The following is a 57,671-nucleotide window of genomic DNA, read 5'->3' as shown; positions in this document are numbered from 1 at the left end:
CGGGGAGGTCATCGACGAGAACGCGCTGACCCGGATGCTCAAGGCCGGGCAACTGGCCGGTGCGGGGCTGGACGTCTACGAACATGGTATCCAGGGCAACCCCGAGCTGCGCAACATGCCCAACGTGATGATGCTGCCGCATATGGGATCGGCCACCGAAGAAGGGCGGATCGAGATGGGCGAAAAGGTCATCATCAACATCAAGACCTTCGATGATGGTCACCGTCCGCCGGACCAGGTCGTGCCCGCGATGCTGTAGGGCGCCCATCCGCCGCATGGACTTGGGGTGGCCCGCCGCGCATCAGGCGGGGGCGGATACCAATCGGAAAGGCCCCCGCCATGACCCAATGCGCGCTTTGCAAGGCCGAGGAGGCCACGCCCCTTGCGGTGGCCCCGCGAGCCGATGAGGTGGCCCTTTGTGCGACCTGCCGCGCAGGTGTGGAAAACGGGCCCGAGGACGGCCCGCACTGGCAATGCCTGAACGAGGCGATCTGGAGCACGGAACCCGCCGAACAGGTCCTGGCCTGGCGGCTGCTGAACCGGCTGAACGCGGCCTGGGCGCGGGACCTGCTGGACATCGCCTACCTTGAACCCGATGTGCTGGACTGGGCGCAGGCCGAGGCCGCGCCTGCCGAGAGTGTCGTTCACCGCGACTGCAACGGTGCGGTCCTGTCGGACGGGGACACGGTGACGCTGATCAAGGCGCTGCCGGTCAAGGGGGCCGGGTTCACCGCCAAGCAGGGGACGGCGGTGCGCAAGATCTCGCTGGAGCCGGACAACGCAGACCATATCTCGGGCCGGGTCGAAGGACAGCGGATCGTGATCCTGACGAAGTACGTCAAGAAGGCCTAAGATTGCTCACCCGCACATCAGGCCTATCCCCGACTCGTTTCTACTGATTGACTGCCGGTTAGTAGACGCAACCAGGGAGTGTGTATGATGAGGATTGCGCAGATAGCCACGCTGTTGATGCTGACGGCGGGTGCGGGGCTGGCACAGCAAAGCACGGATACCGTCGCCCCCGAGGCGGCCACGGTGGATGGCGGCGGCTTTGCCGCCTTGTCGCCAGAGGTCGCCGCAGCGCTGGAGGCCAAGGAGGCCGGTCAACCGGTCAAGGCGCAGACATGGATGGTGGCGGCGGCCAACCCGCATGCCGTGCAGGCCGGGGCCGAGGTGCTGCGCGCCGGCGGCACGGCGGCGGATGCCATGATCGCCGTGCAGACGGTGCTGGGGCTGGTCGAGCCGCAAAGCTCGGGCATCGGCGGCGGGGCCTTTCTGGTCTGGCACGACGGCGAAACGGGCGAGATCACCACGCTGGACGGGCGGGAAACCGCACCTTTCGCAGCCACGCCCACCCTGTTCCAGACGGCGGATGGCGAGCCGATGGGATTCTGGGACGCGGTGATCGGGGGCCGTTCTGTCGGCGTGCCGGGCACGCCCGCGCTGATGCAGACCGCGCATGAGAAATGGGGCAAGTCCGACTGGGCCGGGCTGTTCGATGCGGCCACGCGGCTGGCGGACGAGGGGTTCGAGGTCTCTCCCCGTCTCAGCCAGCTGGTGCTGGCCAATGTCCCCGCGCTGACCCGCTACGAGCCTTCCGCCAACTACTTCCTGCCGGACGGCATACCGCCCGTGGCCGGGACCGTGCTGAAAAACCCGGACTATGCCAATGTCATGCGCCGCATGGCCAGTGAAGGCGCGCAGGTGATCTACCAGGGTGAGATCGCGCAGGACATCGTCGACACGGTGCGCGGGTTCGAGCCCAACCCCGGCGTCATGAGCCTTGCCGACCTCGCCGCCTACGAGGTCAAGGAACGCCCGGCGGTCTGTGCGCCGTTCCGGGGGCTGGAAGTCTGCGGTATGGGCCCGCCCTCGTCCGGTGCGCTGACCGTGGGGCAGATCCTGGGGATGCTGGATGCCTCCGATCCAGGTGCCGCGGATGATCCGCAGACCTGGCGCAAGATCGGCGATGCCTCGCGCCTCGCCTTTGCCGACCGGGGCCGCTACATGGCGGACAGCGATTTTGTCCCGATGCCGACCGACGGGCTGGTCGATCCGGCTTACCTGGGCGAACGCGCGCGCCTGCTGGAAGGCGACGATGCCCTTCCGGAAGTGGCGCCGGGGATGCCGGCTTGGGATCACGCGATGCTCTGGGCCGATGACGAGAGTATCGAGTTCCCCTCGACCTCGCATATCTCGATCGTCGATCAGTACGGCAACGCACTGTCGATGACGACAACCATCGAGAACGGCTTTGGCTCGCGCCTGATGACCAACGGCTTCCTGCTGAACAACGAGCTGACGGATTTCTCCTTCCGCTCGCACCAGGACGGGGTGCCCATCGCCAACGCGGTGGCGCCGGGCAAACGGCCGCGGTCGTCGATGTCGCCCACCATCGTGCGCGAAGAGGGCAAGCCGGTGCTGGTGATCGGATCACCCGGCGGCTCGCGGATCATCGGCTATGTCGCGCAGGCGATCATCGCGCATGTGGACTGGGGCATGGACGTGCAGCAGGCGGTGGCCATGCCGCATGGCGTCAACCGTTTCGGCACCTTCGACCTGGAGGCCGGAACGCCGATGGCTGACATGGCGGGACCGCTGGCAGAGATGGGGTTCAACACCGATGTGCGTGATTTGAATTCCGGCCTGCATGCCATCGCCATCGGGGCGGAGGGTCTGCAGGGTGGCGCGGATCCGCGCCGCGAGGGCATCGCGCTGGGCGAGTGACGCCGCTCAGCCGGACAGGCGCAGGCAAGCCCCCCGGTGGCGGGACTTGTCTGCGTACATCCGCGCATCCGCCCTTTTCAGAAGCATGTCCACGTCGCTACCGTCATGCGGGGCCGTGGCCCGGCCAAAGGCGGCGTCGATGCCGGGCAGGACGATATCCGTACCGCCCGGCCGTTCCAATGTCATCGGCCGGGCCAATGCCGCGCGCAGGTCGTTGACACAGGTCAGCATGGCCCGCTGGGTTGTGTCCGGGCGCCAGATGCCGAATTCATCGCCGCCCAGCCGGGCGGCGCTGGCGTCGTTGCGCAGGGTTTCGCGCAGCCGTCGGGCGACCCGGCTCAGGACCTCATCGCCGGCGCAATGGCCGTACTGGTCGTTGATCGGCTTGAATCCGTTGAGGTCGATGTAGATCAGCCCGACAGCGCCCTGAGGACTGGCCAGCAGCCGCTGTCCTTCTTCGCGGAAACTGCGGGCGTTCATCAGGCCGGTCAGCGGATCGGTCATGGCAAGGCTGGACAGCCGCCGCGCGGTATGGCGCAGCCTGTCGCGTTCCTCTTCCGTCTGACTCAACCGGCGGCGCGTGCTGTCCTGCTGGCGTTCCAGCGAAGTGAGCCGTGCGGCAAACAGGTTGGAGGGGTCGGATTTCAGCATCACCAAGGGATTTTCCATGCCGGGCAGGGGATCGATCCGCCAGGCCTGGAATGTCATCGGTTCTTCGGTAAAGGTCAGACGCAGCGGAATCCCGCGCGAGGTGGAAATCGCCTGTTTCAGCCCCTTTGTCATGGTGTCGGCATCTTCGCGGGCCAGGCTGGCCAGTTGCAGGCCGACCTGCAGCCCGGGAAGGTCGCGCGCGTGGCGGTTGGCCAGAAGGACGGTCCACTGGTCATCCAGCAGCATCATCGCGCGAGGAGCACGCTCGATTGCCTGGCCGATAGCACCCAGGGCCGCGTCCAGCACGGCGTCGGTCACGGTCATCCCGCTGCCCGGCTCCGGGACAGGGTGAAGCCCTGACCCCGGTCCTGGCTGTTTGCGCGCAAAAGACCCTTCATGCGAAAAACTCGTAGATGTCGCCATCCTCGCTCCGGACCAGGTGGACCGTGACATGGCAACGGGAATGTCCCATCGACAGTGCCTCGTCGATCTCGACCGAGGCATAGCCATTCGCTTCGGCAGCGATGCGGCCAAAAACGTTGGTGGTCATCATGCACAACGAGGGCCTGCCCTCGACCCGCTTGCCAAAGGGGCAACTGGAGGCGGTGAATACCAGTTTGTCCGGCCCTGCCTCGACCAGTTCGAAATGCCCGCCGATCTTTTGCTTGAGATCACACAGGATGCGGCCGATTTCGACCGGTTCACCAGGCAGAGCGCCGTCATCATCACGGTAGCGGTCGGCAATGCTGCGGCCCATGTCGTCGCCGACACGCGCGACAAAGGCCGAAGCCTCATCCATGCCCACGACTTCCTGAAGGGTGCCGGACAAGGCCCCGACGATATCCGCGAAGAAACCCTTGGGATTCAGGTCGTCGATGTCGGACTTCGGGGGCGTCGGGGCCATCGGGGCCTCCAGCAAACGAATAAACTCGGTTAACAGAACATCAAAAAGGTTAAAATGCAGTAAATCTTTAACCTGGGTTTACGCGCTCACGGACTCGTCAACTCGCTCATTGGGGGGGCTCCGCCGGCGAATGGGACGTCGACGGAGCACGGGGCCTGGGTCAGCCCATTTCCTTGTAGGATATTTCGCGCGTGTCGGCGCCCGGTCCCATCTTGGAGCGGCGCACCATGAGTCGGTTCAGCGCCTGGATATAGGCACGCACGGAGGCGACGACCGTATCGGTGTCCGCCGACTGGCCGGTGGCGATGATGCCGTCCTCTTCAAGCCGCACGGAAACGGTGGCCTGGGCGTCGGTGCCCTCGGTCACGGCGTGCACCTGGTAGAGCTGCAGCCGCGCCTTGTTGGGGTGCAGTTCGCGCACGGCCTTGAAACAGGCATCCACGGGGCCGTCGCCGTGGCAGGTTGCGCTCTGGTCCTGGCCATCGACTTCCATTTCCAGCTGCGCCTCGGCCGGACCGCCGGTGCCGCAGACCACCCGCAGGTTCACCAGTTCAAGGCGGTTCGAATCGCCGTCGGTGGTTGCGGTGACAAGCGCCAGAATGTCGTCGTCAAAGACCTCTTTCTTGCGGTCGGCAAGATCCTTGAACCGCACGAAGATGTCCTTGAGCTGGTTGTCCCCGACCTCGACACCAAGGTCCTTGAGCTTGGCCCGCAGCGCGGCGCGGCCCGAATGCTTGCCCAGCGGCAAGGAGGTGCCCGCGATGCCCACATCCTCGGGCCGCATGATCTCGAAGGTCTCGGCGTTCTTCAGCATCCCGTCCTGGTGGATGCCGCTTTCGTGGGCAAAGGCGTTCTTGCCGACGATGGCCTTGTTGAACTGTACCGGGAAGCCCGACACTGTCGAGACGCGGCGCGAGATATGCATGATCTTCTTGGTGTCGATCTCGGTGTAGTAGGGCATGATGTCGCCCCGCACCTTGAGCGCCATGACCACCTCTTCGAGGGCCGTGTTGCCCGCTCTTTCGCCAAGGCCGTTGATGGTGCATTCGATCTGGCGTGCGCCACCTGCGACGGCGGCAAGGGCGTTCGCCGTCGCCATGCCAAGGTCGTTGTGGCAATGGGTGGCAAAGACTACCTCGTCACCGCCGGGCACGGTTTCGATCAGCTTGCGGATCAGGTCGGCGCTTTCGACCGGGGCGGTATAGCCCACCGTGTCGGGAATGTTGATCGTGGTGGCGCCCGCCTTGATGGCGATCTCGACCACGCGGCAGAGGTAATCCCATTCCGTCCGGGTCGCATCCATCGGCGACCATTGCACGTTGTCGCAGAGGTTGCGGGCGTGGGTCACGGTCTCGTGGATGCGCTCGGCCATCTCGTCCATCGTGAGGTTCGGAATGGCGCGGTGCAGCGGCGAGGTGCCGATGAAGGTGTGGATGCGCGGCCGTGCGGATTTCTTGACCGCCTCCCAGCAGCGGTCGATGTCGGGCAGCTGCGCGCGGGCAAGGCCGCAGATCACGGCCTGTTTGGACCGTTGGGCGATTTCGGACACGGCGCGGAAATCGCCTTCGGAGGCGATCGGAAAACCGGCCTCGATGATGTCGACGCCCATGTCATCGAGCAGCTCTGCGATCTCGAGTTTTTCGTCATGGGTCATGGTGGCGCCGGGCGATTGTTCGCCGTCGCGAAGGGTGGTGTCGAAGATGACGACGCGGTCTTTTTCGGTGCTCATGGTCTTTCCTCAGCTATGCGGGCGGGCCGCCGGGGCGGTCCGGACTGTCTTGGGGGGGTGACCTGCGGGCACGCGCGCCGGGTCCGCGAAAGCGGAAGGATGACGGCCCCGGTTCTGGCCTGATGTGTCTGTCATCGGAAAGGTCCCAACTCGTGTGCGTGCAGGTCCCGGCGCGTCACACATCTCCTCTGAGCACGCGCGCCGAGGGGGCCACGCTCAGAGGCGAGTTAGCAGTAGACCGGCGCCAAGCGCAAAGACCGCCGAAAGGCGGGTCTGAGGGGCGTTATGGCGGGTCGTGATCATGACGGCCAATATACGGAGCAAATTCCAAATGAAAACCCGGTTTCGACGGGAAAATTCGACACTCTGCAAAACAACCTAAAGACGATTCGGCTATAAGTTTCGCTATTTAAAATAGAAGTCAAGAATTCACCTGAGGGGGATTTTCTTCAACACTGTACCCTCAAAAGTTGATTCCCCGGGTTTGGAGGCCCTCGTTATGAACAGAATTTTTCTATTGTTGTCAGCACTATGCCTGTCGTCGCCAGCCGCGGCGCAACCGATCTACAGCGATGGCGTGACGCAATACGCCAGCGTTCAGTCCCAGCAATGGGTGAATTGCGCCAAGGAGGGCAAGGACTGCGAACCCGGGACCAGCGACCTGGTCATCACTCGTTACGGCATCAGCGAGGATTTCACCTTTTTCATCACCAAGGGTCTGGAAAAGGTTCCCTGCAAGAACTTCTGGGGCGACCCGTCGCGCGGGACAGACAAGGAATGCGCCTACATCCGCGAGAACCTGTTTGGTGTGCCGCCGGATGAAACCTTTGCCAAGGTCGCGGACGAAGGAAAGGATTTCAGCAATCCGAACGGGGAATACCGCTGGGTCCGCTACGGCACCGGGGGCAAGTGGGCCTACACGCTGATCGGCGGATCAAACAGCCAGAAGATCGCCTGCACCAATGATTATTTCGGGTTCGATCCGGTCAAGGGCAGCGACAAGGTCTGCCAGATGGGTGATGCCTATACCCTGGGCTACGGCGACGTGATCGAATGCGCCACCGAGGACCGCGAATGCCAGATGAACGTGGGTGACGTCGTCATGGTCCGTTACGGGGCCGAGGATCGCTATGACATCCGGTTCGTCCACCACACCGGAAATGCCTTCCCCTGCGAGAACAACTTTTTCGGGGTCGACCCGATCCACACCGGCAAGCGCTGCTACTACCAGGCGCAAAAGCCCTTGTCGGTGAACACCGTTGGGCGCTGGGAAAAGGTGATTTCCTGCGATGGCAAGAACTGCCCGATCAGCCATGAAATTTCGGTCGGGACAACCAAGACCAACAGCTGGACCACGACCCAGCAATGGGGGATCACGGTCACGGAATCGATGGAAGCGGGGCTGACCATCCTGGGCACGGGGGTCAAGGCCTCGGCCTCGATCTCGCAGTCCTACGCGGCCTCGTTCGCCTTCACCTCGGCGCTGTCGAAATCGGTGACGCAGAACTACACCGCGACCTGCGATCCCAGCGGCGAGTATTCCAGCCGCGCGTTGTGGCAATTCTCGACCGGGACCGGCGAGACATGCCTGGAATCCGGAACCTGTGACGGGGCGACCTTCACGGCGGAATATCTCTGTGTCGGTGACGCGCCCGGGGACTACGTGGGTCCGGCCTGCATCCCCGGATATTGCGCGGACGAACTGTGCACGGTCTGCACCTACGAGGACGCCGCGGCAGAGTGATGCCACGCGTTCCCGCCTGAAACCACGGGGCGCCCTTGGGCGCCCCGTTCGCCTGCAATGCTGCGTTTGCCTTGTGGCACACATCAGGCATACTTGCCCCGAGGCAAGATAATCGGGGCAGAGCCATGATAAGAATTCTGGCGGCACTGCTGGTGCTGTATGCAGGGGCCGCATCGGCGCAGGGCCGGGACTCGGCGCGCGTCTACGTCTTTGGCAACTCGCTGGTCCATCACCAGAGCGAGACATCGGACCATACCAACGTTCCCCACTGGATGAACCAGATGGCGAGGGCGGATGGGCGGTCGCTGGCTCTGGACGGGCAATGGGGGTTTCTCAGGAACTTTGCCGACAGTCTGCCGCCAACGGCGAACTGGTCCTTTCCGGGGGTGCAGGGCGCCTGGTCGCCGGGGCAGGGGCCGTTCCGCGACGGGCGCTACGACGCGGTAATCGCGACGCCCGCGAACTTCATCCAGTACCAGTTGCCCGACGTGCCCTATGACGGCGACAACCCGGATGGGGAAAGCCCGCTGGGCGCCTTGCAGCGGATCTTTGACTGGGTTGAGGTCAACAGCCCGGGCACGCGGCTGTTTGTCTACGAGGGCTGGTCGGACATGGCCAGTTTCTCGCGCAACTTCCCGCCCTCGAACCGGCAGTTGCGCCGGTATCACGATTTCAACGCGGGCGAATACCACCAGTGGTATCGCGACCTGCTGAACGTGATGTCCGTCACCCGTCCCGACACGCAGGTCGAGGTGATCCCGGTGGCCTCGATCCTGGCCGGGTTCTTTCAGCGGGGCGGCCTGCTGGAGGGGCTGCCGGCAGAGGCGCTTTATACCGATAACGCGCCGCACGGGACGCCGACGCTCTACATGCTGGCGGCGATGGTCACCTATGCCTGGATCTACGACGCGCCGCCGCCGGAGGGGTTCTTGCCCCCCGCGACGCTGCATCCGAACGTGGTGGCCAACTATGCCCAACTGGCAGAGGCGATCTGGCAGCAGGTGCCGCAGCGCGAGGCCACGGCCCCTGCGCCCGGCGATCCGCCGACAGAGGAGGCCCGCTCGCCGGACCTGCCCGAACGCCAGCCGATTTCGCTGCCGCCGCGTGGTGTCAGGCCCCAGGGTGCCCCGGCGCTGGGGATTGGCCTGAACGGCATTTCCGACTGGTCGACCCAGCATCCCTTTCTCGACCTGATGAAATCCTCGCGCGGCTGGGTCGGCAACATCGGTGACCGTTGGGGCGCCGTCAGCACCGAGGAGTTGCGCGCCGGCGGTCACCTGGACGAGGACGACTGGCCCTTGCGGATGCCCGAAGGGGTCGACGCCATCGAAACCGTGATCCTGACGAACCAGCCCAGGGACGCGGCGTCCCTGCGCGGTGACTATGTCCTGACCTATGACGGCAAGGCCGAGTTCAAGCTGGTCGGCCGGGCCCGGCGCGTTCGGAACGAGCCGGGCCGCATGACCTTCAGTTATGAACCGGGCGAAGGGCTGGTGGCGCTGTCGATCACCGCGATCGACCCCGCCGACCCGATCCGCAACATCGTCATCCTGCGCGAAGAGCACGAGGCGCTGTACCGCGCCGGGGCGTTGTTCAACCCGGATTTCCTGGCCCGGATCGAGGACGTGCGCGTGTTGCGCTTCATGGACTGGATGATCACCAACGGCTCTCCGGTGACGGGATGGGACACGCGGCCAACGATGGCCACGGCCAGCTGGTCGGAATGGGGGGTGCCGGTCGAGGTCATGGTGCGGCTGGCCAATCTTGTGGGTGCAGATGCCTGGTTCAACATGCCCCACCTGGCCGATGACGATTACGTCCGCCGCTTTGCCGAGATCGTCGAACGTGACCTTGACCCGCGCCTGAGGGCCTATGTCGAGCTGTCCAACGAGGTCTGGAACCCCGGTTTCCCGCAGGCGGTCTGGGCGCGCGGGCAGGCAGAGGCGCTCTGGGGTGCGACGGACCAGGGATGGGCGCAATTCTACGGGCTGCGGGCAGCGCAGGTCATGGACATCTGGACCGAGGTTTTCGGCGAAAAAACTGATCGCCTGGTGCGGGTGGTGGCGACGCATACCGGCTGGCCCGGGCTGGAACAGGAGATCCTGCAGGCGCCCCTGGCCTTTCTGCGGCTGGGGCACATGCCGGTCGACAGTTTCGACGCCTATGCGGTGACCGGCTATTTCGGCTACGAGATGGGCGGCGAGGAAATGGCGCAGCGCATGGACGGCTGGCTGGATGCGGCCGCCGATCTTGCCCAGGACGCGGGCGCGGCCGAGGGCCTGCAGCGGGTCGCCCTGCGGGAATTCGTCAAGGACCGCCAGTTCGAGGCCGCCATCGCCCCTGTGGCCGAGGCGCTGGAGAAAGAGTCGTTGCGGCAGCTGGTCGAGGAGATCTTTCCCTATCACGCCGGGGTGGCCCGCAAGCATGACCTGCGGCTGATCATGTACGAGGGCGGCACGCACCTGGTGGGACATGGCGCGCGGGTCAATGACGAACGGCTGACCGCCTTCTTCGAGGTGTTCAGCTATACACCCGAAATGGCGCGCCTGTACGAGATCCTCCTGGCCGGATGGGTCGATGCCGGTGGCGTGCTGTTCAACGCATTCGTGGACGTGGCGCCCTCGTCCATGTGGGGCAGCTGGGGCGCCCTGCGCTATCTCGAGGATGAGAACCCGCGCTGGGACATGCTGATGGCCTACAACGCCTCCGGCCCCAACGGCTGGGAAGCGAGGGACAAGGCTGCCTTTCTGAACGGTGTCAGGCTGCTGGGCGCCGAGGGCCGTATCCAGGGCACCGCGCAGGAAGACTATCTGACCGGCGGGCCGGGGGACGATGTTCTGGTCTCTGGCGGGGGCGCGGACGTGCTGAACGGGGGGCCGGGGCAGGATCGCGTGATCTTGAGTGGAGAGCGTGCAGGCTATGAGTTCACACGGGAAAACGGCACTGTTCTTGCGCGTGCCGACAGCGGCCCCGTTCGCATGGCGGGGATCGAAGAGGTGGTCTTTGACGCCGTCCCCGACACCGTGATCCCGCTGGCAGACCTGCTCCGCTGAAAGCCATCGCCCGCGCCGCGATTGTCATTACGACTTTGAAGGGGCACACTCGGCCCGACGACATTTCGACAATCCGGCACAGGTTAAGGGGTAGATCACATGGCGGTTTCGACGGGGGCCATTCTTTTCACGGGAAATTTCACGGGACCGAACGGCGACGGAACGAGCAATCCGCACGAGCTGATTTCCTTCATCGCGGTCCATCCGATCCCGGCAGGTGAGGTCATCGTGCTGCACGCGCCGGAGGCGGGATCGGATTCGACGATCACCTATACCGTCGGCCCGGCCGGGCTGGCGCCGCTGGACCGGGTCACGATCGCCGAAGGGGTAGGAGGGGCCCAGGGGGCGACTGCGCTGCTGGAGGACCCATCCGGCGGATCCGTTACCCCGGCGGCGGGCGACCTGTGGTCGATCACGGGGGCGGACAATATCATCGCCTCTTCCAACGGTCAGGCGATTGCCGCGATTTCCAACCGTGGCGCCTGGGACGTGAACTTTGCCGAAACCGGGCTGAGCCGGACGAATATCGACATCGCCATTGCCAATGACGATCCCAGCCCGGTGATCGACAATATCACCGCCGACAGTGGCGATGACGAGAACGCGCTGTTTGCCGGTACGGACATCGCCGATATCGACGACCCGGCTTTCTGGGTCCACACGGACGTGAACCAGGACTATGCGGCGCCGAATATCAGCGGCACCACCTTTGCCACACAGGACGCCGGCATCACCTGTTTCCTGGCCGGGACCGGGATGGCGACCCCCGATGGCGCGTGCGCGGTCGAGGACCTGGCACCGGGTGACCTGTTGCGAACCCTGGACGGGCGCGATGTGCCGGTGCGCTGGGTCGGCAGGACCACCGTTTCGACCGGTTTCGGCCCGGCCGAGCGTCTGATGCCGGTGCGCATCCGGGCCGGTGCGCTGGGCGACGGCCTGCCGTTGCGCGACTTGCTGTTGACCGCGGACCACGCGCTTTATCTGGATGGAATGCTCGTGAACGCCGGGGCGCTGGTGGATGGCGCGGGTATCGCGCAGGTGCCCCTGTCTCGGATGGGAGAGCGGTACACCGTCTACCATGTCGAGACCGAGGCGCACGAGGTCCTGCTGGCAGAGGGGGCGCCTGCCGAGAGCTATGTCGATTACGCGGGGCGGCGAAGCTTTGACAACTTTGCCGATTACATGGCGCGCTACGGGACAGAGCGGGTGATCCCGGAAATGGCCTGCGCGCGGATCTCGTCGCGGCGGCAGGTGCCGGAGAGGCTGCGCAAGCGTCTTGCGGCCTGAACTGGGCAACGGGGCGGGCGGGTGAAACCCGCCTTACGCCTCGGGGACGGTGGCCGGATTTCGCAGGCGCTCGATCTCTTCGACCAGAACCTCGGCACCCAGCGACGCGCGGAAATTCTCGACGATGTGCAGGCGACCGGCCTCTGACAGGCGCATCAGCGCGTCCGGATCGCCGACCAGGCTGCGGATCGTGCGGGCCAGCATCCCGGGGTTCTTCGGCTCCACCAGGTAGCCGGTGGAGCCGTCGGTGATCAGTTCGGGCACCCCGCCCGCGTCGGTGCCGATGGTCGGAACACCCATCGACATGGCCTCCATGTAGGCGACGCCCAGGGGTTCGTGCCAACTGGCCAGGACGAACAGGTGCGACTCTTCCAGCTTGTCCTTGACCTCGCCCGCGTCGATGGCCCCCAAAAGCTTGACGTGATCCTGCAGGCGCAGCCGCTTCAGCGTCTCTTCCAGCTCGATCCGGTAGCCGGTGCCGCCGTCGTCATCCTCTCCGGCGATCTCGACACGCACGTCGACGCCCTGATCCAGTAGCTGGCGAGTGGCGGCCATCAGGTCCTGGTGCCCCTTGACCACGTTCAGGCGCCCGCAGGCGAATATGCGGATCGGGCGGCCGTGTTCGGGTGGCTGGTAGGGCGTGCGGCGCTGCAGTTTCTCGGTGTCCACGCCCATCGGGCGGATGATCCGGCGCTCCGGCAGCGATCCGGCCAGGGTCTCTTCGATCTCGGCCAGGATCTTGCGGGTGATGATGGTGGCAAAGCTGGCGTGCCGCCATTTCACCCGCTGGCCGGGGCCGTAATCCGACAGCGGCCCGTGCAGGGTCAGCGAATAGCGAGGCCCGCCCATCAGGTGCGCGAAACAGGCGATCAGGGCGACACGCCCGCAGGAATGGGCATGGATGTGATCCAGCCCGCGCGCCGCCGCCTCGCGCCGCAGCCGTTCGGCGGCGGCCATCGTGATCAGCGCGTCCCGGGCGAATCCCGGTCCCTCGCGCAGCATCCACAGGGGCAGGCCCCTTGTGCTCAGCTTGGCCAGCGCCACGGCGGCAGGCAGGGGATCGACATGGCCCAGGTAGGTGGTGCGCGCGATCGCCCGGTCGGACCAATCGTGCGAAATCAGGCGGCGCGGCGGCTTGCGGGTCGAGAATACATGAACCTCATGGCCCATCGCCTCCAGCGCGCGGATTTCGCGCCAGAAAAAGATGTGCGTCTGTCCCGGGAATTGCGGGACGATGTACCCTATACGCAAGCCTTGCGTCACCTGATAATCCTATGGATGGCAGCCGCGCCTCTTGTGGGGCGTTCGTCGTTATCAAACCTAATCGATTCCATGCTTTGGCCACAGTTCCGCAGCAGTTTCCAGAGCAAGGCGAGGTGTATTTTTTTCATGTGTGGCCCCAGTGGTACGGGTGTGAGTGCGGGATATGGATGCAACCATGCAGAGGCGGAACGCGGGCGTTTCGATCATTCTTCCGGCAAGCAACGAGGCAGCGCTGATCGGCGACTGCCTCGAAGCATTGCTGGCCTCTGACGGGCCCTGCGATCACGGGGTCGAGGTCATCGTCGTGGCCAATGGCTGCCGCGACGACACGGCCGGACTCGCCCGGGCATTCGCCGCGCGCATGGCGGCGCGGGGCTGGAATCTGGAGGTGATCGAACGTCCGGCGGGCGGCAAGCCCGGTGCGCTGAATGCCGGGGACGCGGCGGCCAGCGGGGCGATCCGGATCTACCTGGACGCGGATGTGACCGTCACGCCGGACCTGTTGACCCAGTTGGTCACGGCGCTGGACGTGGATGCCCCGCGTTATGCCAGCGGCCGGGTCGAAATCGCCGCAGAGGGCGCGATCAGCCGGGCCTATGCGCGGATCTGGCGGCGTGTCCCCTTCATGCGGGACGTGGTCCCGGGTTGCGGCCTCTTCGCGGTGAATGCGGCGGGCCGGGCCCGCTGGGGCGCCTTCCCCGAGATCATCTCGGACGACATCTATGTCCGGCTGCAATTCCGCCCGGGTGAACGCCAGGGCGTGCCGGCCCCCTATCGCTGGCCCATCGCCGAGGGTTGGCGCAACCTGGTCAAGGTGCGCAGGCGGCAGAACGCCGGCGTGGACGAGATTGCCGCGCTTTACCCGGGCTTGACCCGGAACGAGGACAAGCCAGCTTTTCCCCTGTCGGAAAAGCTGGGTCTCGCGCTGCGCGATCCGCTGGGCTTCGCGGTCTACGCGGGCGTCGCGCTGGCGGTAAGGTTGACTCCGCGTGCCCGGCAGGACTGGAGCCGTGGACGATGAGCGCGATGGACGCCTTCCGAAGCGGGTCCGTCACCGCGCGGGCGATGCGGTCGTCGCTGTTCACGCTGGGCAGTTTTGGCTTTGGCCAGGTGGTGCGGCTGGGATCGAACCTGATCCTGACCCGGCTGCTGTTCCCCGAGGCCTTTGGCCTGATGGCGCTGGTCATGGTCTTTCTCATGGGGCTGGGCCAGTTTTCGGACGTCGGCGTGACGCCGGCGATCATGCAGTCGAAACGCGGTGACGATCAGGACTTTCTGGATACCGCCTGGACGATACAGGTGGCACGGGGCATCGGCCTGTGGCTTGTGGCCTGCGGATTGGCGTGGCCGATGGCCTGGGTCTATGACCAGCCCTTGCTGACATACGTCCTGCCCGTTTCGGCGCTGACCCTGCTGATCACTGGGTTCAGGCCAACGCGGATGATCACCGCGAACCGACACCTTTTGATGGGCCGGGTCACTGTCCTGGACATGGCCACGCAACTGGCGGGCGTTGCCGTTGCCGTGGCCCTGGCCTGGTGGTGGGGCTCGGTCTGGGCCCTGGTGATCTCGGGCGTGATCGGCGCCCTGATCGAGGTGGTGCTGAACTGGCGCTACCTGCCCGGCCCGGCCAACCGCCTGCGCTGGGAAGGCACGGCTGCGCGCGAGCTGATTTCCTTCGGGAAATGGGTGTTCCTGGCCACGGTCTGCGGCTTTTTCTTTACCCAGGCCGACAAGATGCTGATCGGCAAGTTCATCGCGCTGGATGCCTTCGGTGTCTACAACATCGGGTTCTTCTGGGCCTCCTTCCCGCTGATGCTGGGAAATCTTCTGACTCACAAGATCCTGATCCCGGTCTACCGGGAAACCCCACCGACGGAAAGCCGCGAGAACTTCCTGAAACTGCGCAAGATGCGCTTTGCCGTGTCCATCGGCTTGATCGGCTTTGTCGGAATCTTTGCCCTGATGGGCGTTTGGCTGGTACAAACGTTGTATGATGCGCGTTACGCCGCCGCGGGGGCGGTGGCGGTGGTCCTGGCCTGTGCGCAGATCCCGATGCTGATCGTCATGACCTACGATCAGGCGGCGCTCGCGGCGGGGGACTCGCGCCGGTACTTCTACCTGGCGCTGGCTCGTGCGGTGCTGATGGTGGGCTGTATCCTGATCGGGCTGCAGGCGGCTGGGCTGATCGGGGCGCTTGTCGGGCAGGCGGCGGCCTTTACGCTGGCCTATCCGGTGGTGGTCTGGCTGGCGCGCCGCATGGGCGCCTGGGACGCGCTGCACGACGTCGTTTTTGCCTGTGCCGGGCTGTTTCTGGCAGGGCTCGCCATTTGGTTGAACTGGGGTCCGATTCTGCACCTGTCACAGCAGGGTGGATAAGGCCGGTGTCCCGAAAGGCGACAATTTCGAAAGGATTGGTTCATTGTCCAGACCCAGTTCAGGCTATCCGCCAGTCCGGCCCGGAATCGGGTGGACGTGGGTGCGTTTTCCTAAAAATCGCCGCAATTCCCCGTCACCTGTGACACCGGGTGGCGGCGCATGTTTTTTCGAGGTCCGGCATGACGGGTGAGACGGCGCAGCAGTACGGTGAGACCGATATCGCCATCGTCGGCATGGCAGCCCACCTGCCAGGGGCCGCCGATATTTCCGAATACTGGCGCAACCTGCGTGACGGCGTTTCCTCGATCCGGCGCCTGTCCGAGGACGAGTTGCGCGAGGCGGGTGAAGACCCCGGGCTGATGCGTCACCGAGACTACGTGCCCTTTGCCGCCCCGCTGCAGGACTTTGCGCATTTCGACGCCGAGTTCTTTGGATTCAGTCCAAAGGAGGCGGCGATCATGGACCCCCAGCATCGCCAGTTCCTGGAGACCGCCTGGGAGGCGCTGGAAAACGCGGGCCATGTGCCGGACAGCTTTGACGGCCAGGTGGGTGTCTTCGCCGGCTGCGGGATGGGGTCGTATTTCTATTTCAACGTCTGTTCCAACCCGGACCTGGTGGACAACACCGGCATGTTCCTGTTGCGCCATACCGGGAACGACAAGGATTTCATGACCACGCGCCTCAGCCACGTGCTGGACCTGCACGGGCCGTCGATCAACCTGCAGACGGCCTGCAGCACCTCGCTGGTGGCGACGCATTACGCGGTGCAGGCGCTGCTCAACGACGAATGCGACATGGCCATCGCGGGCGGCGTGACCATCGAGCTGCCGCAGGGGCGCGGCTATCTCTACAAGGAAAACGAGATCCTCTCGCCCGACGGGCAGTGCCACGCCTTCGACCATCGTGCCAAGGGCACGGTCTTTGGCTCCGGTGCGGGCGTCGTGGTGCTGCGGCGACTGGCGGATGCGGTGGCAGATGGCGATCACATCTACGCGGTCATCAAGGGGTCGGCCGTCAACAACGACGGCGCGCAAAAGGCCGGATACCTGGCCCCCAGTGTCGAGGGACAGGCGAGCGCCGTGGCCGAGGCGCAGGCCTTTGCCGGGATCAGCGCCGATACCGTGGACTATGTCGAATGCCACGGCACCGGCACCTACCTGGGCGATCCCATCGAGGTCGCCGCCCTGACCGAGGCCTTTTCCGAAACGTCGAGTGCCGTGGGCCACTGCCGCATCGGGTCGGTCAAGACCAACATCGGCCACCTGGACACGGCTGCCGGCGTGGCGAGCCTCATCAAGGCTGCGCTGGCGCTGCACAATCGGCAGATGCCGCCCTCGCTGGGCTTCGAGGCGCCGAACCCTGCCATTGATTTCGAACACTCGCCGTTCCGCGTGAACGACCGGCTGACCGACTGGCCGCGCGCGGGGCATCCGCGCCGGGCGGGCGTGAACTCGCTGGGCGTGGGCGGCACCAACGCGCATGTGGTGCTGCAGGAGGCGCCGGAGCGCGTGCCAAGTGACGAAAGCGACTGGCCATTCCAGATCCTGACTATCTCGGGGCGGAGCAAAACGGCGCTGGACGAGAATGCCGCGCGGCTGGCCGCGCATCTGCGCGCCCATCCCGAACAGGACCTGGCTGATGTGGCCTTTACCCTGAAGGAAGGGCGTCGCGCGTTCGAGAAGCGCCGCGTGGTGGTGGCCGAAAGCCACGAGGAGGCGGCGCGCCTGCTGGAGGGCGGTGACGCGCGCCGGGTCTTTACCCATGACGCGCTGGACCGGCCCGAGGTCGTCTTCATGTTCCCCGGAGGCGGCGCGCAATACGCGGGCATGGCGCGCGATCTCTACGAGACGGAGCCGGTCTTTGCCGAGTGGATGGACCGGGGGCTGGATCACCTCGAGCGAATTTCTGGCGGAGATGTCGATGGGGGTATTTCCGCCAAGAAGAAGCCAGGGGTGCGTGAACTGTGGCTGCCCGCGCGCGGGGCGGAGGCTGCGGCGGACCGGGCCCTGTTGCGGCCCTCGCTGCAACTGCCGCTGATCATGATCACCGAATATGCGCTGGCGCAGTTGTGGATGAGCTGGGGCGTGACGCCCGGCGCGCTGACTGGTCACTCAATGGGGGAAAACACGGCGGCTTGTGTCGCGGGTGTCATGGGCTTCGAGGAGTGCATCGGGCTGGTGCACCTGCGCGGGCGGCTGTTCGATACGGTGCCTGCGGGGGGCATGTTGTCCGTCGGGTTGCCCGCCGAGGCGTTGCGGCCCCTGCTGGGCGAGGAGCTGGATCTTGGCGCGGTGAACGGGCCGGAGCTCTCGGTGGCCTCGGGGCCGCAGGCGGCGCTGGACGCATTGCAGGCGGAGCTGGAGCGGCGCGAGGTGCAATGCACCCGCATCGGCATCGACATCGCGGCGCACAGCCGGATGCTGGAGCCGATCCTTGCGGAGTTCGGCGCCTACCTCCGGGGGATCGAGTTGCGCGCGCCCGAGTTGCCGCTGACCTCGAACCGGACCGGCGCGCTGATGACGGCGGAGCAGGCCACCGATCCGGAGTATTGGGTCGCGCATCTGCGCGGTACGGTGCTGTTTGCCGATTGCATCGGCACACTGGACGCGGACAACCGGGTTTTCCTTGAGGTCGGGCCGGGCAAGGCGCTGACCTCGCTGGCGCGGCAGCAGGTGGGGGGCAACCGGGTCCTGTCCTCTCTGCGGCACCCGGACGAGGCGATTGCCGACGACAAGCACATGTTCGAGGTGCTGGGACGGCTGGCGGCGCTGGGCGTCAGGATCGACTGGACCCAGGTCTGGGGCGAGGCGCGGCGCAATCGCGTGGTCCTGCCCAGCTATGCCTTTCAGCGCAGCCGCTATTTCATCGAACCGGGGGAGGCGGCGGAGAAGGCGCCCAGTTATTTGATGCGCAATGACGAGATCGGGGAATGGGGATGGCAGCCGGTCTGGCGGCCACGCTCTGCCCCGGTCGAGGTGGACGTGGTCGATGGACTGTCCGATGCCGCGCCGCAGGTCTGGCTGATGTTCATGGACGAGGCCGGAGTGGCCGCGCGGTTGGCGGACCGGCTGCGGGCGGCGGGGAATACCGTTGTCGAGGTGCGCCCCGGTGATGCCTTTGCCCGTGTGGGCGAGGGCTATGTGCTGGCGCCCGAGCGTGGGCGCGAGGGCTATGACCTGCTGGTGCAGGACCTGGCGGCGCGCGGAGTGGTGCCGACGCGCATCGGGCATTTCTGGCTGCTGACAGAGGGTGAGACCCACCGCCCCGGGTCGAGCTTTTTTCATAGGGTTCAGGAACAGGGCTTTTACGCGCTGATGTTCCTGGCGCAGGCGATCGAGGGCGAGGGCCTGCCGCGTCCCCGGCAAATCACCATCGTGACCAACGGGGCCGCGCAACTGCGGGATGAGGCGCTGCCCTACCCTGAAAAGGCGACCATTGCCGGGCCGGCGCGGGTGATCCCGCGCGAATTGCCGGGCATAAGCGTTGCCACGCTGGACGTGGCTTTGCCCGCCCTAGTCGAGGCGCCTTTCTGGGGCCGGGCCAGGGTCCAGACGGCGCATGAGGGCGCGATGGAGGCGCTGACGGCCCGCGTGCTGGAGGAGCTGGTGAGCGAGCCGGGCGACCGGATTGCGGCGCTGCGCGGGGATCGCCGGTTCGAATGCGCGATGAAACCCGTCGCGCTGGGTGAGGCGCCCGAGGTGAAGCCGGGCGGCACCTACCTGATCACCGGCGGATTTGGCGGGATCGGCCTGACCCTGGCGCGGGATTTTGCATCGCGCGGGGCGAAACTGGCGCTGATGGCGCGCAAGCCCCTGCCCGACCGGGCGGAGTGGGACGATTACCTGCGCCGCCATGCGCCGCAGGACCGGGTGGCCCGGCGCATCCGCGCCGTCTCCGCGCTGGAAGAGGCGGGCGCCGAGGTCATGGTGGTGGCTGCGGATGTCTGCAACCTGGGCCAGGTTCAGGCGGCCCGGCGCGCGGTCGAGGAGTGCTTTGGCGCGATCACCGGGGTCATCCACGGTGCGGGCGTGATCGACGACGCGCCTTTGCTGGCCAAATCGACGTCCAGCGTCGAGGACGTGTTCACGCCGAAGATCCACGGCACGGAGGTGCTGGGAGAGGTCTTTCCGGACGGCAGCCTAGACTGGATGGTGCTGTTTTCGTCGTCTTCGACCGTCACGGCACCCGCCGGGCAGGTCGACTATGTCGCCGCAAACGAGTTCCTCAATGCCTTTGCCCGCGCGCGCAGCGGCAAGACGCGGGTGGTGGCGATCAACTGGGGCATCTGGAACGAGGTCGGCATGGCGGCAGAGGCGGTCGCGGCCCGGACCGGCGACCTGCCGAAACCGCCGGTCACGCCCGTCACGCAAGAGATGTTGGCCGAGGCGACGTTCGACACCCACGGCAACCGGCTGTTCACCGCGCATTATTCGGAGACGGATTGGTTCATCGACCAGCACAGGACGCGGGCCGGAGACGCCCTGCTGCCCGGCACCGGCTACCTGTCGCTGGCGGCGCAGGCGCTTCAGGCGCATGGCGAAAGCGGCGGGTTCGAAATCCGCGATCTTGCCTTTCTGCGGCCCTTGCGGGTGGCCCCGGGGGGCGCGCGTGACCTGCGCCTGCGCCTGAGACGCAGCGACGATGGCTATGGGTTTGACGTGCTGGCCGATGCCACGCTGAACGGGCGGCAGGGTTTTGCGCTGACCGCGCAGGGCGCGCTGTCGCTGATGCCCCTGGCCCGGCCCGCCCCGCTGGACCTGGGCGCGATCCGGGCGCGCTGCCCGGCGCGCGTCGATGGCAATGGCGCCAAGCTGACCTCGGCGCAGGAGGTGCATCTGGCCTTCGGTCCAAGCTGGAAGGTGCTGGATGCCCGCGCGCTGGGCAAGGGGGAGGGGATCGCCGATCTGTCCTTGCCCGCAGGTGCCGCGGCGCCCGACATGCCATTGCATCCGGCGCTGATGGACATTGCCACCGGCTGGGCGATGGACCTGATCGCGGGCTATCAGCCGACGCACCTTTGGGTGCCGGTGCGCTATGGCCGGGTACGGGTCCATGCGCCGCTGGGGACACGGGTGGTCAGCTGGGTGCGCAACGCCGCCGACAACCGGGCCGATGGCGAAACGGCCAGCTTTGACGTCACGCTGTGTGATCCCAAAGGCGCGGTGCTGGTGGAAATCTCGGGCTTTACCATCCGCAAGCTGGCCAGTGCCGACATGCTGAAAAGCGCGCCGCGCCTGACCGCGGCGGAACTGGAGGTCGAGGACGGCGACGCCACACAGCCCTTGTCGCCCGCCGAGGAACGGCTGGCGCACAACCTGAGCCAGGGCATCCTGCCCGCCGAGGGGGTCGAGGCCTTCCACCGGGCGCTGGCGCTGGGGGCAAAGCAGGTCGTGGTCTCGTCGATGGATCTGGATGCGCTGACCGCGCAGACGGGGGCCTCGGTCGCCGAGGCGACCTCTGGCCAGACCTTCGAACGCCCGCAGCTGGAAAGCGATTACGTTGCCCCTGAGGGCGAGATCGAGACCCGGCTGGCCGGATTCTGGGAGGATCTGCTGGGCGTCACCGATGTGGGTGTCGAGGATAGCTTCTTTGACCTCGGCGGGCATTCCCTGATCGCCGTGCGCCTTTTCGCGATGGTCAAAAAGGCCTTCCGCGTCGATTTCCCGATTTCCATCCTGTTCGAGGCGCCGACGATCCGCGCCTGTGCCGCACTGATCGAGGCGCAGATCGGCCCGGTCGAAGGCGACGCCGAGGCCGCGCCGAAGGCGCCGCAGCGCCGGTTCACCCATCTTGTGCCCATGCATGACGGCGACGGCGGCGCACGGCAGCCCTTCTTCCTGATCGCGGGCATGTTCGGCAACGTGCTGAACCTGCGCCACCTCGCGCATCTCCTGGGCAGCGACCGGCCGTTCTATGGCGTGCAGGCGCGCGGGCTGTATGGTGGCGAGGCGCCGCATGACAGCATCGAGGAAGCCGCGCGCGACTATATCGCCGAGTTGCGGCAGGTCCAGCCACACGGCCCCTACATGGTTGGCGGTTTTTCGGGCGGGGGGATCAGCGCCTACGAGGTTGCCCGCCAGTTGGAGGTCGCTGGCGAAGAGGTGTCGCTGGTTGTGATGCTGGACACGCCCTTGCCGCAGCGGCGCCCCCTGTCGCGCCGGGACCGGCTGCTGATCCAGTGGCAGCAGGCGCGGGAAAAGGGCCCGCTCTATCCGTTCATCTGGGCCAGGAACCGCATCGCCTGGGAGTTTGCCAAGCGTCGCCAGACGCAGGACACCGGCGCCGAACACGCCTTCCACAACGCCGAGATCGAGGCGGCCTTCTACCGGGCCATCGCCGCCTACCAGGTCCGGCCCTGGGATGGACGCGTGGTGCTGTACCGTCCGCCGCTGTCGGGCAAGTGGACGGTTTCGGGCGGGGCGCTGGTCAACAGCGAACGCACCTATGTGACGCCTGACAACGACTGGGGCCTGATGGTGCCGGGGGTCGAGGTGCACGAGGTGCCGGGCGACCATGACAGCATGGTGCTGGAACCCAACGTGCGGGTGCTGGCCGGGCTGATGCGCGAGGCGATCGAGAGCGCCGAGGCGGAGAGCATTGGTCACGGCGAAGTGGTGGCCTTTCCCGGCCACGCGGCGGAGTGAACGGCATGGCACGGGTCCTGGTGGTATCGCTGAACTATCGCACGGCAGAGATGACCCTGCGCTCTGTCCGTGCGGCCCTGCAGGCCATGCAGGGGATGGATGCGGAACTGGTCGTCGTGGACAACGACTCCGGCGACGGATCGTTCGAACGGATCGAACAGGCGTTGGCGACAGAGGACTGGGCGCAGGGTGCGCCGGTCCGGCTGCTGCAATCGGGTGTGAACGGCGGTTTCGGTGCGGGCAACAACCTGGGCATCCGTGCCGGGATGCGAGACGGCAGCACGCCGGATTACGTCTATCTGCTGAACTCCGACGCCTTTCCGGCGCAGAACGCGATCCGCTGCCTCTACGACCACCTCGAAACCCATCCCGAGGCCGGTTTCGCGGGCAGCTATATCCACGGCGAGGACGGCGCGCCGCATGTGACCGCCTTCCGTTTTCCGTCGATCTGGTCGGAACTGGAAGGCGCGATGCGCTTTGGCCCGGTGTCCCGCGCCTTGCGGCAGAAATCCGTGCCCATCGGTGTGCCTGGGGCCACGCGGCGCGTGGACTGGCTGGCCGGGGCGTCGATCATGATGCGCCAAGGCGTGCTGGACGAGATCGGTCTCTTTGACGAGACGTTTTTCCTGTATTTCGAGGAAACCGACCTGTGCCTGCGCGCCGCCCGCGCCGGGTATGAAACGCATTACGTGCGCGACAGCGAGGTGGCGCATATCGGTTCTGTCTCGACCGGCATGAAGAAATGGCAGCGTATCCCGGGCTTCTGGCTGGACAGCCGCTGGCACTATTTCTCCAAGAACCACGGGCGTGGCTATGCGGCGCTGGCGACGCTGATGCACGCGCTGGGCGGCGCTTTCTGGCGGTTGCGGGTGCTGGTGCAAGGCAAACCGCCCGCCGATCCGGCGCATTTCCTGCGCGACCTGATCCTGCATGACACCAAGGCACTGGTCCGGCCCCTGCCGGAACGGCGCGAGGCCGTGCGGCCCCCGGTCGGGGTTGCGGCCAAAGCACAAGCGGAGTGACCGAGATGGCTATGACCTGCGTTCTTTGGGGCAATGAATCGCTCTTGGTGCAATGTGCCGAAATGGCGCTGGACCGGGGCAACACCATCGCGGCGGTCGTGACGGACAACGCGGACGTGCGGGGCTGGGCCGAAGGGCGCGGCCTGCGGGTCGAGGCGCCGGGCGCGGGTCTCGCGGCACGGCTGGGCGCTGGGTTCGACTGGCTGCTCTCCATCGCCAATCTCTCGATCATTCCCGATGATGTTCTGGCCCTGCCCGCCCGGGGCGCGGTCAATTTCCACGATGGCCCCCTGCCGCGCCATGCCGGGCTGAACGCGCCGGTCTGGGCGCTGATCGAGGGCGAGACCCGCCACGGTGTCACCTGGCACCTGATCGAGGGCGGCGTGGACGAGGGCGACATCCTGGTGCAGGCGGAATTCGACATCCGGCCCGGCGATACGGCGCTGACCCTGAACACCAAAGCTTACGAAGCGGCGATGGGATCGTTTCCGGCGCTGCTGGACCAGCTTGAAAGCGGCGCGCTGACCCGCGTGCCGCAGGACCTGGCACAGCGCAGCTATCACGCCCTGGCCGACCGGCCCGAGGGCTACGGCGTGCTGGATTTCACCCGCCCGGCGGTCGAGCTGGAACGGCTAGTGCGGGCGCTGGATCACGGCCCCTACTGGAACCCGCTCTGCGCGGCCAAGATCCGGGCGCGCGGGGCGCTCTGGCTGGTGGGCCACGTGCGGCTGACAGAGGGGCACGGCGCGCCGGGCACGGTGCTGGACGTCTCGGACGACCGGCTGACCGTAGCCTGCGGGGAACATGCGCTGGTGCTCTCCGGGCTGACGCGCATCTGCGGCAGGCCGGTCGATGTGGCAGAGATCGCGGGTGTCGGTGAGGTGCTGGATACCGTGCCAGCGGTCGACATGACGCCAGTTGTGCGCGTTGACGGTGTGATGCGCCGGGTGCTGGCCGACCTGCAACCGGCAGAGCTGGGCGGGCTGACCGAGGGCGAAAGCGCACTGGACACCCGCGCCCTTACCTTGGCCCCGGACGCGGCAGTGGCGCAGGTCATGCGCTGGGCGCAGACGCTTTGCGGGCGCGAGACCGTGGACCTCGCCTGGGCCGATGGTGCGCTGGAGGCATTGGCCGCCAGCGGTCTGGTCGCTCCCTGGGCACCATTGCGCGCGGGATCGGTGTCCAATCCCACCCCCTGGGCGACGGACCTGCCCGCCCGCGCGCCGGACCTCAGCTGGCCCGATGTGCCGCAGATCGGCGTGGCTGTCGATGGCGCGGGCCATGTGCCGGGTACGGTGATGACCGTGATCCTGGGCGAGGCGCCGGTGCTGTCCTACGATTCCGGGCGCCTGCCGCCCGCACAGGCGGACCTGCTGGCCGCCCGGCTGGAATTCTCCGGCGTGGGCCTGCCCGGGGCGGAACGCGACCTGGTGCTGACCCGGTGGAACGCCACCGCAACCGACCATGACCGTAACCTGACCATGCACCGCGCCTTCGAGGCTCAGGCAGCGACAACGCCCGATGCCCTCGCGCTGATCTTCGAGGACCAGAAACTCACCTATGCCGATCTGAACGCCCGCGCCAACCGGGCCGCGCACCTGCTGCGCGAGATGGGCGTGGTGCCGGGACGGGTCGTTGGCCTGTGCTGTCGCCGGTCTGTCGACCTGATGGTGGGCGCGCTGGCGATCCTCAAGGCCGGTGGCGCCTACCTGCCGATGGACCCGTCCTATCCGGCGGACCGCCTGCAACATTTCGTTGAGGACAGCGGCGCGCAGGTGATCGTCACGCAGGCCGCGGTGGACCCCAGCCTGCCGCGTCATGATGCGCAGCTTCTGGTACTGGACGCCGAGCCGCGCCTGCTCTCGCAGCCGGTCGAGGACCTGCCGGACACCAGCGGGCCAGAGGACCTTGCCTACCTGATCTACACCAGCGGTTCGACGGGCAAGCCCAAGGGGGTGATGGTCGAGCATCGCAATGTATGCAACTTTTATACAGGGATGGACGCCCATATCCCGCAGGACAACGGGACATGGCTTGCCGTCACTTCGCTGTCCTTCGACATATCCGTGCTGGAGCTGTTCTGGACCACCGCGCGCGGCCTGACCGTTGTGCTGACGGGCGACGAGGACCGGGCGCTGATTTCCAAGGGACCGATGCCGCGTGGCAAGGGCATGGATTTCTCGCTGTACTACTGGGGCAACGACGATGGCGCCGGGCGGGACAAATATGCGCTCCTGCTCGACGGCGCGAAGTTTGCCGATGAGAACGGCTTTGTCGCCGTCTGGACGCCGGAACGGCATTTCCACGCCTTCGGCGGCCCCTACCCGAACCCCAGCGTGACCGGCGCCGCCGTTGCCGGTGTGACCAGAAACATCGGTGTGCGGGCCGGATCGGTCGTGGCGCCCCTGCACCATCCCGCGCGGATCGCCGAGGAATGGGCGGTGATCGACAACCTCACCAACGGGCGCGCGGGGATGGCGATTGCCTCTGGCTGGCAGCCCGACGATTTTGTGCTGCGCCCCGAGAATACCCCGCCCGAAAACAAGCCCGCCATGATGCGCGACCTTGAGACCGTGCGAAAGCTGTGGCGCGGCGAGGCGGTGGGGTTTCCGCGCAAGGATGGTTCTATCCACGAGGTCGTGACCCAGCCGCGCCCGGTGTCGAAGGAGCTGCCGGTCTGGGTGACGACCGCTGGCAATCCGAAAACCTGGCAAGAGGCCGGGGCGGCGGGTTGCAACGTGCTGACGCATCTTCTGGGCCAGTCGGTCGAAGAGGTCGGTGAAAAGATCAAGCTGTACCACGCGGCGCTGCGCGCGGCGGGGCACGATCCGGCGGACTTCAAGGTCACGCTGATGCTGCACAGCTTTCTCAGCGACAGCCGCGACCATGCCCGCGAGATCGCGCGCGAACCGATGAAGGATTACCTGCGCTCCGCCGCCGGTCTCATCAAGCAATACGCCTGGGCCTTCCCGGCCTTCAAGCGGCCCGAGGGTGTGTCTAACGCGTTTGACCTGCAACTGGACGGGCTGGAGCCCGAGGAACTGGACGCGATCCTGGACTTTGCCTTTGAGCGGTATTTCAACGACAGCGGGCTGTTCGGCACGGTCGAGGACGCTCTGAAGCGCACCGAGGAAGTGCAGGCCATCGGCGTCACGGAAATCGCCTGCCTGATCGATTATGGCATCGACCGTGAGACGGTGCTGGAAGGGCTGAAGCCGCTGGCGCAGGTCGTTGCGCAAAGCGGCGGTGCGACGGACCTGGCGCCGGACGATTTCTCGATCGCCGCGCAGATCGTGCGGCACGGGGTGACGCATCTGCAATGCACGCCCTCGATGGCGCGCATGATCGCGATGAACGACGAGGCGCGTTATGCGCTCAAGGGTGTACACCATGTATACCTTGGGGGGGAGCCGCTGCCCGGTGCCCTGGTGCAGGAGTTTGCCCAGATCACGCAGGCGACGGTTACAAATATGTACGGGCCAACGGAAACGACGATCTGGTCCTCCTGCACGCGCGCCGAACCGGGAGAGGCGGTGGTCAACATCGGCCTGCCGCTGGCCAACCAGCAGCTTTACGTCCTCGACGAGGACCGCGCCCCGGTGGGCGTGGGGCAAGAGGGAGAGCTGTGGATCGGTGGTGAGGGTGTGACGCGCGGCTATTGGAACCGTGCCGACCTGACGGCAGAGCGGTTTGTCGAGAACCCGTTTCACGGCGGGCGCATGTACCGCACCGGTGATCTGGTGCGGCGGCGTGCGGATGGGCGGATCGACTTTGTCGGTCGGGTGGATCACCAGGTCAAACTGCGCGGCCACCGGATCGAGCTGGGCGAGATCGAGGCCTGCCTCGAAGCCATCGCCGGTGTCACGCAGGGCGTGATCATGGCGCGCGAGGATGTGCCGGGCGATGTGCGGCTGGTGGGCTACTACACCGGCGCGGCCAAGGACGAGGCGGCGCTCAAGGCCGCGATGGCGCGCGACCTGCCGGCCATCATGGTGCCGGGGCGCTTCGTGCATCTCGAGGCCTTTCCGCTGACCCCCAACAAAAAGGTCGACCGCAAGGCGCTGCCCAAGCCGCAGGCCGTCGCGGCGAAACCGGCGCCCGCGCCGGTTGCCCCGGTGGTCCCCGCGACCGGAGGCGATGCGGCCCAGGTCGAGGCCGCGATTGCCGCGATCTGGCAGCGCACGCTGGGGGTTGTGGCCTCTGGCCGGGACAATTTCTTTGACCTCGGCGGGCATTCATTGCTGGCAGTGCAGGCGCATCGGGCGATCCGCGAGGAACTGGGGGCCGCTAGACTGTCGATCACCGACATCTTCCGCTTTCCGGTTCTGGCGGATCTTGCGGCGCGGGTGGCCGGGTTGGCCGACGGTGTGGTGCGCGCGCCTGCGGCGCCTGTTGCGCCCAAACCTGACCCGGCTCCCGTCGCCACGTCTGACCGGGCGCAATCCCGAAGCGAGGCGATGGCGCGGCGGCGTGAGATGCGCGCCCGGCGCCGGGCCTGAAAACCGTGCCGGCAGCCCATCTGGAAGACCTGGTTCGCCAGATCGGCTCTTTGCGGGGTGTGGGCTGGGGTGTGGCGGTCCCCGGAGAGGGGGAGCTTTATCCGGCAGAGGCGGCGGCCATCGCCCGCGCCCGCCCGGAGCGGCGCGCAGAGTTTGCCGCCGGTCGCCTTGCCGCCCGCCGCGCGATGGCGCAGCTGGGTTTGGCAGATGCGGCGATCCCGATGGGCGTCGACCGCGCGCCGGTTTGGCCCAAGGGGCTGGTCGGCAGTATTAGCCATGCCGAGGGGGTTTGTCTGGGCGTGGTCGCGCGGGATGCAGACTATCGAAGCCTTGGCATCGACGTCGAAGGGGATGACCCGCTGGCCGAGGACCTGATCCCCGAGATCTGCCTGCCCGAAGAGCTTGGGCTTTTGCCCGCAGGGGCCCGGGCTGCCCGTGCCAAGCGCCTGTTTTCCGCCAAGGAGGCCGCCTACAAGGCACATTACCCGCTGGCGGGGAAGGTCTTTGGCTTTCACGGGCTTCGGGTTGACCTGGGGCAGGGCTGCGCCCGGTTTACCGATCATCCCGAAGTTGCCTCAATTCCGCCCGAATCGCGGTGGGATCTGCCCCTGCGCCAGGTGGTCGGGAACGGTTTGATCCTGTCTCTGAGTGCCGTCCCGGCGGGCATCTCCTGAACCCAGGACACAAAGTTGCCGCAATTGCCCGCTGTTTACCTGTATCCAGCTAGAAATAAGGCAGAAACATGGCGCTGGTTCGCAGACGCGACACGCATTGTTTCCGGCTTTTCCTTAGCCAAGTCGTGGCGAAATTTAGGCAGATTTGCTAGATTGAGACCTGAAGATGGCACGTTCGGGGCACGCCCGGTCCGTGTCGTCTCCGCACCGGGGGCGGTTTTGCGGGAGTGTTGAAATGAGTCAGTTCCAGTCCATCGGCGAAGTTTTCGCCGCCCTCAAACGTCGCGCCCTGTTGATCCTGGTGGTCACGTTCCTGGGCTGCCTAGCCTCGTTGTATTACGCGATGGGGCAGACCAAGGTGTTCGAGGCGACGGCGGTTGTCCAGATCGAAGATGCCCAGGTGCCCGATCAGCTGGCCGGGGCGCTGGCCGCGACCAATGACGCCGCTCGTCGGGTCCGCCTGATCGAACAGCGCCTGATGGCACGGGACAACCTGGTGCGGATCATGGAAAAACACGCCCTTTTCAGTGCCGACCCCACCATGACCATGAGCGAACGCGTTGGTCGACTGCGGGATTCGGTGCGTATTCAACAGCTTCTCGGCCAGGCGCAAAGTTTTGCGCCCGGTGGCAACGCGCCCTCGGGGCTGATGATTTCCGTCCAGATGGATGACGCGCAAAAGGCGGCGGACGTGGCGAACGAGCTGATGCAGTCGGTGATCGACCAGTCGCGCGACCGAAGCGCAAGCCGCGCCCGCGACACGCTGGATTTCTTCGTCGCCGAAGAGACGCGCGTGGGCGCCGAGATCGACGTGCTGGAAGCGGAGATCGCCGAGTTCAAGCGCCTGAATGCCGAGCAACTGCCCACGGGTGTTGTCGACCTGCGGTCGCAGTTGGGCAGCCTGCGGGATACGGACCTGGAACTGGATCAGCAGATCCTGACGATGCAGACCTCCAGCGACCGGACCCGGGACGAGGTGCGTGAACGCCAGATCGCCGCGCTGCAGGAACAGAAGGCCCTGATCGCGGCGCGGATCACCCAGATCGAGGCCCAGATCGAGGGCGCGCCCGAGGTCGAGCGCGAGCTGAACCGGTTGGACCGCGAGATGACCCGCCTGCAGGAACAATACGGCGTGATCACCCGGCGCAAGGCCGAGGCCGAGCTGGGGCAATTGCTGGAGGATCGCAAGGCCACGGACCGTTTCGAGGTCCTGGAAACGGCGCTTGTCCCGGAATACCCAGTGTCGCGCAGCCGCAAGAAGCTGGCCATGATGGGCGGTGTGGCCAGCCTGATGGCGGCGCTTGGCCTGGCCTTCCTGATCGAGACGATGAACCCGGTGATCCGCAGCGCGGCCCAGATGGAACGGGCGCTGGGCATTCAGCCGGTGGTCGCGATCCCGGTGGTGATGACCCGGCAGGACCGCCGCAGCGGCGGGTTGAAACTGCTTGGCAAACTGCTGGCGATCTTCGCGATCCTCGGCCTGGGCCTGAAACTGCTCTGGGATCGGTCGCCGGTGCTGGCAGAGTTCACCGAACGGTTCCTGCCACGGGCGATCCGGGGCTAGTCGCGACACATATTAGAGGTACGGGTGCGCTTTCCCTGCAGCTGGAGAGCGCGCTTGTGGGCCGGGCACGGGGGCGCCCGGCCTCAATAACTGTAACGGTCGAGTTCGGTGCCTTCGGCCTTGTTGAGGATCATCCCCAGGATCGGAGTGCCATCGCCCAGGCGCCGTTCGACCTCGGCGATTTCCTTTTCCGTTGTCATACCGCCGCCGATCACCAGCAGAACACCATCGAACAGGGGCCGCGCCGCGATCACGTCGTCGTAGGACAGGGCCGGGGGCAGGTCGATCAGGACCACGTCGGGATCGAATTCGTCCTCGATCCGCTGCAGGCAGCTCTCGGCCCGCGGGTCCTGCAGCAGTTCCGAGGCATAGGCTTCGGGCCGGCCGTTGAGACCGAAGGCGATGTTGCGCCCGGCGTTGACCGGGTTGCGCCCCATCCGCAGCAGGTGATCGCCCGGCGCGGTCATGCCGCGCAGCATGTCACCCAGAGAGCCGGGGTCAGAGACGCCCAGGATCCTGTGCAGGCTGGGCCGGCGCATGTCGAGGTCCAGCAGCAAGGTTCGGCAGTTTTCCTGTCGTGACAGGCTGATGGCCAGGTTGGCGGCGGTGAAGGTCTTGCCGCATTCCTTGCCCGGAGAGGTGATCGCGACGCGGCGCCAGCCGTTCTCGTGCAGGGCCTGCAAAAGCCGAGTGCGCAGCACGTCAAAGGCCGCATGGGCGGGATCATCGCGGCTGGCGGTGATGATCCGGTTCCGGTCCAGATGCCCCTTGTCGACGGTCATTTCCGCCAGTCCGGCCCAGGCACTGTCTACCTGGTCCGGTTCTTGTGGCGCCTGGGCGGAGGCGGGCGCGCTGGCCGGCTGCTCCGTCACCGGGACCATGCCCGTCAGTGCCAGCGGGGGTACGGCCTCGGTTGCTTCGGCGCGCTCCCGTGCAAGGCGCTCTTCCTCAGCGCGGCGCGCGGCGTCTTCGGCGGCCCTGGCCTCGGCCAGGCGCACCTGTTCGGCTCGTTTTTCCTCTTCGGCAAGGCGTTCGGCCTCGGCCTGCACCTTTTCTTCCGCGGCTCTCCGCCGGGCCTCTGCGGCGCGTTCCTCGTCCGCGCGCTCGGCCTCGATGCGGCGTTCTTCGGCTTGTTTCTCGGCCTGCAATGCGGCCTCGGCCTCTGCGCGTTCGGCAGCTTTGTGGGCCTCGGCTTCGCGCCGGGCGCGGGCGGCCATGACGCGGCGCAGCGCCTCGGCGCGCGCAAGTTCTTCGAGTTCTGCGCGGCGGCGGAGTTTTTCCTGCGCCTTTTCGCGGGCCTTCGCATTGTCTGCGGCCTCGGCAATGCGGCGGGCCTCTGCCTCTGACCGGGCCTGTTCTGCGGCCGCGTCGCGTTTGCGGGCGGCCTCGCGCGCGGTCTCGTCCAGCGGGCGCACGGGGTCAGGCGGTTCGGACACGGGGCGTGCCGATCCCGTGGCGGATGTGCGTTTGCGCCGGAATTTCGGGCTGTCCATCATGTTCATGCCCCTTGCTCCGCAGCCTTCCGGGCCGCGCGTGTCGCCCGTGCGGCCCATGATACCCTTGTGCCCCGCCAATCTGCAGGGCGCGATTCAGTTTTCCGTGTTCGGGATCGCCACAAGGACACCCGGTCGATTTTCGTTAAACCAGCCAAATCTGGCCAGAATAAGGTGGAAACGCCGGGATTGTTGACCAGCACAGCCAATCCAGCGGGGTCAAAAGCCAAAGAGGTTGGCCCGCGTGATCGCCTCTTCGACGAAACGGGCCTTGTCGGTCTCGGGCTGCCAGCCCAGCACGTCCTTTGGCCGCGTGTTCACGAAGGGTGAGAAATGCGCCCGGCTTTTCCAGTCGGCCAGCGAGGGGCGGATCACGCCCTGGCGCCGCAGGGCGTATTTCTTGAGCAGGTATTTCATCGCGTCAGAGGCATAAAAGGCGTTCAGATTGCCCGGCACCACGCGGATTTTTGCGCCCAGCGTTTCGTGGATGGCGTTGAAATAGCCTCGGGCCGAGAGCATCGGCTCTCCGATCAGGTTAAAACTCTGCCCTTCCACGGGCGCGTCGATCATTCGCACCAGCCCGTCGGCCACGTCGTCGATCAGGACAAAGGGTAGGATGTTGCGCCCGTGACCCCAGATGCGCACCGCGCCCGCCCCGTGCCAGCGCCCGATGCCCCAATGTTGCAGCGGTCCGCCGTGGCCAACGACGATTCCGGGCCGCGCGATGACCAGCGGCAGACCCCGTTCCCGGTGCAGCTCCATCAACTTGCGTTCGCATTCCGCCTTGGACCGGGCATACAGGTTGCGATCTGTCATGTCCTCGGCAAAGCCCGTGTCCTCGGTGATCTGCACGTTCGGATCGGACATGTCGTAGCTGGCGATGGTCCCGGTGTAGATCAGCCGTTTGACACCGGCCTTTTCGCTGGCCATCGCGATGCGCAGCGCCACGCCGACATCGTTTTTCAGGCAGTCGGCCCAGGTGTCGTCCAGCGACTTGGCGAGGTTGAAGACCACCTCGATCCCCTGCATTGCCTCTGTCAGCGCGTCGCGATCGTGCAGCGAGGCAGAGACGGTTTCGACGTTCTCGGGCAGGTCGGGGAAGGGGCCGGATGTCCCGCGCGACAGCACCCGCACGTCGCGGCCATCCGCGACAAGGCGCCGGGTCAGGGCGCGGCCGATGAACCCGGTGCCGCCGATGACCATCGCCGTCGGTTTCGGGTGCCGGGTCTGCACGGCGGGCGCGGCGGTCGTCAGGACCTCGGGCGGCAGTTTCGCGATCATCGCGTCGATGGTGCGCATGACCTTGACCGCGCTTTCGCCGGAAAAGCGTGCATCCTGCGGCTTGCCCGCGGCCAGCGCGCCATAGATCGCGGCGTTCATGCCCCGAAAGGACAGGCCATACGGATTGCGGGTGTTCAGCGACCGGAGCTGTGTCCATGCGTTCGACAGCCCTTCGCGCCGGTGTTGGCGGGATAGTTCCAACTGTTTCTTCAGCGGGTTGGCCACCAGATCGGCGGCGTTTTCCCGCTCCACCACCAACACGTCCTGCGCGAAGTCCAGCCGCGCCCGGGCGGATGAGCCGCGCAGGGTGACGGAACGGTCGTCGATGGTTTCCACCATCGCCAGCGTAAAGGTGATCTCGATCTGTCCGGCGCGGGCCAGGATGCGAAATCCCTGCGGGCGCGGGTCCTCTCCCGGCAGCTTCACGGGATGGGTCGCATGGGCGTGCAGGATTTCCATGTCACCAAAGAGATCCTGCGCAAAGGCCACCAGGTGCGGCCCCAGTTCCAGCAGCAGGTTTTTCGGCTGCCGCAAGAGCCACAGGTTGAACGGACCCGACCGCAGCGGCGCCAGCGGCAGTGCCCAGGTGATCTCTGCCGAAGAGACACGGCCATAGTCGCCCGCCGCCAGTGCCTCTTTCATGCGGACATAGGATGGCAGGCCAAGAAAGTTGTGCCCGGGGTGGAATTTGCGGTTCGCCTCCACCGCTGTCCTGTGGATGGAATCGGTCTCGTCGCCGGATTCAGCCACAGGTTTTTCCACAAGCACGTGCAGCCCGCCGGTGAGGCACTGAGTCGCGATATCCTTATGTATATTTGGCGGCGTCAAGATGTGGACGGCGTCGCAGGCCTTCGAATCGATCAGCTCGGTGACAGTTGTGAACACCCTAGCGCCAAGCGGCTCGGCCAGCGCGCGGGCGGCGCTTTCGCGCATGTCGCAGACCGCCGTGACCTCGACGCCCGGGGTCGCGCGGAGGGCGTCGGCGTGCCAGTCTGCGATGTAACCGGCCCCGATCAGGCCGACGCGGATGGGGGTGGACATGGGTTAAATCCTCATTTGTATTCAATAATCCGCATTTCAACGCCAGAGAGCCGCCGCGCGTGAAACCGCGCCATGCCGATCAGGTTCGGGAATTTCGACAGGGTCAGCAACAGGGCCAGCCGGTGCGCCTGTCCGGGCGGCAATCCGTCGGCGCGCAGTCCGCGGATCGAGCGGACATGGCTGTAGCCATAGAGCAACAGGACAAGTGCGCTGATCCAGGACGTTGTGAAAAAACCTGCCAGGAAGAGCAGCGGCAGAACCAGGGCAAAGGTCAGGACGCGGCGGCGTTCGGTCCGGAAATACTCCGGGTGCAGATGGCCCACCTGGGCAAACCCGTGGCCCGTGCGGACCGCACGGCGCCACCACTGGCCAAAGTTCAGCATGGCGGCATCGTGGCGCGTCATCTCCAGCGGCAGGCGTTCCAGCTGCCAGCCGGCCTTGCGCAGGCGGGTGCAGAATTCATCGTCCTCTGCGGCGATCACGAGGGGATTCATGCCGCCCACGCCCGCCCAGGCCTCTGCCCGCACCATCATGTCGCCGCCACAGGCCTGGATCGGCCCTGCGGGTCGGTGCCATTCCCAGTCGCAGATCGCGTTGTAGATCGAGGTATCCGGATGGATTTCCGACCGCCAGCCAGTGACGAGACCAAGCTGCGGGCACGTCTCGAGATGCGTACGCGCGGCGTCGAGAAACCCGGGGTGCAGGGCGCAATCGCCGTCGATGAACATGACAATGCGCGGCGCGGTCAGCGCGTCGAACCCGGCGTTCCGGGCGCGGGCGGCGGTAAAGGGCGTGGACATGTCCAGTTCGACAACCTTGGCACCGGCGGCGCGCGCCTCGGCAAGGCTGTCGTCGGTGGAGCCGGAATCGACATAGACGATCTCGCGCGCCTGCCCCTGGACAGAGGCCAGCGCAGCGACCAGCCGCGCGCCCTCGTTCCGGCCGATCAGGACGACATCGACGGGGGTCACGGGCGTTTCCCCCGTGGCGGCGTTCCGGTGGCATAGCCGCTGAACAGCGTCGACAGCCAGCCCGCCTCGCGCGTGATGTTGAATTCGGTCTCGACCTTGGCGCGGCCTTCCAGACCCATCCGCCGGCGCCGCAGGGGGTCCTGGGTCAGGGCCTTGATGGCGTCCCGCAGGCCCTCGGCGTCACCGGGTGCCACCAGCAGTCCCGACGTGCCCTGCGCCACCAGTTCCGGCACCCCGGCGATGCGGGTGGTGATGACCGGAACGTGAGAGGCCATCGCCTCCATCAGGACCACGGGCACGCCTTCGGCGAAACTGGGCAGGACAAAGAGATCTGCCGTCGACAGTGCTTCCGCGACCTCGGATTGCGACTGGTAGCCGGTGAAAGTGACGGGCAGCCCCTGCGCTTGCGCTTCCAGCGCGGCGCGGTCGGGGCCGTCTCCGATGATCGTCACACGCAGTCCGGGCGTGTCGGGGGCAAGCCGGCGCAGCGCCTCGACCAGGATCGGCACGCCCTTGACCCCGGCCAGCCGGCCGACGAACAGCAGATGCGTGCCCTCGCCCGCGTGGGGTGCAGGGGAATACCGGTCGGGATCGACACCGCAATGCACGATGTGAAAGCGGTCCCAATGCGCCTGGTCGGCAAAGCACATCAGCTGTGACCGGCAGTATTCCGAGATGCAGGCGACAAAGGTGGCGCGGGCCGCCTTTTCGTCGATGCGCCAGTGGTGCGGCTCGAAGAAGATGTCCGGCCCGTGGATGGTGAAACTGTAGGGAATGCCCGACATTTCCGAGGCCAGCATGGCCACCGTGCAGGAGGCCTTGGCGATATGGTTGTGCAGGTGGTCGACACCCTGATCGGCCAGGTGCGCGGCCAGCACCCCTGCCTCGAGGAAATAGATCAGGTTGTAGAGCCGGCCTTTCACACCCTTGGGTGCCGTCCGCCAGGCCAGTTTCAGCGCGCCCAGGTAACGGCCCGGTTGGCGCATCCAGCGCAGATGGGCGCGCAGCAGGGTCAGCGGGTTCCTTGCCGCGTCCAGCACCTTGTAGGTCCGGGCGTGTTCCGCGCGCTGTTCCGGGCCGACGAGGTGTTCGGCCCCGGTGGTGCGGATCGAACAGGTCTCGACCTCATGGCCTAGGGCGCGCAGGGCGGCGACCTCGCGCTGGATGAAGGTATCGGACGCGCGGGGGTATTCACCGGTCAGGTAGGCCAGTTTCGGCAGGCTCATCCACGATCCTCCGCCGCGCGGGTCATCAGGTCCTCGAAGGTGTCGGCGTCTTCGCCCGGAAAGGCGCTGCGCATCCGCGTGTTGGGATAGCGGAGCGGCATGAGCCGTGCTCGCAGGATGTTCTCGCGAAAGAGGCCGGGCAGGTTGCCTGAGATTGGTTTCAACAGGCGCACCAGTGCAAGCCAGGCCCCGTAGGGAACCGTCACGTTCAGGCGTGGCCAGCCCAAACAGCGCCTGTGCGCGCGCAGGAACCGCGCGCGCGTGGGGCGATCGTCGTCAAAGACATTGACGATGCCGGGGCCGGGGGTGGACGTGCGCGCGGCCTCGATGGCGATTTGCGCGCAGAGGTCCACATGGGCCAAAGGCAGCTCGCCATGCGACCCGATGGTGACAAAGAGCTTGGAGGCCCGGAACCCCTGCAGCGCGTGCCAGGTCCGCCCCGGTCCCCAAAGCGCGCCGGGCCGCAGGATCCAGCCGTCCTGAAGATCGTCAAGGAACAGTGCCTCTTGCAGGCGCTTGGAGCCGGCATAGGCGTCGCGGGCCTGTTCCGGCGTATCGGGCAGGGGGATCAGCGGCGTGGATTCGCTGACCGCGTCACCGGGCGCCAGCGCGTCGGTATCATAGACGGCAAGAGACGAGATCAGCACGAGGCGTGCGTCACTGTCGCGCCATGCGTCGCGCAGGGTGCGGGTGGCGCTCAGCGTGTCGCGGGCGACTGCCGCCGGATCGTCGCCCAGATGGGCCGCCGCGTGGATGATGGCGCAGTCCTCGGGTAGGGCTGCGCGCAGGCGGTCTGCGGCATCGGGGGCGGTCAGGTCCAGTTGCAGTGGTGTGATCCCCGCGTCCCCGGCCCAATCCGCCGGAAGGCTGTTGCGATAGAGCGCAAGGACCGGCAGGCCCCGGCGTCGGGCCTCGGCCACGCAGGCGCGGCCCAGAAAACCGCCCGCCCCGGTGATGGCAATCGTCATCTGGCCCAAGGCATCGGCTCCATCGGTTCGCAGGTCGTGGTCATGGACTGGGCGCCGGCTGTTTCTCCGGCGTTCTGGATCGCCAGCGTGACCTCTGTCAGGTGCAGGGCAAAATCGTTCGACATGCGGCAGGGGCGCCCCTGATGAAGTGCCTTCAGCACCTCGGCCGGACCCAGCATGAAGTTCATCGCTGCAGCCCCCCATCGCTTGACCTTGGGATGGGTCGGCTGCGGCAGGCGCAGGGTGCGGGGAAAGGGATGTTCCATCAACCGCCGTCGCAGGGTCAGCCGACGCGCGAATGTCACCTTGGCCGCGTTGTCCCAGGCGGCGGCGCATGACAGCACGCCCTTGTCGCCTACGATGCGGATGCGGTGATCGTGCGGCGCAGTGATGGAACAGGTCAACCGCGTGACGGGCCCCTTGTCAAAGAACAGCATCGCCACCGAAAGGTCCGGCGCAAAAGGGCCTGCGCCTTCCTTGTCGGGGATTGTTTCGGCAGAGGCGGCGACCACGGTGCGCACCGGCCCGAACCAGGAAATCAGCCAGGTCAGGTAATAACCTGCGTGTTCCATAGTGCAGCCGGTGCGGAATTCATCTTCGTAGGGCCAGGGGGCGCCGGAGTCCGACAGCCATTTGCGATAGGCGGCTTGCGGGATGAACCCGTCGTCGAGTTCGGCGTAGATGGCGCGGGGCGTGCCAGCGATGCCGGTGCGCAGGGCATGTCCCAGTGTCTGGGCCGCCTCTCCCAGCGCGGAACAGGGGGCAGAGGCCAGCATCAGCCCTTTTTCCCCGGCCAGCGCGTGGAGTTCCTTGGCCTGTTCCAGCGTCATGGCCAGCGGTTTTTCGGAATAGACATGGCGTCCCGCCTGAAGGCAGGCGCGCGAGGTGTCGAAATGGGCATGGGGATTGGTGAGGTTCAGGACCAGCGCCCCGGGCGCACGGTCCAGAAGGTCCGCCAGGCTGGCGCGGGCCGGCAATCCCCAGAAATCACAGAAGGCGCGCAGGCGGTCGGCATCCCGGTCCCAGACCCCGGCGACGGTTATGCTCGGCATCGCGGCCAGCGAGCGCATGTAGAGATCGGCGACAAAGCCACAGCCCAGCAGAACGACCTGCCCGGCCTGCGCGCCCTGACCGGCGCCCGACTCTGCCCTGCTCGACTTCACTGTGCCACCCTTGGCCCGCCTGCGTTGGTGCGAGGATAAAACACCTAAACATGGCCATATTTCGACGTGCACCGGGAAATTGCGGCAGTGCGGCACCAGTGATGTCGAAAAAAGGGAATGTATTGTGGAAAGGTCACTGCGCCTGTCACGGGAACAGGCTATTGCTGCGGGCGGGGGAACAGGGTGCCGTTATGGAATTCCGATTTGGCGATGACACGGTTGTCGTGAACGTGCCGACATGGGCCGTGCTCGAGGCGCGGGTGCGCGAGCGGTTTGCCCGCCGCGCCGGTTTTGCGCTGGCCACGATCAACCTCGATCACATCGTCAAGTTGCGCGGTTCGGACAGTTTCCGCACCATCTACGCGGCACAGGATTTCGTGGTGGCCGACGGGTATCCGATCGTCTGGCTGTCGCGGCTGGCGGGGCGGCCCGTGTCGCTGATCCCCGGCTCCGAGGCGATTCTGCCGCTGGCCCAGATCGCGGCGGCGCAGGGGGTGACCGTGGCGCTGTTCGGGTCGTCCGAACCCGTGTTGGCGGCGGCGGCGGAATACCTCGAACGCGAGGTGCGCGACCTCGAGGTCGTATGCCGGATCGCGCCGCCGATGGGATTCGACCCGGCGGGCCCGGAGGCCGAGGAGATGTTGCACCGGATCGCTGAGTCCGGCGCGCGGCTGTGTTTCATCGCGCTGGGAGCGCCCAAACAGGAAAGCTTTGCCGCCACCGGGCGCCGGGTGGCGCCGGAGGTGGGCTTTGCCTCGATCGGGGCAGGGCTGGATTTCTTTGCCGGCACCCAGCAGCGGGCGCCGAAATGGGTGCGCCGGATCGCGATGGAATGGCTGTGGCGGATGATGCTCAGCCCCGGGCGGCTGGCCGGACGCTATGCGAAATGTGCCCTGGTGCTGCCGGGGCTGGCGGTGCGCGCCATGCTGCTGCGGTTCCGCGACCGCAAGGCGTGACCGGGGGCGGTGGGTGCAAGCACCCACCCTACGGCGTCAGAGCCTGCGGGGCCGTGGGCGTCGCATCATCAGCGTGTCTTTCAATTTCGTCTTGAGTCCGCGCGGCGGCAGCAGTTCCATGTCTCGCTCAAACACGGCGCCGTTCAAGGCTTCATCCCGCATCAGTGCCAGTTTCACCCCCCATTGCGCGGCTGTCTCCGGCGGTAGCCCATCGGGGATGCCCATGCCGGTGGCCAGCGCCCCGGGCAGCCAGTCGGTGAGGACGATACCGGGAAAGCGGTCGAACAGATCGGCGATCAGGGCGCGGGTCAGCACCCTTTGCGCGCCCTTCGACACGGAATAGGCCGCCGAGGCGGGCAGGGGCGCGATGTCGGCATAGCTGGCAACGTTCAGGATGCGCCCTGTCCCGCGCGGCGCCATGTCCTGCAAGGCGGCCCAGGAGCAGGCGTAGACCCCGCCAAGATTGATCGCCAAGCTTTGCCAGAACAGCTCTGGTGTTTCGTCGAAAACATCGCGCTTGGGGTAGACGGCGGCGTTGTTGATCAGCAGGGCCAGCGCCCCGTGGCGGGCTGTGACCTCGGCAATGCCCTGCCGAACCGCCGAAAAATCCGACACGTCCATCGGCAGCGCTGTGAACCGGCCTGCGCAGGTGGCGCCGGTTTCCTCCAGCGCCGCGGCCCGGCGTCCGGTGCCGATCACGGTAAAGCCCGTGTCGCACAGCTGGCGGGCCAGGGCCCGGCCCAGACCGGACCCCGCGCCGGTGACAATGGCAAACCCGTCTGCCGGCGTGATCCGGGTCATCGCTGATCCTCCAGGATGTGGCTGGCCACGCGCAACGCGTTGGCGGCGATGGTCAGGCTGGGGTTCACCCCCATCGAGGTGGGCATGAAACCGGCATCCGCAACCCAGAGGTTTTGCAGGTCATGCGCACGGCCATCGGCGCGGGTGACGGAGCTTGCCGGGTCATGCCCGAAGCGCAGGGTGCCGCAGGGATGGCCCCAGTTCAGTTCCGGCGTCATCGACAGGAACAGGTGCCGGTGCCCGCGCAAGCCCCTGCGCAGCGCCTTGCGAAAGGCGCGGCGGCGGCTGCGCAATTCATCCGACAGCGTATAGGTCACGGCCAGTTTGTCGGGGTTCGCCGGATCGAAAAGCACCCGGTTATGGGCGTAGGGAAAATCCTCCATCAGCCCGACAAAGAGATGCGCATGGCCCAGCATGGTCTTGGCGACGGCGGCCAGGGGACGCGACAGGGCGCGTAGGCGCGGCTGGCCGCGCAGGTCGAACATCCGGTTGAGGAAATGCACCATCTCGCCATAGGACGCGCGGATGCCCATCGCCTGGACCGCGCCCAGCCGCATGTCCTCGCGGTGATAGAAGTCGCGGAACGAAATCGCCTTGGTCGCGCCGCTGTCCGGCACCCCGCGTTTCGGCCAGAGCGCAAAGCGTTCGTCGACATGCAGCATCAGGTTGCACCCGACAAGGCCCGAGGAATTGGCGAGGCCCCTTGGTGCGGCCTCAGAGGCCGAAGCCAGCAGCAGCCGGGGCGAATGCAGGGCGCCGGCGGCAAGGATATAGCGCCTGGCGCTGAGCGTCCGCGTCTCGCCGTCGATGTGGATCTCGGCGCCGGTGATCCTCGTGCCATCACTCATCAGGCGCGTGACCGCGACGCCGGACAACAGATGCGCATTCCCTGTCGCCAGCGCCGGTTCAACCCCGGCAGAGCGTCCGTCCATCTTGCACAGCTTCGGGCACTTTTTGCCCAGGCAGTTCTCACAGCCCTCGACCCGGGCGATGCCGGTATGGGTGCGGTAGGGATGCAGTCCCGCGGCGCGCAGGCTGTCTGTCAAGGCGGCCTCTGCCGCGTGCAGGGGCGGTGGGGCGTCCAGCGGCATCGGCGTCTCGGGCGACAGCGGGTCGGGCGTACCGTGCACCCGGAATTGCCGCGCGGCGCGGTCGTACCAGGGGGCCATTTCGTCAAAACCCACCGGCCAGCCGCCGGTGGGATGGGGCTGTCCCGGAAGGTCGTCCAGATCGTGCCGTTCAGGCCGTTCCAGCGTGGCTGCGTAAAAGACCGAGCTGCCGCCGGGACCGCTGCCCAGAGGGGCAAAGAATTGCGTTTCCACCCCGTCCAGCGAGACATGCAGCGGATCGGGCCAGAGACCGCGCGCGGCGCGGGCCTCGGGGACAAAGACCTCTGTCAGGCCGTTGCGCTCGCTGCGCAGGCCCTCCGCGCCCTTCTCGACGAACAGCACCTTTTGCCCGGCCTCTGCCAGGGCACGGCCCAGCGTGCCGCCGCCCATGCCCGCGCCGATGACGATGGCATCCCAGTCGGTCTCGAACAGAGAGGTCATCCGTCCGAGGCCCCTTGCATCGAGACCTCGGGGATCAGCGGCCGAAAGACCGGCTGCAGGACCGTGCGGATCCGGATCGCGGCGGAATTGGTCAGGTGGTTGTTGTCGAAATACTGGCCCTGCCCGCCTTGCACGGCGGAACAGATGCCATCGGTGCAGAACTGCGGCCAGGTATCGAGGAAGGTGATCACCCCCTGCTCTGCCAGCGGCAGCCAGGGGGCATCCGAAAGCGTCGCCCGCAACACGATGGCATCGGCGGGCACGCTGGTCTCTGTCCGCGCGGGCGCCGCCAGGGGCAGGCCCGCATGGGCGGCCTCACGCGCCGCGAGACGGCTGTTGTAAAGCGGGATTTCCGGCGGCTGGCGAAGGACATGGACGCGGGACACATGGCGGCGCAGCTCTGCCACCGTGTCGCGCGCGGCCTCTGCCAGCAGCAGCGGCTGTGTCACCTTGGTAGATACGGGCCGGTCCGTGGGGTGCAGCGCGATCCTGTCATGCGCGTTCAGGCCGACGCCCTGTCCGGTGGCATAATAGGCCCACCGTCCGATGAGCAGGATGGAGTCAAGGTTGTCGAGGGCGGGCAGGGCCTGGCGGATCTGCGTGTTGGCCTGGGTGCAGGCCATGTCCTGCGCGGCGGTGGCGGCGCTTTCGACCTTGCGCAGCCCGAACAGGGGCGCGCAGCCGGCGCGCCAAACGAGGATACCGGGCACCTCGGCCTCATGCGCGGCGATGTCCAGCCCCTCTTTCATGGCGCGTACATGGCTGTCCCCCCAGACCAGCAGGCGTGGCGCGCCCTCCGGCCCGATCGGACAGACCTCCAGCCCGTCGAGCGGGCCGTCATCGGGTATGGTGCAGCGGCTCCAGTCCTGGAGGAAGTCGCCCGAGGCGGCGATATGCACCCGTGCCTCTGGCCCGAACCGGGCAGGCAACCCGTCGCCTTTGAACAGCACGGCCCCCAGCGCCAGCGCGGCGGTGGAGGCCAGCGCAACGCCCCCGAAGACAGTGCGCCCGGACAGCGCGCGGGCATGGCGCACGGGCTGTTCGACAAAGCGCCAGGACAGCCAGGCGAGACCGAAGGACAGCGCCATCCACGCCAGCGATTCCGGCAGGCCCATATCCCCCCGCAGCGAGGTGGCCAGCGTGTAGACCGGCCAGTGCCAGAGGTAGAGCGAATAGGAAATCAGCCCGATCATCCGCATCCAGGGATGGGTCAGCAGCCGATTGACCGCACAGGCCCCGGTGCCTGATGACAAAAGCAGCACGGTTCCCAGCACCGGCGGAATCGCCAGCACGCCGGGAAACAGCGGCCCCGCCGGAATGAAGCAGATCGAGGCCAGCACCATGACCAGCCCGACCGAGGACAGCGCCGGGTGCCCACGCCAAGTCGCGCGGGTTTCATGCCCCCAGATCGCCAGCAGGACGCCGGACAGCAGCTCCCAGGCGCGGAACGGGAAGAGGTAGAAGGTGGCCGTGTGCGACAGCGGCGTGACCAGAACGCAGGCGGCCAGCGACACAGCCCAGCAGGCCATCAGCACGCCGATCACCCCCCAGCGCCAGCGCGCCAGAAGGACAATCGCCAGCGGCAGGAAGATGTAGAATTGCTCCTCGACCGCGAGCGACCACGTATGCAGGAGCGGCTTGTCTTCGGACGCGGTGTCGAAATAGCCCGCCTGCCTGAAGAACAGGACGTTCGACAGGTAGACCGTGGAGGCGATCACCGCCTTGCCGTATTCGCGGAACTCGAACGGCAGCAGCAGGATCCAGCCCAGCGCGGTGGTGACCAGCAGCATGGCGAAAAAGGCGGGGGCAAGGCGGCGGAAACGGCGGATGTAGAAACTCGGCAGGCTGATGCGGCCCGTCGAATCGTATTCGCGCCAGAGGATGCCGCCGATCAGAAAGCCCGAGATGACAAAGAAGATGTCGACGCCCACGAAGCCGCCCGAGAGCGGCAGGCCGAAGTGGTAGAGCACCACGGCAAGCACGGCGAGAGCGCGCAGCCCGTCGATGTCCCCCCGGTAAGGGAGAGGCATATGCGCAGGCGCGCTCATGGCTGCGGGTGTCCTCGGCCAAGGGGCGGGAGCGTCATCTTCGTCCTTCCGGATTCTCCGGGTTTTGCGCACTCTGCGGTCAGAGTGTTGCCATACTCCTTAGGATACCGCATTTCAGGGCAGGAATATGGCGGATCGCGGGTGTTGGATACCGGAATGGCGGAAAATCTGATCTCGGCCCAGGTGCCGGACTGGTCGCGTGAGCGGATCGAGCGGTTCTGGGAACCGGGCAAGAAGATGATCCGCGCGGTCCGCCGTTACCAGGCCTGGCGCGGACGCGGCCCGCTGGGACGGGTGGTGGCGCGATACTGGGTGCTCAACCACTGGTTCTGGTCGCTGCTGTGCCAGAGCGAGCTGCACCTGACGACCGAGATCGGCGGCGGGCTGCGCCTGACCCATCCGACGGGGATCATCGTGCACCCGGAGGCGCGGATCGGCGTGAACTGCATGATCTTTCACCAGGTGACGCTGGCGGGGCCGGTGGTTCTGGGGGGGCACGTCGACGTGGGTGCGGGGGCCAAGCTGATCGGGCCGCTGACCGTGGGCGATCACGCGGTGATCGGTGCCAACGCGGTGGTAACACGGGATGTGCCCGCCGGGGCAACCGTGGCGGGGGTTCCGGCAAAGGTGATCTCCGGGCCGGATTGAGCGGACGAGGTCAGGGGGGCGAACGGCGAAAGCGCAGGGTGTCGGCGCTGGTCGTCTCGGGATCGGGCCGAAAGCCGGATTTTTCCAACACGCGGGCGGAGGCTGGGTTGGCACGGTCGACGCCGGCGAGAAGCGTGATCCGGGCGGTTCCGTCGAGATGTGCCGCGAGGCCCTGTACCAGTTCGGTTGCATAGCCTTTGCCCCAGGCCTCTTCGGCGAAGAGATAGCCAAGGTGCGTGCAGTCCTCGTCGCCTTCGGGATCGGAAAACAGCATGAGCAGGCCGATCAGGGTCCCGTCGGTTTCGACCAGCCAGACGTCCGACACGGCACGGCGCGCGGCGATCCAGTTGGCGATCTGCCCTTCTGTCTCGTCCAATTGAACCGAAGGCGGCAGAGGCCGCAGGACGGGTGGCGTGAGGATCTGGGCGAGGCGTTTTTCAAGTGCCGGGCGGCTGGCGGGATCGTCGAGCGCCGCCTCCCAGGGCGTGACACGCAGCCGCTCGGTGGCGAACCCGGTCAATAGCCCAGCCCGTCGAGCGGGCGCCCGTCGAGCAGGGCGCAGTAGACGTCGATGGTCTTTTCGCCCTTCATCGCCCAGGGGAAATAGCCGTCGGCGTAGGATTTCGCGCGGGCTGCGGTGACGGCCATGTTGCCCGGCACCTCGGCGCAGGCTTCCATTTCCAGGCGGAATCCCTCGACCATGCGGTCGAAGCTGCCCATTTCGACTCGGGCGCCCCGGCCATGATCGGCCAGGTCGCCGGGGGCGCCGTAATTCGCCACGATCACCTGGCAGCCGCAAGCCATCGCCTCGATCACCACACCTGCACCCAGCTCTCGGATCGAGGGGAAGACGAAGGCGTCGGACTGGCGCATCATCTCGGCCACCTCTCCCTGGCTCTTGCGGCCATGCATCGTGATGCAGTCCTGCAGCCCGTGTTCGGCAATCAGCGCCTCCATCCTCGCGCGTTCCGGCCCGTCACCGACGATATGCAAATGATGGCGGCGCAGCGCTTCGGAGGCGGCAAAGGCGCGGATCGGCAGTTCGGGCAGCTTGTAGGGAACAAGGCGGCCCGCATAGAGAAAGTCCAGCCGCCCGTCACCACGGCTGCCCGCAGGCGCGGCGCCTTTGGCGTGAAAGATGGCAGGGTCAAAGCCGATCTCGGGGAAGGAGACGATGCGCGCATCCTCGACCCGGGGCAGGTCGGCACGGGTATGGGAAAAGGCGCAGAGCACGGCGGCGGCATCGTCGTAGGTGCTGCGCGCGTAGGGCAGGTACTTGTAGAAATTCCGAAGCTTGCGCAGGCCCTCCTTTTCGCGCGCCTGTTCGGCGGCGAAGGCGCGCGGCCAGTCGAGGTTGCCGTTCAGGGGCCCGATCACGAAAGGCTGTCGCACCTTGTGCGCCAGCCAGCTGGGCAGGGTGGGCGACATCGGCGTGATGCGGTGCACGATGTCGAAACGTCCGGCCTTCAGGTCATCGCGGAAGTGTTTCCAGACGCCCCGTTCGAAGGCGAGGTAAGGCAGGTAGTTGAAGATCATCGAGGTCGACCAGCCGACCTCTTCGCCGCCGCGGATCAGCCTGGCCAGCTGGTACATGGGAGAGGCGATCCACTCGTTGTCGATATAGACCACGGGCACGGGCGGCCCGTCCTTCTCGATGTTCTCGCGGTTGCGGACATGGGTGGCCACGGTCACATCCGCCAGCTTTCCGATCTCCAGCGCGTACTTGTAGCCGACGATGGGCAGCGACGGCCATTCCGGGTTGCATTCGTCGGCGACCAGCAGGACGCGGGGTCTTTGGGGCATCTTGGACCTTTCTAAATCGCCGTGCGGCGCCGCAGGGGGGCGGCGCTGGCGGCCTGGTGCCGCCTTGGGGTGGCTTCACGCAGGCGCTCGGCGTAGCCGGTCAGCGCGCCGGCGATCAGCCAGGTCAGCGGCGTGAGCGTTGCATTGGGGATCATGTCGGCCACGTTGATCGCCAGCATCAGCGAGAGCGGCCCGACAAAGGGGGATACGGCATCCGCACGCTGCCTGGACATCGCGCGCCAGATCAGCACCAGTGGCCAGAGCAACAGGCCGAATTGCGCCAGGAACCCGACCCAGCCATAGGTGCCGATCGAGACGATCCAGAACCCGTCGGTCACGGTCAGGATGGCGCCGCTGAATGGATCCAGGATGTGATTGCGCCCCCAGCTGCCCCAGCCGAAGACCGGCTTTATATAGGCGCGTTCCAGCAGCGTGTCCTCGTTCTGGAAACGGAAGCGCAGCGATCCGGCCCGGTCCGGGTCGATCTTTTCCGCCTGGGCCAGCATCTGTTCCTGCGGCACCAGGTCGGCGCCCTTCAGGATCGGGTAGGCCAGGGCGACCGCGCCGATCAGCAGCGCGATGCGCAGTTGCGTCCGAGGCGCCAGCAGGACCACAAGCGGCACCAGCAGAACCATGAATATCAGTGCCCCCAGCGACTTGGCCATGACCAGAACCAGGGTCAGGTAGCCCGCAACGGCCAGCGCCTTGATCTTTCCCGCGCCCTCGTGCCAGCGCCACAGCGCCCAGGCCGAGACGACAGAGGTCATCAGGAAGAAGGCGACCCAGATGCCGTGGTAGAGGAACACGATGGGGCGATAGCCGCCAAAGCGGATGGTCTGGGCAAAGAAATGTTGGAAATAGCCATAGACCCAGTTGTTGAGCTGGGGCGAGACGCGCATTTCCAGCAGCATCAGCGGCGTGTAGATCAGCCCACCCACGACCAGCGCGCGCAAGAGTTCCCGCATCGCCCCGCCAGAGGCCAGGTGCTGGCGGCCCAGAAGGAAGGGCAGCACCATCAGGAATTGTTCCAGCACCAGTGCCGCCGCATCCTTGAGCCCCAGCGCGGGCAGGCCGATGATGCCGAAATAGATCGGCTCTCCGTTGTTGAGCACCGTCATCACGGGCGAGAAGACGAAGGTCAGCAAAAGCACCTTGCCAAGACCCGACTGCGGCAACAGGGGGCCGCCCGTGTCCTTGCGCCACAGGGTCAGGGCAAAAGCCATCAACGCCGGGATATTGTGCTTGTCCAGGGGCGGCATCATCGGAAAGTCGAAGACCGCGGGCGGTTCCGGCAGGAACAGGTAACACAGCATCAGCGACCAGATGATCGCACGATCGAGGCGCAGCCGTGACATCATCACGGCTACGAAGATCGGGCTTGCCGCCAGTGCAAGGAAGGCGATCTGGTTGGGCATGGTCGCTTTGCGTTTGGGCGCGGGATGCGCTGGGTCTCATTGTGACCTAGCGGTGGGCTGGGGCAAAGTCGCGGCTGCAATGCAGCAAAACAGTGAAATCCGACACAATTCGGGCCCTGTACCCAAATTGGCGCGGAACGGTCGTAAAAACGCCAGTTTCTTCTATCATTGTCTTGTCAACGCCCGCGCCAGGAAGGAGCTCATGGCCCGCGACACCCTCCGCATCGCCTACCTGTGCGATATGTCCCCATTGGACCGGAACCTGTATTCCGGCGGAAATGCGCGTATTTTCGATGCGTTGCGGACCCATGCGGGTGAAGTCACGGTGTTGCCGCAGACCTGGGCGGGGGCAGAACCCCTGCGCCGCCTGATCCATGCCATGCCGGAACGGGTGAACCTGCGCGCGCGCTGGCGCACACATTATGCCTTGCGCCATGTGATCGCGCGCCCGATCGAGGCGGAGCTGCGTCGGGGGGGCTATGACGTGCTCTTCGGGGCCTATGCACTGCACGCGCTGGCGGGGGTGCGAGTGCCTTCGGACATGGTCGCGGCCTTCACCTCGGACGCGACGCAGACGGTCTACCGCGAATCCGAGGTCGGGCAGGCGCATGAACGGGTCTTCAAGCTGGGCCGCTTCCTGGATGACTGGGTCGAACGGCAGGAGCGCGAGGCGCTGGCGCGGGCCGACCTTCTGCTGTGGCCGTCGGAATGGCTGCAGAAGGCAGTGGAAACCCGCTATGGCATCGCGCCGGACCGCAGCCGCCTGGTGCCCTGGGGCGGCAATATAGCTGACCCGCCGCCGCCCGCCCCACGCAGCCTGCGCCGGGGAGAGCCCGTGCGCCTGCTGGTGATCGGGCGTGACTGGTCGGCCAAGGGTGGGCCGGTGGCCTTTGACACGATGATGGCGCTGCGGGATGCGGGTGTGGACGCGCAACTGACCGTGATTGGCTGCGTCCCGCCAGAGAACAATTTCAACCATTTCGTTACCGTGCACCCGCAGCTGAACAAGGCGGTGCCCGAGGAACAGGCGATCTTTGACCGCGCGCTGGCAGAGGCACATTTCATGGTCATGCCGTCCTTTGAATCCTACGGGTTTGCCTTTTGCGAGGCCGCAGCCCACGGCCTGCCAGCCCTCTGCCTTCGGGTCGGGGGCGTGCCGGTTCGCGACGGGATCACCGGCCATGCCTTGCCGCCGGGGGCAGAGGCCGCGGATTTCGCGGGCAACATCCTGTCCTATCTGGATGCGCCCGACAGCTATGCCCGGCTCAGCCGCGCGGCGCGGGCCGAGTACGAGGCGCGGCTCAACTGGGATGCCTGGGGGCGTCGGACCGCGACGCTGTTGCACGAGGCGGTGGCGCGCAAACGCGATGCCCGCGCGGCCCGGAGCGCCTGACACTCTGGGCCGCCGCTGGTGCTGCGGCGCGGCATGTGCTACCTCACACCCCGAGTCTTTCCCAAAGCCCGATGCGGCCGGAGCACATCATGTCCCCCCTCACAGATCACGGTTTGGCCGTGCAATCCCGCCTTTCGCAGGCCTATGGGCTAAGTCCCGACGCCGTCCTGTCGATGATGGATGCGGTCAGCCGTGGCGGCGGGATGCAGGCGCAGTTCAACGTGCCGGAGCTGGGCGGCATGGGCCAATGGCAGTCCGGCGGCATGACGATGGTCGGTGACATGTTCAACACCGGGTTGCAGAACACGGTGAACAATCTCTGCGGCGAGATCGCCAATGCCTACTATCAGGGCGCCTTCTACCAGCCCGCGCCGCAGCCGCAGGGCAGCTGGCAGGGCCAGCAGCAGGGCGGTGCCTCGATGACATTCTCGGGCGGCAGTTTCGGCTCCTGGTGGCCGTCGGACCTGGGCCAACCCTCGTCGCAGGGCTCGCAGAACAACCTCAGCTACGCGATCTTTCCGCAGTCGCGGCGGCTGGCGGTGAACCTGAACGGGCAGGTGACGGTCTATGACACCGGCGACCACCTGATCGGCGGCGTCGGGCAGCAGCAGTCGGGCGATGCCAGCTGGACCTTCACCAGCCAGTACGGGACGGTCTACCTGAACCAGCTTCCGGTGGTTTCGGGGGCGGGCTCCGCGCCCGAGCCGTCCTTTGTCCAGCCCGAGCCGGCGCCCATGCAGCCAGAGCCGGTCTACCAGCCAGAGCCTGTTTCCCAGCCCGATCCGGCCCCTGCGCCGGTTCAGCAGGGCGGCGATTCCGACCAGATCTTTGCCGCGCTGGAAAAGCTGGGCAGTCTGCGCGACATGGGCATCCTCAGCGAGGACGAATTTGCCGCGAAGAAGGCGGAGTTGCTGTCGCGGTTGTGAGGAAAGGTGCCGCGAAGTCCGGTTCGAGCCCAAACCTCCAAGACCTAGCACCTGCAGCGAATGAAGGTTATCATACCGCCTATGGATAGTGGGGCCAGCTTTCAAATGCTATGAAGCTGGCAGAAACGCACCCAACATGTTGATCATCGCGATGTTCCAAGCGTTAGCCTTCCGATTGGTTGTGGCTTTTTTGACTTTTTTTGCTGCACACGAGAGCCGCGCTGAGTCGATTGACGTCATCTGTTCCAATATGTCGGCTTTGAATTCTCCATTCGTTTTCCTTTTGGCAAGGCACTTGGATTTCGAACCGAACGTTGCCATTAACCCGAGTCAAAGCGAGATCGTGGCCGGTGGCGACGTGGGAACGGTTCGTCTTGTCATCTCAGGCCGTAGCTACAATGACGTTCTTGCTTGTACAGATGCGCTCAAGATTGAACGAGTTGTCCTTGAGCGTAGAATTCGAACACTCCGCAAGCGATTAGGTAAATTGGGAGAACCCATTTTCCCCGGAGCACCGCGAGGTACAGTGACCTCGCTTGGAGAGGCTGTAACAGTCGAAGGCGTGCAACTCTTTATCAGTGTCTCAGTAGACGACGATGCAATCGCGGCAACTGAAGCAGTTCTACAAGCGCAAAATCTGAACAGTCAGACATGCTGGTCTGACGCCGCTTGTTTGTCCGCAGTAGAAGCATATTGGTCGAACGCGGTAAAATAAAGACCAAGGCTTTGTCGACAGCGAATGCGCTCCTGAAAGCAGTCTTTACGAGGAGTTCTTTAAACGTCCATTGCGTCCGCAATTCGGTCGTTGCCGGCACATCCATCACGGACCTCGTATTACCCCCCACAGTCAGTGCATTCTGGTCTTAAACCGCCCATCTAACTGGCCCTATCCGGCGCTCCATCCCGCCAGTAGATTGCCCCTCAACCGCCGGCGCCTTCTGCCGGCGCCTTTGCCTTGGGAGCGCGGCTTATGAAAATGACCACCGAAGAAGCCTTCGTGAAGGTGCTTCAGCGTCACGGGATCGAACATGCCTTCGGGATCATCGGCTCGGCCTTCATGCCGATCTCGGACCTGTTCCCCAAGGCGGGCATCATGTTCTGGGACTGCGCGCACGAAGGCTCGGGCGGGTTCATGGCCGATGGCTATACCCGCGCCTCGGGCAAGATGAGCATGATGATCGCCCAGAACGGGCCGGGCATCACCAATTTCGTCACCGCCGTGAAAACCGCCTACTGGAACCATACGCCGCTGTTGCTGGTCACGCCGCAGGCCGCGAACAAGACCATCGGGCAAGGCGGGTTCCAGGAAGTCGAACAGATGAAACTGTTCGAGGACATGGTCGCCTACCAGGAAGAGGTCCGTGATCCCTCCCGCATCGCCGAGGTGCTGACCCGCGTCATCGCCAAGGCCAAGCTCGCCAGCGCGCCGGCGCAGATCAACGTGCCGCGTGACTACTGGACGCAGGTCGTCGACATCGAGATCCCCGAGCCGATCCTCTTTGAACGCTCCTCGGGGGGCGAAAACTCGGTCGCCGCCGCCGCCGCGTTGCTGTCGGAAGCCAGGAACCCGGTGATCCTGAACGGTGCGGGCGTCGTGCTGTCCGAGGGCGGTATCGCCGCCTCGATGGCGCTGGCCGAGCGGCTGGAGGCGCCCGTCTGCGTCGGCTACCAGCACAATGACGCCTTCCCGGGTGGGCACCCGCTGTTCGCTGGTCCGCTGGGCTACAATGGCTCCAAGGCAGGGATGGAACTGATCAAGGAGGCGGACGTGGTGCTGGCGCTGGGCACCCGGCTGAACCCGTTCTCGACTCTGCCGGGCTATGGCATGGACTATTGGCCCAAGGACGCCAAGGTGATCCAGGTCGACATCAACCCCGACCGCATCGGCCTGACCAAGAAGGTCAGCGTGGGCATCATCGGCGATGCGGCCAAGGTGGCGCGCGGCATTCTGGACAAGCTGGCCGATACGGCGGGTGACGAAGGCCGCGAGGCGCGCCGGGCCAAGATCGCTGAGACGAAATCGCGCTGGGCGCAGCAACTGACCGAGATGACCCACGAGGACGACGATCCGGGCACCAGTTGGAACCAGCGCGCCCGCGACGACAAACCCGACTGGATGAGCCCCCGCATGGCCTGGCGCGCGATCCAGAGCGCGCTCCCGCGCGAGGCGATCATCTCGTCCGACATCGGCAACAACTGCGCCATCGGCAATGCCTACCCGTCCTTCGACGAGGGGCGGAAGTACCTTGCGCCGGGGCTGTTCGGCCCCTGCGGCTATGGCCTGCCCTCGATCATCGGCGCCAAGATCGGCTGCCCGGACGTGCCTGTGGTGGGTTTTGCGGGCGATGGCGCCTTTGGCATCTCGGTCACCGAGTTGACGGCCATAGGGCGCGGCGAATGGCCGGCGATCACGCAGGTCGTGTTCCGCAACTATCAGTGGGGCGCGGAAAAGCGGAACTCGACCCTGTGGTACGACGACAATTTCGTCGGCACCGAACTGGACGAGGGCGTCAGCTATGCCGGCATCGCCTCGGCCTGCGGTCTGAAGGGCGTCATCGCCCGCACGATGGACGAGCTGACCGCCGCGCTGAACCAGGCGATCACCGACCAGATGGAAAACGGTGTGACCACGCTGATCGAGGCGATGATCAACCAGGAACTGGGCGAGCCCTTCCGCCGCGACGCGATGAAGAAACCGGTGGTGGTGGCCGGAATCGACCCCGCCGACATGCGCCCGCAGACCCCGGCCAAAGCGGCGGAATGATGGGTGACCCGGCGAGAGGGGACGTTCTTGTCCTGAACGTCGGGTCCTCCTCGATCAAATGCGTGGTCTTCGACGCCGTGCTGCACGAGGTGCTGCGCGGCGGTGTGGACGGGATCGGCCAGCAGGCGGTGCTGCGCATGGGCGTCCTGCGCCAGCCGGTGACGGCGCCGGATCACGGCGCCGCTTTGTCGGTGGTGCTGGACGCGCTGGAGGCGCAGGGCGTTGCGCTGACCTCTTTGCGGGTGACCGGGCACCGCGTCGTGCATGGCGGGCCGAACCTGGCCGACCCCTTGCTGGTCACCCCCGAGGTGCGCGCAGAGATTGCCCGTTGCGCACCGCTGGCGCCGCTGCACAACCCGCATAACCTGGCGGCGATAGAGGCCCTGGCCGCGCAGGCACCCGACCTGCCGCAGGTGGCCTGTTTCGACACCGGCTTTCACGCCAACTGCCCCGAGGTTGCGCAGCGCTATGCGTTGCCTCCCGACTGTGCCGAGGCCGGTATCCGGCGCTACGGGTTCCACGGTCTCAGCTACGCGGGGATCGTCACGCGGCTGGAGGCGCTGGCCGGCGTCCTGCCGGAACATGTGCTGGCCTTTCACCTGGGCAACGGTGCCTCGGCCTGTGCGATCCTGCGCGGGCGCAGTGTGGCAACGACGATGGGCTATTCCCCCACCGATGGGCTGACGATGGGCACGCGGTCCGGCAGCATCGACCCGAACGCCGTCCTGCGGCTGGCCGGGGAACGCGGGGTGGAGGGCGCGCGCGACCTGCTGAACAACCGGGCCGGGCTGGCGGGACTGTCGGGAGGGATCTCGGACATGCGGGCGCTGGAGGAAAGCGATGCCTCCGACGCCGCCTTTGCCATCGCGCATTTCACCTACTGGGCGCGGCGCCACGGCGGCAGCCTGATCGCGGCGATGCAGGGGCTGGACGCCGTCGTCTTTACCGGCGGCATCGGCGAGAATTCCGCACGGATCCGGGCCGAGATCCTCGACGGTCTGGGCTGGGCGGGGGTTTGCTATGAGGCGGACAAGAACGCGCGCAACGCCCCGCGCCTGCATGGCGATGGGTCAGCCGTCACCGCCTGGGTGCTGCCCGCCGAAGAGGAACGGGTCATCGCGCGCGCGGCGCTGGACCTGGTGCAGGCATGACGGGTCAGTCCAGCGCCAGGGTCACCGCCGTAGCCGCCACGATGTCCTCTGCCGTGGCGCCGCGCGACAGGTCGCAGACCGGTTTGCGAAAGCCCTGCAGGATCGGCCCCAGCGCCTGCGCGCCCGCCAGTTCCTGCACCAGCTTGTACCCGATGTTGCCAGAGTCGAGATCGGGAAAGACCAGCACGTTGGCATCCCCTGTCCCCATGCCCTTCTTCGTTGCGATCCCGGGGTTCAGCGCCGCATCCGCCTGCACCGGCCCCGCGAACCCCGTCAACTCTGCCGCCGCACGCACCTTGTCCACGCTGTCACCCGCGCCGCTTGCGCCGGTGGAAAAGGACAAGAGCGCCACCCGCGCCTCTCCCAGAAGCGCCTGTGCGGTGCGTTCGGACGCCCGTGCGATGGCGGCCAGCCCTTCGGCATCCGTCGACAGGTTCACCGCGCAATCGGCAAAGATCAGGGTACGCCCGTCCGGCATCAGCATGGCAAAGAAGGAAGACGGCAGGCTGACGCCCTCGGCCAGGCCGATGGCGATCGAGGCCGCCTCGATCACCCGCCGCGTCGGCGCATCGGCGCCCGCCACCATCGCCTCGGCCTCACCGGCGGCGACCATCGCGGCGGCGCGGTACAGTGGGCGGTCCAGCATTCGACGGGCCAGGCTTTCCTTCATGCCGCGCGCCTCGACCAGCGTGGCGATCATGGCGTCACCCGTCGGGATCAGGCCGATGGGGTCCGCTAGCCCCTCGGCGCGCAGCCTGCCACAGGCCGCTGCCACGCGCGGTTCCTCGAGCTCGGGAAAGACGACACGCGCCCGCCGCGCCCGCGCCCGGTCAAAGGCCCGTTCCAGGAATGTCATGCCGGTTGTCCTCCGCCCGTTTGCCTTGGTGAGTTTGGCGTGCGGCAAGGGCAAAGATCAACGCGTCTCGGAGGGAATGCAGGCCTTGGCAGGCGGCGGATTTCGGGAAAATCATCCGCTTAGGCGAGAAAATATAGAACCCGGTTGCGCGTGCTTGCGGAGCGGCAGAATTGATATACGAATGATGCATCAACTTGCGCGCCCGTCAGACGGCGTCAGAGGGAGGGGACATGGCACAGCCTCGGGTTGAGACATCGCCGAGGGTCTCGGACGAAGTCCGCAAGACCACCTGCTACATGTGCGCCTGCCGCTGCGGCATCAACGTGCACATGAAGGACGGCAAGGTTGCCTATATCGAAGGCAACCGCGATCACCCGGTCAACAAGGGTGTGCTCTGTGCCAAGGGTAGCGCCGGGATCATGCAGCACAACGCGCCTTCCCGCCTGCGCGCGCCGCTGAAGCGCGTCGGCCCGCGTGGCTCGGGCCGGTTCGAGGAAATCAGCTGGGACGAGGCGCTGGACACCGCGGTCGGCTGGTTGAAACCCCTGCGCGAAACCGCGCCCGAAAAGCTGGCCTTCTTCACCGGGCGCGACCAGAGCCAGAGCTTTACCGGCTGGTGGGCGCAGGCCTATGGCACGCCCAATTTCGCCGCGCATGGCGGTTTCTGTTCCGTCAACATGGCGACGGCAGGCATCTACACTATGGGCGGCGCCTTCTGGGAGTTCGGCGCACCCGATTGGGAGCATGCCAAGCTTTTCCTGCTGTTCGGCGTGGCCGAAGACCACGACAGCAACCCGATCAAGATGGGGATTGGCCGGCTCAAGAAACGCGGCGCCAAGGTCATCGGGGTGAACCCGATCCGCTCGGGCTACAACGCCGTCGCCGACGACTGGATCGGGATCACGCCCGGCACCGACGGGTTCTTGATCCTCTCACTGGTGCATTGCTTGCTCAAGGCCGGGCGGATCGACCTCGATTACCTGGCGCGGTTCACCAATGCGCCGGTCCTGCTGGACTGCGACCCGAAATCGCCCGATCACGGCCTGTTCCTGCGCGACGCGGACGGCAAGCCACAAGTGATCGACCGCGCCACCGGCAAACAGGTGGCCTGGGACACGCCCGGCATCATGCCGGACCTGACCGGCCATGCCCGGCGCGCGGGGGTCACCCATACCTCGGTCATGCACCACATCGCGGAACACTACCTCGATCCGCAATATGCGCCCGAAGCGGTGGCCGACCGCTGTGGCCTGACCCCCGAGCGTATCCGCGCGCTGGCCGCCGAACTGGCCCGCGCGGCCTTCGACGATCCGGTGGTGATCGACCGGCCCTGGACGGATTTCCGGGGCGACAGGCATGACCGCATGGTGGGCCGCCCGGTGGCGATCCACGCCATGCGCGGCATCTCGGCCCATGCCAACGGCTTCCAGACCTGCCGCGCCCTGCACATCCTGCAAATCCTTCTGGGTGCGGTGGAGACCCCCGGCGGGATGCGGTTCAAACCGCCCTACCCAAAACCCGCAGAGGCCCACCCGCGCCCGCACGCACGGGCCAGGCCCGGCCAGCCGCTGAACGGCCCCCACCTCGGCTATCCGAAGGGGCCGGAGGACCTGGCGCTGTCGGATGACGGTTTGCCGCTGAGGATCGACAAGGCTTTTACCTGGGAAAACCCGCTGTCGGCGCATGGGCTGATGCACATGGTGATCTCCAACGCCCACGCAGGCGATCCCTACCGGATCGACACGCTGTTCCTCTACATGGCGAACATGGCGTGGAACTCCTCGATGAACACCGCCGGTGTCATGGAGATGCTGACCGACACGGATGAAAACGGCGACTACAAGATCCCGCACATCATCTACTCGGATGCATACTCATCCGAGATGGTCGCCTATGCCGACCTGATCCTGCCCGACACGACTTACCTGGAACGGCACGACTGCATCTCGCTGCTCGACCGCCCGATCTCGGAACCGGAGGCCGCGGCGGATGCCATCCGCTGGCCGGTGGTGGAGCCGGACCGGGACGTGCGCGGCTTTCAATCGGTGCTGCTGGACCTCGGCGCGCGGCTGGGCTTGCCGGGCATGATCGACGAGGACGGCGCCCCGACATACGCCGACTACGCGGATTACATCCAGAACCACGAGCGGCGCCCGGGCGTCGGCCCGCTGGCGGGCTGGCGCATGTCCGACACCGGGCTGACCCACGGGCGCGGCAGCCCCAACGCCGCGCAGATCGACAGCTACATCGCCAACGGCGGCTTCTGTACGCTGCACATCCCCGAAGAGGCGCAGTATTTCAAACCCTGGAACCGTGCCTACCAGGACTGGTCGGTCACGACCGGGCTCTGCGATACAGCCGCGCCCTACCTCTTCCAGCTCTACGTCGAACCCCTGCGCCGCTTCCAGCGCGCTGCCGAAGGCCACGGCGACCAGCAGCCGCCGGACCACCTGCGCGACCAGATCAAGGGCAAACTCACCCCCCTGCCGCTCTGGTACGCGCCCGACGCGGGCAGTCCCGACACATACCCGGTCCATGCCCTGACCCAGCGCCCGATGGCCATGTACCACAGCTGGGGCAGCCAGAACGCGTGGCTGCGGCAGGTGCACGGGCACAATCCGATGTACCTGCCCTCCCGGCTGATGCAGGAACACAGGCTGCAGGATGGCGACTGGGCGCGGATCACCTCGCCGCACGGGGAAATCATCGTTCCGGTGATGGAAATGGCCGCGCTCAACCCGAACACGATCTGGACCTGGAACGCCATCGGCAAGCGAAAGGGGGCCTGGGCGCTGAAACCCGGCGCTCCCGAGGCGACGAAAGGCTTCCTGCTCAACCACCTGATCCACGAGCTGCTGCCCCCCAAGGGCGACGGGCTGCGCTGGTCCAACTCCGATCCGGTCACGGGCCAGGCCGCATGGTTCGACCTGCGCGTGCGCCTCGAAAAGGCCGAGGCTCCCCCCGAAGAAAGCCGGCCCGCCTTCGACGCGGTCGCCTCTCCTGTCGGCCAAGGGCCGGACCAACTGACCTGGCAGAGCAAGACCTGATGCTTCTTTGGTTTCAAAAATACCTCGGGG

Annotated in this window: 38 protein-coding genes (1 of these 38 running past the window's edge); 21 read left to right on the top strand and 17 right to left on the bottom strand. The window is 66.3% G+C overall.

All coding sequences use genetic code 11. From position 1 onward, the window contains the following. From PVW46_RS05850 to ggt, 3 genes are all read left to right on the top strand, one after another. On the top strand, window positions 1–259 hold the end of the coding sequence (locus tag PVW46_RS05850; protein WP_069210448.1) for a 2-hydroxyacid dehydrogenase. The gene continues 728 nt to the left of window position 1, outside the view; only the last 259 of its 987 coding nucleotides appear in the window; the start codon falls outside the window, past its left edge; it ends in the stop codon at window positions 257–259. Between the two features lie 80 nt (window positions 260–339). Next, window positions 340–852, top strand: a complete 513-nt coding sequence (locus PVW46_RS05845; RefSeq protein ID WP_069210449.1) for an alkylphosphonate utilization protein — start codon at window positions 340–342, stop codon at window positions 850–852. A gap of 84 nt (window positions 853–936) precedes the next feature. After that, complete coding sequence (gene ggt / locus PVW46_RS05840) at window positions 937–2,727, top strand: gamma-glutamyltransferase (protein ID WP_443137030.1); 1,791 nt, start codon at window positions 937–939, stop codon at window positions 2,725–2,727. Window positions 2,728–2,733: 6 nt separating this feature from the next. Here the strand turns inward: ggt and PVW46_RS05835 are convergent, their stop codons facing one another. From PVW46_RS05835 to PVW46_RS05825, 3 genes are all read right to left on the bottom strand, one after another. After that, on the bottom strand, window positions 2,734–3,702 hold the full coding sequence (locus tag PVW46_RS05835) for a GGDEF domain-containing protein (RefSeq protein WP_069210450.1): 969 nt from the start codon (window positions 3,700–3,702) through the stop codon (window positions 2,734–2,736). Between the two features lie 70 nt (window positions 3,703–3,772). After that, window positions 3,773–4,282: a methanogen output domain 1-containing protein gene (locus tag PVW46_RS05830; protein ID WP_043140295.1), complete on the bottom strand. Its 510-nt coding sequence runs from the start codon at window positions 4,280–4,282 to the stop codon at window positions 3,773–3,775. Between the two features lie 160 nt (window positions 4,283–4,442). After that, a complete protein-coding gene (locus PVW46_RS05825) occupies window positions 4,443–6,011 on the bottom strand; it encodes a 2-isopropylmalate synthase (protein ID WP_069210451.1) in 1,569 nt (522 codons plus the stop codon). A gap of 499 nt (window positions 6,012–6,510) precedes the next feature. Here PVW46_RS05825 and PVW46_RS05820 point away from each other — a divergent pair, with 499 nt between their 5' ends. From PVW46_RS05820 to PVW46_RS05810, 3 genes are all read left to right on the top strand, one after another. Further along, a complete protein-coding gene (locus PVW46_RS05820) occupies window positions 6,511–7,755 on the top strand; it encodes a hypothetical protein (RefSeq protein ID WP_133065698.1) in 1,245 nt (414 codons plus the stop codon). A gap of 125 nt (window positions 7,756–7,880) precedes the next feature. After that, the gene (locus PVW46_RS05815; RefSeq protein ID WP_069210453.1) at window positions 7,881–10,808 is read left to right on the top strand and encodes a calcium-binding protein; all 2,928 of its coding nucleotides are present in this window, start codon (window positions 7,881–7,883) and stop codon (window positions 10,806–10,808) included. A 99-nt stretch (window positions 10,809–10,907) separates the two neighbouring features. Beyond that, window positions 10,908–12,095 carry a Hint domain-containing protein gene (locus PVW46_RS05810; RefSeq protein ID WP_069210454.1) on the top strand — a complete coding sequence of 396 codons (1,188 nt, stop codon included), beginning with the start codon at window positions 10,908–10,910 and terminating at the stop codon, window positions 12,093–12,095. A 33-nt stretch (window positions 12,096–12,128) separates the two neighbouring features. Here PVW46_RS05810 and epsE read toward each other — a convergent pair whose 3' ends face one another. After that, the gene (gene epsE / locus PVW46_RS05805) at window positions 12,129–13,346 is read right to left on the bottom strand and encodes an exopolysaccharide biosynthesis GT4 family glycosyltransferase EpsE (RefSeq protein WP_274575169.1); all 1,218 of its coding nucleotides are present in this window, start codon (window positions 13,344–13,346) and stop codon (window positions 12,129–12,131) included. Window positions 13,347–13,533: 187 nt separating this feature from the next. On the opposite strand from epsE, the gene PVW46_RS05800 reads away from it, so the two are divergent. The 7 genes from PVW46_RS05800 (at window position 13,534) to PVW46_RS05770 (ending at window position 30,140) form a co-directional block, all read left to right on the top strand. Further along, the gene (locus tag PVW46_RS05800; protein WP_139132364.1) at window positions 13,534–14,379 is read left to right on the top strand and encodes a glycosyltransferase family 2 protein; all 846 of its coding nucleotides are present in this window, start codon (window positions 13,534–13,536) and stop codon (window positions 14,377–14,379) included. Then, the gene (locus PVW46_RS05795; RefSeq protein ID WP_043140304.1) at window positions 14,376–15,737 is read left to right on the top strand and encodes an oligosaccharide flippase family protein; all 1,362 of its coding nucleotides are present in this window, start codon (window positions 14,376–14,378) and stop codon (window positions 15,735–15,737) included. Before PVW46_RS05800 ends, PVW46_RS05795 begins: the two co-directional genes overlap by 4 nt. Before the next feature lie 179 nt (window positions 15,738–15,916). Next, window positions 15,917–22,381: a type I polyketide synthase gene (locus tag PVW46_RS05790; protein ID WP_069210456.1), complete on the top strand. Its 6,465-nt coding sequence runs from the start codon at window positions 15,917–15,919 to the stop codon at window positions 22,379–22,381. A 5-nt stretch (window positions 22,382–22,386) separates the two neighbouring features. Then, the gene (locus PVW46_RS05785) at window positions 22,387–23,403 is read left to right on the top strand and encodes a glycosyltransferase family 2 protein (RefSeq protein WP_052244415.1); all 1,017 of its coding nucleotides are present in this window, start codon (window positions 22,387–22,389) and stop codon (window positions 23,401–23,403) included. Between the two features lie 5 nt (window positions 23,404–23,408). Then, window positions 23,409–27,902, top strand: a complete 4,494-nt coding sequence (locus PVW46_RS05780; protein WP_069210457.1) for a MupA/Atu3671 family FMN-dependent luciferase-like monooxygenase — start codon at window positions 23,409–23,411, stop codon at window positions 27,900–27,902. 5 nt (window positions 27,903–27,907) lie between these two features. Next, complete coding sequence (locus tag PVW46_RS05775; RefSeq protein ID WP_083242399.1) at window positions 27,908–28,576, top strand: 4'-phosphopantetheinyl transferase family protein; 669 nt, start codon at window positions 27,908–27,910, stop codon at window positions 28,574–28,576. Window positions 28,577–28,811: 235 nt separating this feature from the next. Further along, the gene (locus PVW46_RS05770) at window positions 28,812–30,140 is read left to right on the top strand and encodes a GumC family protein (protein WP_069210459.1); all 1,329 of its coding nucleotides are present in this window, start codon (window positions 28,812–28,814) and stop codon (window positions 30,138–30,140) included. A gap of 83 nt (window positions 30,141–30,223) precedes the next feature. Here PVW46_RS05770 and PVW46_RS05765 read toward each other — a convergent pair whose 3' ends face one another. From PVW46_RS05765 to PVW46_RS05740, 6 genes are all read right to left on the bottom strand, one after another. Next, on the bottom strand, window positions 30,224–31,693 hold the full coding sequence (locus PVW46_RS05765; protein ID WP_274575163.1) for a CpsD/CapB family tyrosine-protein kinase: 1,470 nt from the start codon (window positions 31,691–31,693) through the stop codon (window positions 30,224–30,226). 159 nt (window positions 31,694–31,852) lie between these two features. Beyond that, entirely contained in the window at window positions 31,853–33,955 is a 2,103-nt protein-coding gene (locus PVW46_RS05760) for an NAD-dependent epimerase/dehydratase family protein (protein ID WP_069210460.1), read from the bottom strand. 11 nt (window positions 33,956–33,966) lie between these two features. Then, window positions 33,967–34,926, bottom strand: coding sequence for a glycosyltransferase family 2 protein (locus tag PVW46_RS05755; RefSeq protein WP_069210461.1), 960 nt, complete (start codon window positions 34,924–34,926; stop codon window positions 33,967–33,969). Then, a complete protein-coding gene (locus tag PVW46_RS05750; RefSeq protein ID WP_043140319.1) occupies window positions 34,923–36,152 on the bottom strand; it encodes a glycosyltransferase family 4 protein in 1,230 nt (409 codons plus the stop codon). The genes PVW46_RS05755 and PVW46_RS05750 overlap by 4 nt, the downstream gene beginning before the upstream one ends. Beyond that, window positions 36,149–37,120 carry an NAD-dependent epimerase/dehydratase family protein gene (locus tag PVW46_RS05745; RefSeq protein WP_274575160.1) on the bottom strand — a complete coding sequence of 324 codons (972 nt, stop codon included), beginning with the start codon at window positions 37,118–37,120 and terminating at the stop codon, window positions 36,149–36,151. Before PVW46_RS05745 ends, PVW46_RS05750 begins: the two co-directional genes overlap by 4 nt. Continuing rightward, window positions 37,117–38,283, bottom strand: a complete 1,167-nt coding sequence (locus PVW46_RS05740) for a Gfo/Idh/MocA family protein (RefSeq protein WP_139132367.1) — start codon at window positions 38,281–38,283, stop codon at window positions 37,117–37,119. The genes PVW46_RS05745 and PVW46_RS05740 overlap by 4 nt, the downstream gene beginning before the upstream one ends. 191 nt (window positions 38,284–38,474) lie before the next feature. Here PVW46_RS05740 and PVW46_RS05735 point away from each other — a divergent pair, with 191 nt between their 5' ends. Continuing rightward, entirely contained in the window at window positions 38,475–39,239 is a 765-nt protein-coding gene (locus PVW46_RS05735) for a WecB/TagA/CpsF family glycosyltransferase (protein WP_069210463.1), read from the top strand. A 36-nt stretch (window positions 39,240–39,275) separates the two neighbouring features. On the opposite strand, the gene PVW46_RS05730 is transcribed toward PVW46_RS05735, so the two are convergent. From PVW46_RS05730 to PVW46_RS05720, 3 genes are read right to left on the bottom strand one after another with little or no spacing between them, the layout of a single operon-like run. Further along, a complete protein-coding gene (locus PVW46_RS05730) occupies window positions 39,276–40,040 on the bottom strand; it encodes an SDR family oxidoreductase (protein WP_069210464.1) in 765 nt (254 codons plus the stop codon). Continuing rightward, window positions 40,037–41,590, bottom strand: a complete 1,554-nt coding sequence (locus tag PVW46_RS05725) for a GMC oxidoreductase (RefSeq protein ID WP_069210465.1) — start codon at window positions 41,588–41,590, stop codon at window positions 40,037–40,039. The genes PVW46_RS05730 and PVW46_RS05725 overlap by 4 nt, the downstream gene beginning before the upstream one ends. Beyond that, window positions 41,587–43,638, bottom strand: a complete 2,052-nt coding sequence (locus PVW46_RS05720; RefSeq protein ID WP_069210466.1) for an acyltransferase family protein — start codon at window positions 43,636–43,638, stop codon at window positions 41,587–41,589. Before PVW46_RS05720 ends, PVW46_RS05725 begins: the two co-directional genes overlap by 4 nt. Before the next feature lie 156 nt (window positions 43,639–43,794). On the opposite strand from PVW46_RS05720, the gene PVW46_RS05715 reads away from it, so the two are divergent. Continuing rightward, window positions 43,795–44,286: a serine O-acetyltransferase gene (locus PVW46_RS05715; protein ID WP_069210467.1), complete on the top strand. Its 492-nt coding sequence runs from the start codon at window positions 43,795–43,797 to the stop codon at window positions 44,284–44,286. A gap of 10 nt (window positions 44,287–44,296) precedes the next feature. On the opposite strand, the gene PVW46_RS05710 is transcribed toward PVW46_RS05715, so the two are convergent. Genes PVW46_RS05710 through PVW46_RS05700 form a run of 3 tightly spaced genes read right to left on the bottom strand, consistent with a single transcriptional unit; the run spans window position 44,297 to window position 47,504 of the window. Next, window positions 44,297–44,806 carry a GNAT family N-acetyltransferase gene (locus PVW46_RS05710; RefSeq protein WP_069210468.1) on the bottom strand — a complete coding sequence of 170 codons (510 nt, stop codon included), beginning with the start codon at window positions 44,804–44,806 and terminating at the stop codon, window positions 44,297–44,299. Further along, entirely contained in the window at window positions 44,803–46,089 is a 1,287-nt protein-coding gene (locus PVW46_RS05705) for a glycosyltransferase (protein WP_069210469.1), read from the bottom strand. The genes PVW46_RS05710 and PVW46_RS05705 overlap by 4 nt, the downstream gene beginning before the upstream one ends. Window positions 46,090–46,100: 11 nt before the next feature. Next, a complete protein-coding gene (locus PVW46_RS05700; protein ID WP_069210470.1) occupies window positions 46,101–47,504 on the bottom strand; it encodes a hypothetical protein in 1,404 nt (467 codons plus the stop codon). Between the two features lie 202 nt (window positions 47,505–47,706). Between PVW46_RS05700 and PVW46_RS05695 the strand changes: the two genes are divergently transcribed. The 5 genes from PVW46_RS05695 to PVW46_RS05675 all read left to right on the top strand — a co-directional run bounded on the left by PVW46_RS05695 (window position 47,707) and on the right by PVW46_RS05675 (window position 53,738). Next, on the top strand, window positions 47,707–48,897 hold the full coding sequence (locus PVW46_RS05695) for a glycosyltransferase family 4 protein (protein ID WP_069210471.1): 1,191 nt from the start codon (window positions 47,707–47,709) through the stop codon (window positions 48,895–48,897). Between the two features lie 89 nt (window positions 48,898–48,986). Then, on the top strand, window positions 48,987–49,823 hold the full coding sequence (locus PVW46_RS05690; RefSeq protein ID WP_069210472.1) for an SHOCT domain-containing protein: 837 nt from the start codon (window positions 48,987–48,989) through the stop codon (window positions 49,821–49,823). A 136-nt stretch (window positions 49,824–49,959) separates the two neighbouring features. Continuing rightward, the gene (locus tag PVW46_RS05685) at window positions 49,960–50,538 is read left to right on the top strand and encodes a hypothetical protein (RefSeq protein ID WP_139022576.1); all 579 of its coding nucleotides are present in this window, start codon (window positions 49,960–49,962) and stop codon (window positions 50,536–50,538) included. 255 nt (window positions 50,539–50,793) lie between these two features. After that, on the top strand, window positions 50,794–52,587 hold the full coding sequence (gene xsc, locus PVW46_RS05680; RefSeq protein WP_069210473.1) for a sulfoacetaldehyde acetyltransferase: 1,794 nt from the start codon (window positions 50,794–50,796) through the stop codon (window positions 52,585–52,587). Then, a complete protein-coding gene (locus PVW46_RS05675; RefSeq protein ID WP_338020521.1) occupies window positions 52,584–53,738 on the top strand; it encodes an acetate/propionate family kinase in 1,155 nt (384 codons plus the stop codon). The genes xsc and PVW46_RS05675 overlap by 4 nt, the downstream gene beginning before the upstream one ends. A gap of 4 nt (window positions 53,739–53,742) precedes the next feature. On the opposite strand, the gene PVW46_RS05670 is transcribed toward PVW46_RS05675, so the two are convergent. Next, window positions 53,743–54,594, bottom strand: a complete 852-nt coding sequence (locus PVW46_RS05670; RefSeq protein ID WP_069210475.1) for a phosphate acyltransferase — start codon at window positions 54,592–54,594, stop codon at window positions 53,743–53,745. 230 nt (window positions 54,595–54,824) lie between these two features. Between PVW46_RS05670 and PVW46_RS05665 the strand changes: the two genes are divergently transcribed. Next, window positions 54,825–57,641: a molybdopterin oxidoreductase family protein gene (locus PVW46_RS05665; RefSeq protein WP_069210476.1), complete on the top strand. Its 2,817-nt coding sequence runs from the start codon at window positions 54,825–54,827 to the stop codon at window positions 57,639–57,641. The last annotated feature ends 30 nt before the right edge of the window (window positions 57,642–57,671 follow it).

It is taken from the genome of Mameliella sp. AT18 (genome assembly GCF_028807275.1).
GTDB classification, from domain to species: Bacteria; Pseudomonadota; Alphaproteobacteria; order Rhodobacterales; family Rhodobacteraceae; genus Antarctobacter; species Antarctobacter albus.
This window is presented reverse-complemented; position numbering and strand designations above follow the sequence as displayed.

Coding starts and splice junctions, on each gene's coding strand:
- PVW46_RS05670 (WP_069210475.1), bottom strand. CDS start 54,594: ATGACATTCCTGGAACGGGCCTTTGACCGGGCGCGGGCGCGGCGGGCG.
- PVW46_RS05785 (WP_052244415.1), top strand. CDS start 22,387: ATGGCACGGGTCCTGGTGGTATCGCTGAACTATCGCACGGCAGAGATG.
- PVW46_RS05665 (WP_069210476.1), top strand. CDS start 54,825: ATGGCACAGCCTCGGGTTGAGACATCGCCGAGGGTCTCGGACGAAGTC.
- PVW46_RS05820 (WP_133065698.1), top strand. CDS start 6,511: ATGAACAGAATTTTTCTATTGTTGTCAGCACTATGCCTGTCGTCGCCA.
- PVW46_RS05705 (WP_069210469.1), bottom strand. CDS start 46,089: ATGCCCCAAAGACCCCGCGTCCTGCTGGTCGCCGACGAATGCAACCCG.
- PVW46_RS05675 (WP_338020521.1), top strand. CDS start 52,584: ATGATGGGTGACCCGGCGAGAGGGGACGTTCTTGTCCTGAACGTCGGG.
- PVW46_RS05700 (WP_069210470.1), bottom strand. CDS start 47,504: ATGCCCAACCAGATCGCCTTCCTTGCACTGGCGGCAAGCCCGATCTTC.
- PVW46_RS05735 (WP_069210463.1), top strand. CDS start 38,475: ATGGAATTCCGATTTGGCGATGACACGGTTGTCGTGAACGTGCCGACA.
- PVW46_RS05760 (WP_069210460.1), bottom strand. CDS start 33,955: ATGTCCACCCCCATCCGCGTCGGCCTGATCGGGGCCGGTTACATCGCA.
- PVW46_RS05835 (WP_069210450.1), bottom strand. CDS start 3,702: ATGACCGTGACCGACGCCGTGCTGGACGCGGCCCTGGGTGCTATCGGC.
- PVW46_RS05690 (WP_069210472.1), top strand. CDS start 48,987: ATGTCCCCCCTCACAGATCACGGTTTGGCCGTGCAATCCCGCCTTTCG.
- PVW46_RS05790 (WP_069210456.1), top strand. CDS start 15,917: ATGACGGGTGAGACGGCGCAGCAGTACGGTGAGACCGATATCGCCATC.
- xsc (WP_069210473.1), top strand. CDS start 50,794: ATGAAAATGACCACCGAAGAAGCCTTCGTGAAGGTGCTTCAGCGTCAC.
- PVW46_RS05830 (WP_043140295.1), bottom strand. CDS start 4,282: ATGGCCCCGACGCCCCCGAAGTCCGACATCGACGACCTGAATCCCAAG.
- PVW46_RS05765 (WP_274575163.1), bottom strand. CDS start 31,693: ATGGGCCGCACGGGCGACACGCGCGGCCCGGAAGGCTGCGGAGCAAGG.
- PVW46_RS05685 (WP_139022576.1), top strand. CDS start 49,960: ATGTTGATCATCGCGATGTTCCAAGCGTTAGCCTTCCGATTGGTTGTG.
- ggt (WP_443137030.1), top strand. CDS start 937: ATGATGAGGATTGCGCAGATAGCCACGCTGTTGATGCTGACGGCGGGT.
- PVW46_RS05825 (WP_069210451.1), bottom strand. CDS start 6,011: ATGAGCACCGAAAAAGACCGCGTCGTCATCTTCGACACCACCCTTCGC.
- PVW46_RS05750 (WP_043140319.1), bottom strand. CDS start 36,152: ATGAGCCTGCCGAAACTGGCCTACCTGACCGGTGAATACCCCCGCGCG.
- PVW46_RS05815 (WP_069210453.1), top strand. CDS start 7,881: ATGATAAGAATTCTGGCGGCACTGCTGGTGCTGTATGCAGGGGCCGCA.
- PVW46_RS05780 (WP_069210457.1), top strand. CDS start 23,409: ATGGCTATGACCTGCGTTCTTTGGGGCAATGAATCGCTCTTGGTGCAA.
- PVW46_RS05725 (WP_069210465.1), bottom strand. CDS start 41,590: ATGACCTCTCTGTTCGAGACCGACTGGGATGCCATCGTCATCGGCGCG.
- PVW46_RS05810 (WP_069210454.1), top strand. CDS start 10,908: ATGGCGGTTTCGACGGGGGCCATTCTTTTCACGGGAAATTTCACGGGA.
- PVW46_RS05795 (WP_043140304.1), top strand. CDS start 14,376: ATGAGCGCGATGGACGCCTTCCGAAGCGGGTCCGTCACCGCGCGGGCG.
- PVW46_RS05745 (WP_274575160.1), bottom strand. CDS start 37,120: ATGACGATTGCCATCACCGGGGCGGGCGGTTTTCTGGGCCGCGCCTGC.
- PVW46_RS05730 (WP_069210464.1), bottom strand. CDS start 40,040: ATGACCCGGATCACGCCGGCAGACGGGTTTGCCATTGTCACCGGCGCG.
- PVW46_RS05695 (WP_069210471.1), top strand. CDS start 47,707: ATGGCCCGCGACACCCTCCGCATCGCCTACCTGTGCGATATGTCCCCA.
- PVW46_RS05800 (WP_139132364.1), top strand. CDS start 13,534: ATGCAGAGGCGGAACGCGGGCGTTTCGATCATTCTTCCGGCAAGCAAC.
- PVW46_RS05720 (WP_069210466.1), bottom strand. CDS start 43,638: ATGAGCGCGCCTGCGCATATGCCTCTCCCTTACCGGGGGGACATCGAC.
- PVW46_RS05770 (WP_069210459.1), top strand. CDS start 28,812: ATGAGTCAGTTCCAGTCCATCGGCGAAGTTTTCGCCGCCCTCAAACGT.
- PVW46_RS05715 (WP_069210467.1), top strand. CDS start 43,795: ATGGCGGAAAATCTGATCTCGGCCCAGGTGCCGGACTGGTCGCGTGAG.
- PVW46_RS05845 (WP_069210449.1), top strand. CDS start 340: ATGACCCAATGCGCGCTTTGCAAGGCCGAGGAGGCCACGCCCCTTGCG.